Annotated in this window: 40 protein-coding genes; 11 read left to right on the forward strand and 29 right to left on the reverse strand. The window is 37.6% G+C overall.

Annotated elements, in window-relative coordinates; genetic code table 11:
• Positions 1–632: 632 nt before the first annotated feature.
• The gene (locus V7077_RS20675; protein WP_335505425.1) at positions 633–2,153 is read right to left on the reverse strand and encodes a glycoside hydrolase family 43 protein; all 1,521 of its coding nucleotides are present in this window, start codon (positions 2,151–2,153) and stop codon (positions 633–635) included.
• Positions 2,154–2,447: 294 nt separating this feature from the next.
• On the reverse strand, positions 2,448–3,713 hold the full coding sequence (locus V7077_RS20680) for a glycoside hydrolase family 1 protein (protein WP_335505427.1): 1,266 nt from the start codon (positions 3,711–3,713) through the stop codon (positions 2,448–2,450).
• 260 nt (positions 3,714–3,973) lie between these two features.
• Here V7077_RS20680 and V7077_RS20685 point away from each other — a divergent pair, with 260 nt between their 5' ends.
• Complete coding sequence (locus tag V7077_RS20685; RefSeq protein WP_335505429.1) at positions 3,974–4,819, forward strand: helix-turn-helix domain-containing protein; 846 nt, start codon at positions 3,974–3,976, stop codon at positions 4,817–4,819.
• A 110-nt stretch (positions 4,820–4,929) separates the two neighbouring features.
• Here the strand turns inward: V7077_RS20685 and V7077_RS20690 are convergent, their stop codons facing one another.
• Together V7077_RS20690 and V7077_RS20695 are read right to left on the reverse strand one after the other, a co-directional pair.
• On the reverse strand, positions 4,930–6,030 hold the full coding sequence (locus V7077_RS20690; RefSeq protein ID WP_335505430.1) for a Gfo/Idh/MocA family protein: 1,101 nt from the start codon (positions 6,028–6,030) through the stop codon (positions 4,930–4,932).
• A gap of 47 nt (positions 6,031–6,077) precedes the next feature.
• On the reverse strand, positions 6,078–6,947 hold the full coding sequence (locus tag V7077_RS20695) for a sugar phosphate isomerase/epimerase family protein (RefSeq protein ID WP_335505432.1): 870 nt from the start codon (positions 6,945–6,947) through the stop codon (positions 6,078–6,080).
• Positions 6,948–7,224: 277 nt separating this feature from the next.
• Here V7077_RS20695 and V7077_RS20700 point away from each other — a divergent pair, with 277 nt between their 5' ends.
• Positions 7,225–8,226 (forward strand): AraC family transcriptional regulator, encoded by a 1,002-nt coding sequence (locus V7077_RS20700; protein ID WP_335505433.1) that lies wholly within the window; start codon positions 7,225–7,227, stop codon positions 8,224–8,226.
• A 19-nt stretch (positions 8,227–8,245) separates the two neighbouring features.
• Here V7077_RS20700 and V7077_RS20705 read toward each other — a convergent pair whose 3' ends face one another.
• From V7077_RS20705 to V7077_RS20765, 13 genes are all read right to left on the reverse strand, one after another.
• Entirely contained in the window at positions 8,246–9,553 is a 1,308-nt protein-coding gene (locus V7077_RS20705; protein ID WP_335505434.1) for an MATE family efflux transporter, read from the reverse strand.
• An 86-nt stretch (positions 9,554–9,639) separates the two neighbouring features.
• Entirely contained in the window at positions 9,640–10,449 is an 810-nt protein-coding gene (gene nikE / locus V7077_RS20710; RefSeq protein WP_335505435.1) for a nickel import ATP-binding protein NikE, read from the reverse strand.
• 28 nt (positions 10,450–10,477) lie between these two features.
• On the reverse strand, positions 10,478–11,305 hold the full coding sequence (nikD, locus tag V7077_RS20715; protein ID WP_335505496.1) for a nickel import ATP-binding protein NikD: 828 nt from the start codon (positions 11,303–11,305) through the stop codon (positions 10,478–10,480).
• A gap of 5 nt (positions 11,306–11,310) precedes the next feature.
• Positions 11,311–12,153 (reverse strand): nickel ABC transporter permease subunit NikC, encoded by an 843-nt coding sequence (gene nikC, locus V7077_RS20720; protein ID WP_335505437.1) that lies wholly within the window; start codon positions 12,151–12,153, stop codon positions 11,311–11,313.
• The gene (nikB, locus tag V7077_RS20725) at positions 12,153–13,094 is read right to left on the reverse strand and encodes a nickel ABC transporter permease subunit NikB (RefSeq protein ID WP_335505439.1); all 942 of its coding nucleotides are present in this window, start codon (positions 13,092–13,094) and stop codon (positions 12,153–12,155) included. The genes nikC and nikB overlap by 1 nt, the downstream gene beginning before the upstream one ends.
• A gap of 17 nt (positions 13,095–13,111) precedes the next feature.
• Positions 13,112–14,737: a nickel ABC transporter substrate-binding protein gene (gene nikA, locus V7077_RS20730; RefSeq protein WP_335505441.1), complete on the reverse strand. Its 1,626-nt coding sequence runs from the start codon at positions 14,735–14,737 to the stop codon at positions 13,112–13,114.
• Positions 14,738–14,938: 201 nt separating this feature from the next.
• Positions 14,939–15,844, reverse strand: coding sequence for an alpha/beta hydrolase (locus V7077_RS20735; RefSeq protein WP_335505444.1), 906 nt, complete (start codon positions 15,842–15,844; stop codon positions 14,939–14,941).
• A gap of 112 nt (positions 15,845–15,956) precedes the next feature.
• A complete protein-coding gene (locus tag V7077_RS20740) occupies positions 15,957–17,243 on the reverse strand; it encodes an MFS transporter (protein WP_335505446.1) in 1,287 nt (428 codons plus the stop codon).
• Positions 17,244–17,480: 237 nt separating this feature from the next.
• Positions 17,481–19,985, reverse strand: a complete 2,505-nt coding sequence (locus V7077_RS20745) for a GH39 family glycosyl hydrolase (RefSeq protein ID WP_335505448.1) — start codon at positions 19,983–19,985, stop codon at positions 17,481–17,483.
• A gap of 90 nt (positions 19,986–20,075) precedes the next feature.
• Positions 20,076–20,837 (reverse strand): DeoR/GlpR family DNA-binding transcription regulator, encoded by a 762-nt coding sequence (locus tag V7077_RS20750; RefSeq protein ID WP_335505450.1) that lies wholly within the window; start codon positions 20,835–20,837, stop codon positions 20,076–20,078.
• A 603-nt stretch (positions 20,838–21,440) separates the two neighbouring features.
• Positions 21,441–22,883, reverse strand: a complete 1,443-nt coding sequence (locus V7077_RS20755; protein ID WP_335505452.1) for a family 43 glycosylhydrolase — start codon at positions 22,881–22,883, stop codon at positions 21,441–21,443.
• Positions 22,884–22,904: 21 nt separating this feature from the next.
• Entirely contained in the window at positions 22,905–24,485 is a 1,581-nt protein-coding gene (locus tag V7077_RS20760; RefSeq protein WP_335505454.1) for a glycoside hydrolase family 43 protein, read from the reverse strand.
• A 1-nt stretch (position 24,486) separates the two neighbouring features.
• Positions 24,487–26,949, reverse strand: coding sequence for a glycoside hydrolase family 2 TIM barrel-domain containing protein (locus V7077_RS20765; RefSeq protein ID WP_335505456.1), 2,463 nt, complete (start codon positions 26,947–26,949; stop codon positions 24,487–24,489).
• Positions 26,950–27,153: 204 nt separating this feature from the next.
• Between V7077_RS20765 and V7077_RS20770 the strand changes: the two genes are divergently transcribed.
• Positions 27,154–27,978, forward strand: coding sequence for a helix-turn-helix domain-containing protein (locus tag V7077_RS20770; protein WP_335505457.1), 825 nt, complete (start codon positions 27,154–27,156; stop codon positions 27,976–27,978).
• A gap of 243 nt (positions 27,979–28,221) precedes the next feature.
• On the opposite strand, the gene V7077_RS20775 is transcribed toward V7077_RS20770, so the two are convergent.
• From V7077_RS20775 to V7077_RS20790, 4 genes are all read right to left on the reverse strand, one after another.
• Entirely contained in the window at positions 28,222–31,134 is a 2,913-nt protein-coding gene (locus tag V7077_RS20775; protein WP_335505459.1) for a family 78 glycoside hydrolase catalytic domain, read from the reverse strand.
• Positions 31,135–31,257: 123 nt separating this feature from the next.
• Positions 31,258–32,550, reverse strand: a complete 1,293-nt coding sequence (locus tag V7077_RS20780; protein ID WP_335505461.1) for an MFS transporter — start codon at positions 32,548–32,550, stop codon at positions 31,258–31,260.
• A gap of 201 nt (positions 32,551–32,751) precedes the next feature.
• Positions 32,752–34,020, reverse strand: coding sequence for a glycoside hydrolase family 1 protein (locus V7077_RS20785; protein ID WP_335505462.1), 1,269 nt, complete (start codon positions 34,018–34,020; stop codon positions 32,752–32,754).
• Positions 34,021–34,427: 407 nt separating this feature from the next.
• Positions 34,428–35,312 (reverse strand): LysR family transcriptional regulator, encoded by an 885-nt coding sequence (locus V7077_RS20790; protein WP_335505463.1) that lies wholly within the window; start codon positions 35,310–35,312, stop codon positions 34,428–34,430.
• 503 nt (positions 35,313–35,815) lie between these two features.
• Here V7077_RS20790 and V7077_RS20795 point away from each other — a divergent pair.
• Entirely contained in the window at positions 35,816–36,865 is a 1,050-nt protein-coding gene (locus V7077_RS20795; protein WP_335505464.1) for an ornithine cyclodeaminase family protein, read from the forward strand.
• A 42-nt stretch (positions 36,866–36,907) separates the two neighbouring features.
• Complete coding sequence (locus V7077_RS20800) at positions 36,908–38,050, forward strand: aminotransferase (protein WP_335505465.1); 1,143 nt, start codon at positions 36,908–36,910, stop codon at positions 38,048–38,050.
• A gap of 270 nt (positions 38,051–38,320) precedes the next feature.
• Here V7077_RS20800 and V7077_RS20805 read toward each other — a convergent pair whose 3' ends face one another.
• From V7077_RS20805 to V7077_RS20825, 5 genes are all read right to left on the reverse strand, one after another.
• Positions 38,321–39,346 carry an AraC family transcriptional regulator gene (locus V7077_RS20805; RefSeq protein ID WP_335505466.1) on the reverse strand — a complete coding sequence of 342 codons (1,026 nt, stop codon included), beginning with the start codon at positions 39,344–39,346 and terminating at the stop codon, positions 38,321–38,323.
• Positions 39,347–39,560: 214 nt separating this feature from the next.
• The gene (gene rhaA / locus V7077_RS20810) at positions 39,561–40,814 is read right to left on the reverse strand and encodes an L-rhamnose isomerase (protein ID WP_335505467.1); all 1,254 of its coding nucleotides are present in this window, start codon (positions 40,812–40,814) and stop codon (positions 39,561–39,563) included.
• A 21-nt stretch (positions 40,815–40,835) separates the two neighbouring features.
• Positions 40,836–42,254 (reverse strand): rhamnulokinase, encoded by a 1,419-nt coding sequence (gene rhaB / locus V7077_RS20815; protein ID WP_335505468.1) that lies wholly within the window; start codon positions 42,252–42,254, stop codon positions 40,836–40,838.
• Positions 42,255–42,695: 441 nt separating this feature from the next.
• Complete coding sequence (locus V7077_RS20820) at positions 42,696–43,853, reverse strand: MFS transporter (RefSeq protein WP_335505469.1); 1,158 nt, start codon at positions 43,851–43,853, stop codon at positions 42,696–42,698.
• A gap of 227 nt (positions 43,854–44,080) precedes the next feature.
• Positions 44,081–44,995: a DMT family transporter gene (locus tag V7077_RS20825; RefSeq protein ID WP_335505470.1), complete on the reverse strand. Its 915-nt coding sequence runs from the start codon at positions 44,993–44,995 to the stop codon at positions 44,081–44,083.
• Positions 44,996–45,227: 232 nt separating this feature from the next.
• On the opposite strand from V7077_RS20825, the gene V7077_RS20830 reads away from it, so the two are divergent.
• From V7077_RS20830 to V7077_RS20850, 5 genes are all read left to right on the forward strand, one after another.
• Positions 45,228–46,244, forward strand: a complete 1,017-nt coding sequence (locus V7077_RS20830) for an AraC family transcriptional regulator (protein ID WP_335505471.1) — start codon at positions 45,228–45,230, stop codon at positions 46,242–46,244.
• Positions 46,245–46,434: 190 nt separating this feature from the next.
• Positions 46,435–47,688, forward strand: a complete 1,254-nt coding sequence (gene dctA / locus V7077_RS20835) for a C4-dicarboxylate transporter DctA (RefSeq protein ID WP_335505472.1) — start codon at positions 46,435–46,437, stop codon at positions 47,686–47,688.
• 112 nt (positions 47,689–47,800) lie between these two features.
• Entirely contained in the window at positions 47,801–48,475 is a 675-nt protein-coding gene (locus V7077_RS20840; RefSeq protein ID WP_335505473.1) for a response regulator, read from the forward strand.
• A gap of 29 nt (positions 48,476–48,504) precedes the next feature.
• Positions 48,505–50,094, forward strand: coding sequence for a DcuS/MalK family sensor histidine kinase (gene dcuS, locus V7077_RS20845; protein ID WP_335505474.1), 1,590 nt, complete (start codon positions 48,505–48,507; stop codon positions 50,092–50,094).
• A gap of 90 nt (positions 50,095–50,184) precedes the next feature.
• Positions 50,185–51,582 (forward strand): NAD-dependent malic enzyme, encoded by a 1,398-nt coding sequence (locus V7077_RS20850; protein ID WP_420489690.1) that lies wholly within the window; start codon positions 50,185–50,187, stop codon positions 51,580–51,582.
• Between the two features lie 102 nt (positions 51,583–51,684).
• Here V7077_RS20850 and V7077_RS20855 read toward each other — a convergent pair whose 3' ends face one another.
• The 3 genes from V7077_RS20855 to V7077_RS20865 form a co-directional block, all read right to left on the reverse strand.
• Positions 51,685–54,507, reverse strand: coding sequence for an alpha-L-rhamnosidase (locus tag V7077_RS20855; protein ID WP_335505476.1), 2,823 nt, complete (start codon positions 54,505–54,507; stop codon positions 51,685–51,687).
• 172 nt (positions 54,508–54,679) lie between these two features.
• Entirely contained in the window at positions 54,680–55,951 is a 1,272-nt protein-coding gene (locus tag V7077_RS20860) for an MFS transporter (RefSeq protein ID WP_335505477.1), read from the reverse strand.
• 266 nt (positions 55,952–56,217) lie between these two features.
• Positions 56,218–56,406 (reverse strand): hypothetical protein, encoded by a 189-nt coding sequence (locus V7077_RS20865; protein ID WP_335505478.1) that lies wholly within the window; start codon positions 56,404–56,406, stop codon positions 56,218–56,220.
• A 443-nt stretch (positions 56,407–56,849) separates the two neighbouring features.
• Between V7077_RS20865 and V7077_RS20870 the strand changes: the two genes are divergently transcribed.
• Positions 56,850–57,611, forward strand: coding sequence for a SagB/ThcOx family dehydrogenase (locus tag V7077_RS20870; protein ID WP_335505479.1), 762 nt, complete (start codon positions 56,850–56,852; stop codon positions 57,609–57,611).
• Positions 57,612–57,671 lie beyond the last annotated feature (60 nt).

Raw genomic sequence — 57,671 nt, forward strand, 5'->3', positions numbered from 1 at the left:
CAAGATTAACACAGCCTAAATATTAAATCCGGTAGGGGCGTTTGCTAAGATAGAAAAATATTTGTTTGGGGATATTAAATCCTTCTTGATTTAAACAGAAATAATCTATGAATCAAGCAAAAACCTTTTTGGGATTAATATTAAAAGTTATAAAAATGCTTGCTATAATTATGGTAACAATCGATTGTCGCTAACGTCCTTATTTTTTACACTTAATACCTGTTGTTGTCATCTTTGATGCTAGGAGGTACATTGTGATAGCGTTTGCTAAAATGATAAAAACTATTACAGCCATTAGGAGCACTACTTTAGTTGATAAATACTTAATTTACGGTTCCGCTTTCCTTGTTTCATGATTTTACCCCTCTTTAAATAGATAAAAAGCTATTAATAAATAAATCACTTCTATATCTATACGATTGGGAATTAATTCTGTTTAGCTTTGTTTATAAGGGATTCTGTAAAATAAATTTGCTTTTCTTATGTTTTTAGCCCGTCTTTCTCTTTAATTAGATATTTTAATACCATTTTTAAATATGGAACCTCCAGAATTAATTATTACAGCTGGCTAAAAAATTACCAACAGCACAGTTAAACCCATTGAGGAACGGTGCTCTTTTTCTATTAATAAATTAAAATCTATACTCAAACCAATCAAAATAGGCAGGAGTTCTCTTTTTCTGTCCATTTCCTGCAGCATAAAGTCCGAAATATATTCCAGTAAATCCACCGGCGACTTCAGTTGATAAGAGCGAACATTCCCCTGAACCTAAAATAGTAGATTCTCCGTCTATCTGTTGATAGGAGAATGTATAATTTTTTGGATCGGCATGAATGGTGAGAATAATAGCCTTTTCTCCATACTCATGCTCAGCTTCAACCTTCCAAAGAGACCCTATTCTTCGTCTTACAAAGACCTTTTTTACACCATCTCTTATGCCTAATGCTATTTCATAATGAAATCGCTCATTCATAAAGACGGTTAGTCCTGCCTCTTCCCCTTCTACAGTTGGAGAGAATTCTAGAAACGTGGAAACCTTACATTCAAAATGCTGCTGCCTGCGGCCTACAAACGCTTGAGGTCCTAGTCCATTTAAACTTGATGAATTCCCATATAACGTAAGGAATCCAGATCTGTCCGATAAAGACCAGCTTTCCTCACTAGGATTACGCAGGAAATTCCAACAGAAATCTAAGGAAGTCTCATTAAAGTTATCTATGCACTTTAACTGTTCCTTATCCTCTAACTTGAGTGCTCTTCCGTCCATTTCTAAGTCGACTTGAGCGCCAATTATCGGCCAGCCTTTGTCATTCCAATCGACTGGTGCTAGAAAAGTTTCTCTGCCAAGATGATGATGCTTTCCGCTAAATGGAATCGGAGCAGGGCGAATTCCTAAGAATACAGTCCACCAACTGCCATCTATATATTGAACGAGATCAGCATGTCCAGTTGCTTGAATTGGACTTGCACCGCTGCGATGGGTAAGGATCGGGTTATTGGGGTGACTTTCAAATGGACCAAAAGGCTGATTGCTTCGAGCCATTGTCACCATATGCCCGTATTCTGTTCCACCTTCAGCAATCATTAAATAATACATACCGTCTATTTGATACAGGTGAGGTCCCTCTGGATGGGCCCCGCCTGTACCTTGCCATATTAAGCGGCGCTCAGACATAATCTCTCCAGTATCAACATTAATCTCAGCCTGATAAATCCCTGAAGGTTCTCCACTAAAGATATCCTGGGTGCCTGTTAAATAAACCACCCCATCTTCATCAAATAATAGAGAGGGATCTATTCCAGGCCAATCAAGCCAAACCGGTTCTGACCAAGGGCCTTCTGGATTTTCGGCCCAGACGATAAAATTTTTTCCGATTGTTAGATTGGTAGTAATCATATAAAAACGGCCATTGTTGTATCTAAGGGTTGGGGCAAAAATCCCCATGGAACTATTTGATTCATGTAAAGGTAATTGACTATCACGAGTTAAACAATGACCTATCTGTATCCAATTGACAAGATCCCTTGAATGAAAAATCGGTACACCTGGGAAATATTCAAAAGAACTTGTGACTAGATAAAAATCGTCTCCTACTTTACAAATGCTTGGATCGGGGTGGAAGCCGCTGATAACTGGATTTTGATATTTCATAACCGAAGTCCCTTCTTATTCATAGTTTTTTGTTTATTAGGGATAAAGAAAAACCCTTTTTTCGAAAGGTACTTAATTATTACAACATCACCATTTCCTTTTCCAAGTCTATAAGAAGCTTTACTAGAATTCGGACAGGAACACTGGATTTACTTAAAACCTGTTCGAAATGGTTTTGGGTTCGGACACATACACTAATTTTTCTTTTATACTGTCCGAAGTTGTCTCGGGTTCGGACATGAACGCCAGCTTTGTCATCCATCCTGTCCAAACAATTCATCGATCTGTTTAAATCTATTCACTTACACCATTATTCTTTGAAATATCCCCTAGAACACGACCGCTTTCTTTTACCACTCTCTCTTGTGTTTCACGGTTAACCCCAATAACCCCAAAATGCGGTTCATAGCCAAACGTCCATTCATAGTTATCAAACGTTGACCAATAAAGATATCCTAAAACTTGAATTCCATCCTCTATACACGAATGCAGTCCTTTAAGTCCTCGCTGGATAAACTCAATCCGTCGGCTATCATCATCTGTTGCAATGCCGTGTTCTGTTACCAACACAGGGATATCTAGATCTTTGGCTGTATTTCGGATAGTTCCGGCAAGTGCTTCCGGATAAAATTCATATCCCATTGCTGTAACTTCTGTTCCCTCAGGCAGCGGAACTTGTCCCTCTGGACCATACACTTCACGGGTGTAGTTCTGTATACCAATAAAGTCGTCATCTTCAATAACAGATTTGAATTGCCCAAAATAATCATGCCAAACTTTTGCAGCCTGCCCCTCCCCACCCTCAATTGCTTGGATTTCAGGCAATGCTAAGGAAAGACCAACCTTAGTGGAAGGATTCACTTTTTTAATCGCTTCTCTTGCTTTCCGGTGCGCCTCTTTTACAATTTCTAAAGAATCCTCATCTGACGCCATATGGAAAGTAAAATATTGATCGATGGTTGTACCACATTTTGCAGCAGCCGATTCACGCCAGCCTGGAGCTGTCCATGACTTGGCATCCATTCCCACAGGAGGCATAAAGTTCATATTAATAAACAACTCTTTTAACATGACCGGCAAATTGACTTCATTCATCGTTAATACGTAAGGAATATCCTGTCCAAATTCCTTGAAAACCACTTCACAGTATTTTGCAAAAAGGTCTGCAGTTTGTGGATTTTTCCAACCGCCCAGTTTCATCAGCCACTGTGGTGAAGTAAAATGCATCATGGTGACGACTGGGGTGATGTTGTTGTCATAACATGCCTTAATGACGTCTCGATAATGATCCAATTCCTCTTGGGAATATATTCCTTGCTCTGGTTCGATTCTTGCCCACTCAATCGAAAAACGGTAGCTTTTTAAACCTAAGCTTGCCATCAACTCAATATCCTGTTTGTACCGAATATAGTGATCGACGGCATCACCCGAATAATCTCTGTAAGGAGACCCTTTTGAATATTCTTCAGCCCACATATCTGATTTATCATTATTTCCCTCTACCTGGTAGGCAGATGTAGCTGTCCCCCAAAGGAAGGATTTAGGAAAAACATATTTCATTGATAGTTACCTCCTGATCTCAATTAAATATCATCTCTTATAAATTAATAGTAACTATCGATACCTCAAGATATAATGTTAAAAAACGAGATATTGATTGCTCGAATCATAGTTAATAATAATTAAAATAAAAACTGTATTATTTGGTTTATGTTTGCTCAAGATTATTTTTCCAAGTACGTGTTAATATATGGATAAACCCATTAAGCACACAGGTACATATTAATAGACCTCGTAACATATATGGAAGGGGAACATTAATGGACACAGAAATTCTCGTTTGTGGTTATTCTTACCATAGGAAACCGTTCATCCTTAAAAATCGAATACTTGACACTTTTCTTTTCAGACTTCAAGTCCAAGGGAAGTCTATGGTCCGTATAAATGGCAATCGTTTAGATATGGAACCTGGAAATCTATTACTCTTGAAACCTGGCGATTTATATGAGTTAAAGGTGGATGGAGAATCGAGAAGCGGCGATTATTTCATCTTATGCAAAGGGTTGTGGATCGAGCATTGGTGGGAGAGCTTTGAACCACAACCTTTTACCCGTATTCCCTTGGATGAAAGAATCCTTTCTTTATGGGACCACCTCTATTTGGAAAATCATCAAACACTCATACCTGATGACCAACTTGTGGATTATTTGTTACGTTCCTTGTGCTTGTCACTAAAACGAACGATTCAAGGCACGAATGCGGTGCACAAACAACCGCCTAATACAAAGTTCGCAGCTGATTTAATTAAAAGATATATTGAAGATCACTTTATAGAGCAATTCAGCATTGAAGATTTAGCTAAAAACGTAGGATTGAGTGTTTCTCGAGCAAGTCATCTTTTTAAAGAAACATACGGAACAACAATCATACAGTCTGCCATCAATATGAGGCTCAAAAATGCCATTGATCGTATGAGATATACACCTATGACATTGGAGGTCATTGCCGAGAGTTGTGGATTTGGAAGCTATTCTTATTTTCACAAGGCCTTTAAGAAGAGATTTGGAATTTCCCCAAAGGAATATCGAGACATGTTTGACCAAGGTGATCACAATTATAATCAAATGCTAACTCGAATCACTACGGAGCAGTTTACTAACGATTAATTAGAAATATTGAATCAAACGGATCTCGGGACCATCTACATTAACAAAAGGAAAATCGGTCGTCTAACCAGCAAAAAAGAGGGGAGACATCCCCCCTTTTTCACTTAGGATTACAAATAAACAGGTTTCCCTGATCTGGAAGACTCGTAAATAGCCTCCAGGACTTGTGTTACAACTAAAGCCTGTTCAGCTTTGACAAACAATTCGCCCTCACCTTTTAGCGCTGCAACCCATATTTCATGTTCTTTGGACGGAGGAGTATCTCCACCTCCAAATCCGGGAATAAATGGATTGACCTTTTCTCCTACTTTAGTGATGGAAGGCTGACCGGCAACTACATGATTCAGCCTTACTCCATCATAAGTATCGAGACCGCCTTTCGTTCCACAAAGCAGTACCATCCCCGGATTCGTGACAATATTGAGTGCCCACGAAGCTCTCAGGTAGATCGTCGCTCCATTCTTCATTTTGATAAATCCCATAGCAGAGTCTTCTACATCATAAGTCTCGTTATTCCATGGGTCTGGGGACCCATCACGCCAGCTCACCTGACCTTGATGTTCAGGATCCAGCATTCTGCCTAACTTCTCATAGGAACTGCCGACAACGTAGTCAACCTCGTAATTATCCATCATCCAAAGAGTGAGGTCCAGAGCGTGAGTTCCGATATCAATCAACGGGCCGCCCCCTTGTTTTGACTTATCGGTAAAGACGCCCCATGTTGGAACTCCTCGGCGGCGGATGCAAGTTGCTTCAGCGTAGTAGATATCGCCAAGCCATCCATCATCAACTACCTTCTTGGCAATAGCGTTTTCATGGAAGTGACGATATTGATAGCCAATCGTAAGCAGTTTACCTGATCTATCCCTTGCATCCAACATCATCTGTGCTTCCTCCGGATTGATGGCCATTGGTTTTTCACATAAAACATGTTTTCCTGCATCTAGCGCTGCTACGGTTATTTCACTATGTCCGACATTTGGAGTCAGGACATGGACTGCATCAATAGACTCGTCCGCAAGAAGTTCACGGTAATCGGTGTAAACTTTAGCATCTGGGGTACCGTATTTTTTTGCAGCCTCCTCAGCTCTTTCAATCACAAGGTCGCAGAAAGCTACAAGGTCAACTCCCTTTTGTTGTGCCATTCCAGGGAAATGCTTCAGCTTGGCAATATCCCCACAGCCGATAAATCCGATTTTAACGTTTGCCATAGTTTAATCTCCTTCACATTTTTACTAGAAAATGAGTATTGTACTGTTCACACACTTTGTGTATTTAAATTAATTTTTTTCTGTAGAATTTTAAGGTCTTTGGCCACACTAGCAAATTTATTGGATTCAGCATATTCATTTTCAACAATGGTGTATTTAACGAATCCCAATTCATTAACCTTTTGATACAGCCTGTCCAAGTCTAATGGAGCAATATCTGGAAGTATCTCGGAATCTTGAAAATAAGGTTTATATATCTCTGGGAGTTCAAACTTTGGAGTTTCAAAGCCTTCTTCAGGTACAAATGGATACAATTCTTTCTGATGAATCACGTCACAACGAGCACCTAGCCGCTCCATCAAGCCAATCGGATCTACTCCAGCTCTATGGGCCCATAGGATATCCAATTCAAAGAATACATGATCAGGCTCTGTGTTTTCGATTAGTACATCATACAATGTCTCCTGCTCGTTGATTCTTCTAAATTCAAAATGGTGGTTATGTAAATACAGTTTTAACCCGTTTTCCTTCATCTGTTTCCCAATATGGTTAAGCTGTTCGGCCGTCTTTAATGCTTCATCCCGAGATAACATAAACGCAGATGGGATCGCAATCCATTGGCACCCAATCTCGTAATTATATTTAATAATACGATCCCAGTCGTTATCCAATAGACTTATGCCTGGGGGTCCTCCGCCATCATGTGCTCCAATAGGTGTCAGATTCAATTCTTCCAATTTGTTACGTAAGGACGTCGCTGAAACAGTGTCGCTAAATCGTGAGTAGTTTTTCATATTCATCGAAATCAGCTCAACGTTCCTGTAACCAATTGATGAAATTTCTTCGAGAGTTCGGAAATAATCTGCACTCAACTCGTCTTTTACCGAAAAAAGTTGAAGCCCAATATCAAGACTCATAATTTTCCCCCTATACTCAAATATAGTGTCAACGCTTACATTCCGTGTAATAGTCAGATAATTTTTATTATTAAGAATGCATGTTGGTATAATAACATAAGGATTTTATTTAAGTACATACTCATAACTTATAAAAACATCTCCTATCCTGCTAAAAGTCAAAAGAAGGCGTCAGTAATAGATACAAGTATTAGTGCCACTTTGTACTAATCGTAAGAATAGGATTATAATAAAATTAAGTAATAGATTACTCTAATATTAATCATGGGGAGTACTTATGGACCGACTAGAACTTGAAGGCTACTTAGACACCTGCCATTTAGGGCCAATTGATAAAGATAGAGTTTTAAAGGAGTATAGTCCTCATACCGTAATGGTAAATGAAGAACCTGTTTATCTTTTTAATAGAGCCTTTGATATAAACGATTTACCCATTGAGGAGAACATATCCATCTCTCAGCAGCCCTTTGGCTCAGATATTCCTCTTCACATGCATGATTACATAGAAATGATGTTTGTTTATCGGGGAACTTGCACCGTTTTTATTAGAGGGAAAAAAGTTAATTTGAATAAGGGAGAATTAATTTTAACTAACAAAGAAGCACCTCATAGCGTTGCTGCTACTACCAAAGATGATATTGTGATCAATATCATTCTGAAGCAGGACTATCTTTCACCGAGCTTTCTAAGAAGAATGTCACAGAAAAGTATTATCTCTCAATTCATGATTGAATCACTCGTAAGTCATCGAATGCAGAATCAATTCTTGATATTTAAACCAGAGGGTAGTAAGGTTACGGAAATTATGGAAAATATCATGTGTGAATTTTTCGACCGTGACTTTTGTTCTGCAGAAATTATCGATTCTTATTTAGTCGTTTTATTTTCAACATTAATTCGATCCAATAACACCCAGACAAGATATGAAGCCGTGGATAATAAAAACACAGTCTCTTTACTAGATTTTTTGAAGTATATTGAGGACAATTACCGCGATTGTTCGCTTGTTAAAATGGGACAGACCTTTGGCTTTAATCCGAGTTATCTGTCTACATTGCTAAAAAAAGGTACTGGGAAATCATTTAAGGAACTTCTTCAGATCCAACGGTTGAACCAGGCTGCCTTGTATTTGTCTAATACTGATTTACCAATACCTGAGGTCGCTCAAGAAGTAGGCTATTCCAGCCTTACTTTCTTTTATAAAAAATTTAAGGAACTGTTTAAAGAGACTCCGCATTGCTATAAGGAAAAGCATAAAAACCAAGGGTTTAGCATTTAGTCTCCCTTGGTTTTTGTTATCATGTTGTTTCAAACAATTTCTTATTTAATCTAGGAGTATACATGATTAGAAATCCAGATCTCCCAAACGTATAAACAATGAAAGCCAGCCATAGTCCATGATTATGCCAGATAGGTGTTACCGTCATTTGTAACAGGATATAGACAATCATTGCGTAAATCATAGAGTTTCGAACGGGAGCAATTACAGTTGCTCCTGTAAAAACACCATAAATGACAAGGCCAAAACATGCGGCAAACGGGTAAAGGATTAGCCACTTTCCATATGTAATTGAAAGTTCAATAACACTTGATAGATTGGTAAAAAGCGCAATAATTTGTTTTTGAAATAATCCATAACTACAAGCAATACCAAAGGCGATAATGACCGACCATTTTTTTGATAAAGTGAGTGCCTTTTTATATAGTTCCTTGTCATTTGATCCTACCGCTTTACCGACGAGAATACTCGTTGCGTTCGCAAACCCCTCAAAGAAATAAGCCATTATATAATGAATTTGAAATAGAACAGCATTGGCAGCTAACAAGTTGGTTCCAAACGAAGCACCTTTTGCTGTAAACATATTAATAACGACTAATAAACTAATGGTTCGAATAAACAAGTCCTTGTTAACGTTAAACATCTTTTTCAAAGACTTTGTATCTATTAGTTCTTGAAAGGATGGGAATTGCCACACAAATGGTGATGCCTTTATTATAATAAGTAACCCTACTATAGTGGCTGTCACTTCAGCAATCAAAGCGGCTGCAGCGACCCCTTTTACAGCAAAAGAAAAGACATGGACAAAAAGAATGGCCAAAATCATATTTAAAACATTCATTAAAACTTGTAAAAATAATGATTCTTTAATCTTAGCCATCCCCATTAGCCAGCCTAGGATCACATAGTTCATCAATGTAAAGGGTGCCCCCCATATTCTGATTCGAAAATATTCTCCGACAAACTGACTGACATCAGAATCAGCGGAAAACAATTTCAGAGCTAAATATTCAATTGGCCATTGAAGTAGAATAAAACAAATTCCAACCGCAATCGCTAATAAAAAAGGACGAGCTAAAGCAAGTATTCCTTGATCGGGGTCGCTTGCCCCGTTCGCTTGTGCTGCAAAAGCAGATGTACTGACCCGTAAAAATCCGAACACCCAATATAATGTATTAAAAATCAGCGTCCCTACTGCAACTCCTCCAATATAAGCTGGATCGGGAAGCTGCCCAACAACGGCTGTATCTACAGCACCTATCAAGGGCGTTGTCATTGTCGAAATTGTTAAGGGGATCGCCAAAGATAGGTACGCCCGATTATTCATTTGAAAGAGCCTCCTTTTATTACTTTAAATAAAAACAATAGCCCCGATGGAAATCGAGGCACTTGAAACTGCGGATACTTTTTAAATTAAGCACGTCTAACCGTTCGAAAACGCGGGTACTCGGCAAGCATGGAATCCCTCATCTCATTTACTACAGGATGTACTGAAGTAAAGAACTGATCCTTATCATCGTATAGCTCCACCAATTCTCCTTTTTCTAGTACACCTAATCTATCACTAATCGTATAGGCAGCTTTAATATCATGTGTAATAAAAAGAAACGATAGTCCGAAGTCCGCTTTTAACTGCTTTAGTAATTCCAAAATCAGGGTTTGATTCACCATATCTAGACTACTGACAGCTTCGTCCAAGACAATCAGCTTTGGCTTAAGTGAGATGGCTCTTGCAATATTGATTCTTTGCAGTTGCCCACCGCTAAATTGATTGGGATATTTTTTTAAGTCCTCTTCCCTTAGCCCTACCCTTTCCAATAATTCAATAACGGTCCGTTTTTGTTCAGAGAGAGTAAGCTTTTCAAAGTTCTCTAACGGCTCTGAAATAATTTGTTCCGCCGTCATTCGAGGGTTGACCGATGAATAGGAATCCTGAAAGACTGCCTGGAGATCACGACGAATTTTTCGATAACTGTGCTTATCTGTGTTATAAATATCATGCCCTTGAAAAAGAACCTGTCCGTATTGCGGCCGTTCCAGACCAAGTATCACTTTTCCTAAGGTACTTTTCCCAGCTCCACTCATACCAAGCAAACCTAAACAAGTTCCTTCCTCAAGAAAGAGAGAAATGTTGGAAAGTATTTTTTTAGAACTGTCTTTCCAGTTGATAAACTTCCGGGATCCATAAGCTTGAGTAACTTCATTTAATTGTAATAAACTCATTTTCTCCCCCCTTACAAAATGCCTATTTTTAAGCCAAATGGATGACAGACTGATCGAATGGTAATACTGTTCGTGCACGTAATAGTTTTTTCGTATATTCATGCTGTGGCTCATCAAATAGTTGGAACACGTCCGCTTTTTCGACGATTCGGCCATTCTGCATAACAGCAACTTCATCTGCCATTTCAGCAATGACCCCGAGGTCATGGGAAATTAATAATATAGCTGAGCCATACTCAGAGCGAATTTTATCTAAATGGTACAGTACTTTCTTTTGATTATTTACATCAAGTGCGGTTGTCGGTTCATCGGCAATAATGACCGCAGGATGTAAACTTGCTGCAATCGCAATCATCAGCCGTTGTAGCATACCACCACTCAATTGAAAAGGATAGTACTTTAATAGTTTAACAGGATCTGGTAAGTTGACATGATGCATTGCCTCAATAGCCAGCTCTGTTGCTTGTTTTTTATTCCATTGTGTATGTGAACGAATCGTTTCAATAAATTGATGGCCAATAGTAAAAACAGGCGTAAAAGCATTCATAGGATTTTGCATAATAAAAGCTATATCCTTACCACGAATCCCTCGCATTTCTTTCTCACTTAAACCGTTCAGTTCATGTCCTAGTAATTTTATGCTCCCTGTAACTTTAGTGGTTTTAAGGTCGAGCAGTTGAAGAATGGACTTACTCGTAACGGTTTTACCGCATCCACTTTGTCCAACTAGACCAAGAACCTCTCCACGCTTCAGGTCAAAATTTATATCTTGAACGAGAGTGGCAGCTCCATTCTTTGTTTTTACCTCTACATGTAAATCTCTAACTTGCAGCACATTCGACTGTTCATTACCCAACATTCTCATTCCTTTTTAAAATCGCGTTTGACTCCGTAACGTTCTGATAACGCTTCTCCTAATAAATTGAAGGTAACAATAACAAGCATGATCATTAACCCAGGATAAATCATCAAGGCAGGGTTTGTACGAATATAGGACTTTCCTTCGTGAATCATTGCTCCCCATTCGGGTGTTGGCGGTTGTACACCTAAGCCGAGAAACGACATAGCGGATATATCCATAATGGCCCAACCCATTTCTAATGTGCCCATTACGACTAATGGAGGGAGTACATTGGGAACAATATGATTTTTAATAATCTTCCATTGAGAGGAGCCACTTATTTTCGCGGCTGCAATAAAGTTTTGTTCCTTCAAACTTAATACCATACCTCGGAACATTCTTGCATAATAGACCCATTGGACAAGCATTAACGCCAAGATGACTTGTGAAAGCCCAGGCCCGAAAATACCAACCAAACCAAGAATAAGGATCAGACTAGGAAAAGCCATCACACCATCACAAAATCTCATCAAAACCTGATCGACCCAACCGCCTTTATACCCTGAGAAGGTACCAACGATTAAACCAATCACTAAGGATGAAATGAAAATGAGCATGGCAAAACCTAATGAAATTCGTGCCCCATATAAAAGGCGTGATAAGTTACATCTTCCTAAATGGTCGGTTCCTAATGGAAATTCCCAAGAAGGAGGCTGTAGTTTATAAACTAAATTGACCGCAGTCGGATCATTTGGTGCTAGCCAAGGGGCAAATATCGCCATAATAAAAAGTATACCAAGTATAATCGAGCATAAGGGTATCACTTTTTGACTTATGAATATCTTACGTATACTGGTTATCATCAGTTGTGCCCTTCTTTCCTGGATATGCGCGGGTCAATATACATTTGAATAAGATCCACAATCAAATTACTAACAATAAATAAGCTAGCTGCAATAAACACATAACATTGAATGACAGGTATATCACGATTAAAAATCGCTTCAATAAAATAACGACCAAACCCAGGCCAAGAAAATACGGTCTCCACGATAATCGTTCCCGTTAACAGTTTTCCAAGATTCATCCCTAGTCCCGTAATCATTGGTGAAATGGCGATCCTTAAGACATGCTTGGCCATTATCGTTTTTTCCTTAATTCCCCTTGTTCTTGCGAAAAGCACATAGGGCTCTTGTAAATTTTCAAGGATGCTCGTACGCAACAATCTTGTATACATCGCAATTAGAGGAAGAGCTAGTGTTACGGAAGGTAGAACAAGATGCTGCCATGTCCCAATCCCCTCAACTGGGAAAAGGTCCAGTTTTACTGAAAAGAAAAAAATCAAAAGATAGCCTAACCAAAAAGATGGAATGGAGGCCCCCATAAAGGAGAGTATACGACTAAAATGATCAATCGCACTGTTCTTCTTTACCCCTGCCAAAAAGCCAAGGGGGATACTGACGAGCACCGCTATGAATAAACTTCCTAAAGCTAGCTGGATGGTCGCAGGAATTCGGTAAATAACCTCGTCCCAAACGGGCTTATTCGTAAGATAAGATATGCCAAAATCAAGTTGGCATATCTTCATAATAGAGTTTACATACTGCATAAAAAATGGTTGATCTAAACCAAACTCATGTCTTTTTTGAGCCAAAATCTCATCGGTCGGTTCGATATGAGCTGCTGTTAAATAGGCCTCGGCCGGATCCACCGGAGAAAGGTGGATCATCCCGGTCGTTAGAAGTGCGGCCAAAAGAAAAACCGGGATAATGGACATTATTCGTTTAATTATAAAAGTGCCCATAATAGCCTCCTACCTTCTTACTGCTTGATACTAATTCCTGTGAATGGATTTTCGTCACGATTCGCAGAAAAATGGAAGTTCGTGACATCTTTTTGATAAATCGCTGTTTTCTTAATATAAGAAATTGGAACAATTGCTCCCTGGTCTTGCAGTGATGTTAAAACAGATGTGTAAAGCTGTTGACGTTCTGCTTCGTCAGTTGTCTGGGGAATACGTGCGATTTTCTTTAGTAATTCCGCTTTGTTCGGATAGGCTGAAATGGCTTCATTAAAACCAAATCCTTTTTTAGCCACAATGTTTATAAATGTATGCGGATCATATGGAGCACCATAGTTACTAAAGAAATTAATATCAAAGTCATTATCTTTAAATCTTTGAACCTGATCCGCCAGCTCTACCCCCGTAATATTTAATTTAACACCAATCGCCGCCCATTCTGATTGCAGTGTTTCTGCCATTGCTTTTTGAATGGATTCTGCTGAATCGTACATCATCCCAATTTCAAGCAGTTGTCCATCTTTTTCACGAACTGTTTTCCCTTTAGGAAGTTTCCAGCCTGCCTCATCCAATAACGCTTTTGCTTTTTTAACATCATAATCAGTTGATTTAACATCAATATTGGAAGTGTAAGGCAAGTTTGTTGGTAAAATAAAATCGGCTGCTTCTTCTAGTCCTGAAGTGATTCCTTCGACCATTGCTTCCTTATTAAACCCATAATGTAGTGCTTGACGAACACGCTCATCGGAAAGCTGTTTTCTATTTGTATTCATAACAAGCTGTCTTGTCGCTACTGGCTCAGAAATACTAGTTTCATATTTACCTGTTGATTTCAATTGTTTGAAAGCGTCTAAACTAATAACCCCTTCTCCGTAAATTAAATCTAGGTCACCTTTTTCAAAGGCTAGTACTCTCGTTTCTGCATCAGGAATCACTTTCACTTGAATTTTTTCTACTTTTGGAAGCTCACCCCAATAGTTTTCGTTGCGCTTGAAAATCGCATATTCATCCGTTTTATGCGCTTCTAAAATCCATGGCCCTGTTCCAACTGGTTCCTTAACCCCTTTTGAGGTATCACCATCTTCAGGGAATCCAGCTTTACCTAAGAAACGCACTGGTCGAACAACAGCTAGCTCCTGAATCGTTGGATAATAGGCTTCAGTTAATGTCATTTTAAACGTATTATCGTCGACAACTACCGTACTTTTAATTTTCGAAAGAAAACCCAACCAACCATGTAAATCCATATGATTTAATATGGTATCAAAATTCTTTTTAACTATTTCAGCATTAAAACTTGTTCCATCAGAAAATTTTACATTTTTACGCAGATGAAATGTATATACTTTTCCGTCTTGAGAGATGTCCCATGATTCTGCTAGATGAGGTTTTAACTTGCCACCTTCTCCGTAGCTTACTAACGGTTCATATACCATGGACTGAGCGAATAATTGTGAAGGATTATAAACATGCGGATTCATTTCGCCGACATCTCTCGCCCAAGCGATCGTAAGCATGTTATCATTTTTGTCTTGTGAGGTTGTATCCTTTTCACTAGCATTGGTACAACCTAGTAATACTGATGATAATAGTAAAATAAAGATAGATGTTAATAAAAAATTCCGACTATTTATTATGTATAACATTTAAGTCCCTCCCGATTGATACTGATAATCATTTTCAATTGTAAGGGGCTAATTAACTCTTGTCAATGTAAAATTAGAAGTTTCATTAAGATCTATAAAAATAAATAAAACCCGAATCTATAATTACTTGGAAATTATAGATTCAGGTTTTTTTGTTTTCACTAATTAAAGTAATATATTATATATTTAATATAAATACTCTTATCTAAAATGTTTTTTCAACCAATTATCAGCTAAATCAAACCAAACCTTGCATTCTGGATTTAGGTGACTAGGATCGCCTGCAGTCGTCTCATCACATAGAGATAACCCATGGACACCGCTTTCAAAAACATGCAGCTCATACGGAACTTTATGTTTTGCCAACTTGGTAGCAAATAGTAAAGAATTCTCTGCATAAACTAAGTCATCATCTGCTGTGTGCCAAATAAACGTCGGCGGTGTTTCCGCTGAAACATAGTTTACTGGACTAGCCTCTGAAAGTTGTTCATCACTTGGATTAGAAGTCCCAAATGCAGCTTTTCCAGAAATCTCCCAGAATCCTTTAATAAGCTCATTAGCCTCTGTTTCAACTTTCTCTTTCATTAACTGGTAATCTACTAAAGGATATCCAAGAATTACAGCATTAGGCTTAAACCCTTCGTTATCAACTTGAAACTTCTCATTTAATAAGTTGCTATTCCAGTGGACACCAAGACTGGCTGACAAATGAGCACCAGCTGAAAAACCACAAACAGCTATTTTATTTGTATCCACTAACCACTTGGATGCATTTTCGCGGATAAGGAGCATCGCCTTAGCAAGATCATATAATGGCTGAGGAAAAGCTGATTTCTCATTAGGAGCCGGCGGGTTATTGAAATCTTGAACCCACTCCTTAAAATAGGTGTTATAGCGAAGGACAAATGTATGATAGCCAAGTGAAGCGAAACGCATTGCAACCGGTTCAGCCTCTCGATCAGAGGTTCCTAAATATCCGCCGCCAGGGCAAATAACTACTGCAGGGCGAAGCTGATCTTTTTGAAATTCCAATGAGTTATGAAGAATGTAAGTATGTAAGGTTACGGTTTCACTTTCATCCCAAAGTTGGATTTTTTCCAATAACATGTAATGATCTCTCCCTTATATAGATAAATTACCTTTATTTTCTATTATACTCTAAAACAATGATAGGGATGAATTAATACTTTCGTATCATCATCCCTATATTAATTATGGATTAAACCGCTTCACCAATATCATTATTGACTTCCGACTTTGATGCCATTTCAGGTATTGGTAGAACTAAAACTGCTGATAGAATGGAGAAGACAGCTAGAACTAAGAAGAATAACGTATATCCATCTCCGCCAAACATTCTTACTCCTAGACCGATTAAGGCAGGTGCTGCAAAAGTTACTAGTGTTGATGCTAAATTTGTAGTTGTATTCATAATCGAGATATCTTTTGCTGCGTTCTCTTTAGATGGGAGAATACGATTTACTAGTGCATTGTCAACTGCATTGTACATTCCAAAACCAAAGTTGAAGATAAAGTTACCGACAATTACCCAAGTTACGCTTGGAGAGAAGGCAAATACGATTAAACATATTCCTGTTAAAATGGCTGCTCCGATAACAAAGGGCTTTTGTTTCTTTAACTTATCTGATAGGAACCCGCCAAGGATTCCAGCACCAACCATCAGCAAAATCGTCGGAGCCATTAGCCCCATAATTTTAAAGATTTCAGCTTCACCTAAGTGAAATCTTGTGATATAGAAAAGAGTTAACATCGTCGTACCGGCATTCGTAAAATAGATAAATAACTTTGTTAATAATGCCCAGGTATAGGAAGGGTGCTTCTTAAAACTTGGATAGAACCCCCTGATCCCAATCGACTTTTTCTCACTTTTTGTTGTTATAGCAACATAGTTATCCTTAATAAGAAGGGCAGCTAACGCTCCACCGATTAGTTGGACAATAATCATGGTAATCATTTTCTCTTGAAGAGTAGAACTTGCAAAGACTCCCATTATCATTTGACCGATCATTACGAATGCAGGTGCTGCTGCACCAAGTAGTCCCGAAACTCGACCAAACTTTTCCTGTTCTACTTGTTCAGGAACAATAGCGTAACATGAAAGTGAAACCATACCATAAAAGAAATTCACTAGACATAAAGTAATGACAAACACTGGGATGGATGAGGCATATGTTAGACCTAACATACATAAGGCTCCACCAATACTACCCGCAATAATCCAGAACCTTCTTCTGCCCATCTTTACTCGAGTTTTATCTGCAATTACTCCGCTAAAAAGTCCAAAAATAACGACTGCTATACCGGAAATCCCAGATGCTGTTGCAAAGGCAGCCGTTGCATGTTCTTGCCCAACGATCTTGATAACTATAAATGTAGAAAGTCCAAATCCAAGCAGTACTAATGGTGCGATCGATGTGCCTACACCAAGCATGGCCGCTACTAATAATCTTCCAAATGGCGTCTTTTTCATCATAGTATTTTCCATTTTTATTACCTCCCTATAATTTTAAACGTTTTACAAAAATTGATTTCAATGATTTCAATGATTTCCTACTAAACTTCATTACTGGAAACGCTTCCTTATATTCTTCATTATAGAGATATGAAAACCTTTTCACTATCCGATATTTGTTCAAAGCAGGTACCTAAATTGTCATTTCATTTTTTTATGGTTCCTTTTTACTAGTTTTCTGCAACAAAAAAAGGCAGGTAGGGTTCCTGCCTAACGAGTTCTTTGAGGAACAATCTCAAATAATTGTACTTCATGAGCCCCAAGAGTAGTGCTTAAAATATAATTTTCCTCTATACGTACTTCACTTATTTGAAGTTTAGGGACACTAGAATGAATTAAATAATCGATCTCCTCTTGATTCATATGTTCAGGGGCTCCCATTTCGACCCATTTATCAAAAGAACTTCCATGTTGTTTATTTAGTTGGTACTGTTTTATTTTATATGTTCCTTTTTTAACTTTATTTAAAATCATCTTGACCTCCATTGGTGATTGGTCAAGGAACACATTGTATCTATTTTCTAAATCAATATTTGTATGCTGATTCATACAATAGAGCCGGTCATAGTGGCAATAATGATAAAGAAGCAGCTGATACCCTTTTGAACTTTTCGTGAGGAAATAACCATCCCCTTTACTAACCAATTGGTTACCTAACCTGCCTAGCAGCTGATAAGCAAAAAAAGCAGGTTTCGGAATGTTATGATTTGTAAATAAACCTAAACCTCCATGAAAACTCTTCGTTGAAGCTCTTCTTTCCTCAATTAAATCAGTTATGGTCCAATAGCCAAAGCTTTGAATCGAATCCATGTTTTCCAAGAGATTTTTTACAATAAAAGCGGCTTTGAAGCTTGTATCATTGGTTAAATCCCGATGATAGGCCGTAGAGTTCCATTCAGTAAGGTGTATTTCAATGTTGTTTAATTGATTCTCCAACAACATCTTTTTAAGATCAGTGATGCGATTCTCCAAGAAGTGTTCATCCCTTGATATATAACCAAATCCCATGGCTTTATCATTGGTTTGATTTTTTTTCTTATTAATATCCATCTCGTCATGAGAGTAATTGTGGAATGAGATAAAATCAGGAATACATTCCTCTCGGCTGCAAAAATCTAAAAACTGCTGTAACCAGTCACTATTTTTAATAGAAACAATACTTGGCCCGCCTACCTTATAAAGAGGATTTATACTCTTGATGGTTTCGTAGCTATTTTTATATAGTATACAATAATCTTCAAACGTCCCTCGCCAAAAAACATAAAAATCCGGCTCATTCCACACTTCAAAATACCATTGTAGGACTTCTTCTTCTCCATATAGATTTTCATAATGTAAAATAAAAGCCTTTAAAAGATTATTCCATTTCTCGATATCCTTTGGCTGACTGACATTGCTTTCTTTAAAGAATACCGTTTCGCGGCCAGCTGCTAAATCTGATGGCATAAATCCTAACTCAATAAACGGCTTTACTTGAATACTCTCTAGAAACTGAATCAGCTTATCAGTATATAAGAAATTATATGTGGGAATCCCTTGTTCATCTTCCCCATAAACCATCATTTCGTCATCAAAGATTCCATGAAAACGGAGGTAATTGAAATTAGTCACTTTTTTCACTTGCTTTAGTTGGTTTTGAATATCGGTATAAAGACACTCTTTTGCCTTACCAACCGTCATAAGATTCTTCCACGTATGTGTAAGTGTTTCTGCCTTCTCTTCCACATTCACTTTAATTGTCTTTTTGAAAACGGCTTGCTGTTCAACTACTAATGATTGTTCAGTACTAGGTAAAAAAGCAAACAGCTGATCAAAAGCCTGTATTTTATCAATTTCCACGTAATTCGCAAGTGTCACCTTATTACTTTCCGTTTTCTTTGGTTCCATCTCCACGGCACGCCGGTATTCGCTCGGCGTTTGATGATAAAACTCCTTAAACGCCCGATTAAAAGCCTTTACACTTGCAAATCCATTATCGAGCGCGATCTGCGTCAGTGGAATATCGGTAAAAACAATATCCTTCACTGCATGATCGAGCCTGATACTATCAACGTATTTCGAAAAAGGCATCCCCAAGTGTTTTTGTATAAACTTTGATAAGTAATGAACAGACAAAAATTCAATTTGCGACAGTTCATTTAAGGTAATTTGCTGCTTAAAATTGTCTTTCACATAGGATGTAATTCTAAGTAACCGCTCAATGTGTTTTTGGCTGGAGAGTTTGTTTTCCTTTTCGGTCTCTTCTCTAAAATTTTTGATTAATAAATAGATTAACTGAAAATAAAGGGACTTAATTTGTAATTCATATCCTTCGCTCTCTTTGTTGATTACCCACATCATCTGCGCTAACAAAGAGCGAAGTTCATTAAACTCTGCTTGGTGATTTTCATCATATAGGAATGACTTACAAGAGAAGGCATAGGAATCGACATCTTTTACATTCTCCTTTAATTCAGGGATTGGCAGCTGAATGGTAAGTAATAAATTCTCATCTTGGTGCTGAATGGCGTGAATATCGTTAGCATTAATGAGAACGACATCTTTCTCATTTAACTCATAACGCTTATCGTTAACAGACACACTAACTTTTCCTTTTAGGACAAAAATAATCTCGATACTATCATGCCAATGGTTTGATACATAATCGACACTGTTTAAAAAGATATGCAAGGGGAGTTCTTTATTCATTTCGATAATTTCGTAGGTAAAATTCATTTTCGATCACCCATCTTAGTGGAATTACTATTTTATCTAGTATACATCTATGTGTTGAAAAGTGTAAAAAACAGACCGGATATTGGTCTGTTAGTCTACAATTAGTAATTTAATATTTTTGTCTTCCAACTGGTTTTTAGTTTCTTCATCAAGTTTTGAATCGGTAATAATGCAGTCAAGATTGGAAACAGGTGAGATTCTTGAAAAGGCACGTGTCCCAAATTTGCTTGAGTCCACCATTAATATCGTTTCATCAGCAATTTCCATCATCTGTTTTTTTAATAACGCTTGTGATTCATTAAAATCACTTAATCCTCTTTCTAAATGCACCCCTTTGCAGGAAAGAAACGCTTTATTAACGTGATACATGCTTAGGGATCGTTCTGCTAGCGGTCCAACATATGATAATGATTGTGAGAGTAATGTTCCACCAGTGGAAATCACTTTGATTTGTTCTTTTTTACTAAGTTCAATCGCAACCTTAATCGAGTTTGTCAAAACGGTTAGCGGCATATCCGACAATTCTTTTGCGACATACCATGCTGTTGTACTGGCATCCAGTACAATTTGATCACCTGGCTCAATTATACGAACTGCTGCCGCAGCAATCGCTTTCTTTTGTTCCGCGTTGGTGATTTCTCTTTCTAAATAAGAAACCTCCCCTTGGTCCTTTTCAATACTTACTGCACCGCCATGAGAGCGCATTAATAAATTTTCTTTTTCAAGTTTTTCAAGATCCCGTCGAATTGTTTCTTCTGTAACAGCGAAAATCTTGCTCAGTTCCGTAACCCGAATGCTTAATCGTTCATTCACTAATTCGACGATCTTTTTTTGTCTTTCTGCTACCAGCACTTGGCCTGCCCCTTTCTAATTCAGTATTTTTATTTATGTTGTTTTATATTTGTTTTTCACTTATTCCCACTATAACTATATCATATTTTTTTGGAAAACAAACACATATAATACAAAAGCAAATATATTTTTGTTTTCAAACGAAAAAGGACAGGCGCTTCACACACGCCTATCCCCAATTAAACCCACCTATTTAAAACCTGACTGAACAAACCTCTCGAAAGAAGGCTTTCCTTTACTGCTTTAACGCTTTATTAACAAAATCCTGGTAATATGAACAAATCCCCCAAACAACCGCAAAAAAAGCCAATCACTTAATAATGATTGACTAAAACTGAGTTCCATTATATTAATTTTACAATCAGATTAACAATTACTAGAAATAAAAGCAATGTCCATCTCTAAGATTAAACCCCACATTTGTAAATCTTCACTTTTTAACCGGCTTAAATGGATTCAAAAATTCACTTGTAACCATTTTAGCAAGTGATTTCAACAATATTAATACCAGAATCAAAGGAGAATAATATTTAATTCAAAGATAAAAGGTTTAATAAATGAGTAGGAACATATCCTATAACTTGTGGTGTTCCATTAGAAAATCTATTCTAGAATAAAGGAAAATAAATCAATTGCTCCTTCACCTTTATAGGTAAAGTACAAAGCGTTAACTCCTTCATTTATTTGTAGCGGAGCCTTGTAAATTCCCCACTCTTGTGTAGGAGAAATTGTAATCTGAGCAACCGGGTTACCATCAATCGATGTACTTACATGAAGTTCTCCCTTTCCTTTTCCTCTTACTTTCACAGAAATTTCACGGACATTTTCAATATTAAAATATTTATATCCTGCGGTAGCTCCATCTCGCAAATTGGCAATATATTGGTTTGGATTATCCTCCCTATCCTCCCCTTCTTGGGTAAAGTACGGGTGAGATTCATTTATCTCTTGACCAAACTCGTATCGAACTGCCCCTGTTATGCTCATGAGGTTACAAGCAATATAAGCAGGATATTCTCCTTTCCCGATCAATGAACTTTTATTTAGTCCGCAGCTTGTCATTTCTACTTGTTTGATACTCCCGTCACTTTCGATTCGGATTTCTTCAGCGCATGCCTGACGTGAAAATTGATGCCTGTTCGTCTGTCTATGATAGAATACATACCATTTCCCGTTTATTTCGACGATGCTGCCGTGATTGTTACCCGTGTAATTTAGTGCTTCCTCATCTGTTCTTCCATTTAAAAAGATATCCCCATTGGAGATGATGGTTCCCCCATATTCAAATCCACCAATAGGGCTCTTGGATGTTGCGTAGCATAGTTCATGCCCGTTAAATGAAGAATAAACAAAATAATAGGTATCACCAATCTTTCTCATGGAAGATGCTTCAAAAAATTCATGTCCTTCAAAAGATGTCTCCCTACCATTAGCCTTAAAAGGAAAGATATATTTTGGTTCCTCTTTGACCGTAATCATGTCAGATTCCAGTTCGATGACCATTCCGCCTTTTATAGGTTTTTCTTTTTTCCCTAAAAAATTCCAAGGGAAATTCACCGGACAGAAACCAGAATACAAATAAACTTTGCCATCATCATCCACTAGAACACCAGGATCAAACTGGAATCCATCCCCTTCGCGGTTTCCAAGTAAGGTTCCGTTCTTGTAATGAATATGTCCGTAAAATTCATATTTGCCAGCTGGCGAATCACAGACAGCTACTGACATGACTCCCAAAAAATCAAATGCATAATATAAATAATATCTTCCGTCAGGTCCCTGTTGTACATCCGGTGCAAATAATAATCTATTACCTGTTCGTCCCATAGGGTCTTGTATTTTCTTATAAATGACTCCTTCGTAGCTCCAATTACCCAGGTCATCAACCGGTGCCGACCAACATACATAATCATTTTGACAATATTCGGTTCCATTAAATTTATCATGACTTCCATACACGTATACCCTTTCTCCAAATACATAGGGCTCTCCGTCAGGAACATATTCATAACTTGGCAAATATGGGTTAAAAGCCTGCTTTTTCATAGGAACCTCCATTAAATGAATCTATTTGTCTTCATAACTAAAAAATTTAAAATCCGCATAATGTTCGTGCATAGACATGTCTTGACATGCCATCCCGACCATTGTCCCTGTAAATCCATAAGCGTAATCATCAGAACAAATCGTTGTATCAAACTCCCCACCAACAGGAATATACTCCTGGTCATTTAATGAATAATAGAACTGCCCTTTTTCTTTATTCACCACAATCTTCAAGTAAACCTTGTCCGAAAATAACGTAGGCTGTTCTTCCTGTGGTAAAATAGTTGGCTGACCCCTATCAATTTTTATCCCAGCCAATACATTTGCTGCCTTCGTTTCATCATAGGTCATATAAAAATAATATTGATTGGCTTCATTGTACTTATAGATGATCCCTGCCATATGACCAAAATTCTCAGGATTAAATTCCAACAGTGTTTTAGCCTCAAAGGACATTGCCGTCTGCCGCCTGCAAATAATAGCTTGTTCAATAATGGAATTAATAGATTCTTTTCCATATATTCTTAGATAACCTTCTCGATCATGAATAGAAAAACGTTCTTTTGAGTAAGGTTCTCTCAAAGTAAAAAAGTCTTTTCTAAAACGCTCATCTTCAAAGGTATAAGTCGTTTTTGAATTATCCATCTTTTCAACATTTCTATGCACAATAAAGGTGTCTGCTGGATAAATATTCTCAGACTTTAAATAGAGCCAATCATCCTCACGCCATTCTACTTCTTGAATAGCGGTTTCCCTGCCCAAAATACATCTGCCGTCTTTTACCGGGCGGGCACAAAGGTATGCCATATACCAGTTTCCATCCGCATCCTCACAAACAGAAGCATGACCTGCTTTCTGAAGTGTGTCTTCATCAGTCCCAGATGAAGTAAGAATGTACCGTTTTGGATGCAATTCATATGGTCCCCAAATGGACTTGCTTCGTATTAAGGTTACTGCGTGCTCATAGTGTGGACCACCTTCTGCTGTCATTAAATAATAATAACCATTCCTTTTAAAGATATTTGGTCCTTCAGTTTGTCCCAATTCTGTCCCTTCAAACAACGTCGAGACTTTACCCACAAGTCGTTTTTGCTGACGATCATATTCTTGGATGATAATACCTGCAGATCGTTTTTCCGGTTCTTGTCGATAATCCCAAATCATATTGGTTATATAACTTTTCCCATCATCGTCATGAAAAATAAAGGGGTCATAACCACTGCAATTTAACCTAACTGGATCGCTCCATGGACCATGGACGGTTGGTGCAGTAATTAAATAATTATCTAAATCACGGAATGGCGGTTGATAACTAGATTTAAAATTGGTATAAAGCAAATAGAATAATTTTTCTTCTTTATTATAGCTTAGGCATGGTGCCCAAACACCGCCAGAACTAGGGATACCTGTTAGGTTCAAATAACTTTTATCCCCCAACACACCTACAGCATCCCAATTTACCAAGTCTTTTGAAAAATGAATCTGTACTCCGGGATTCCACTCAAATGTAGAAGTAGCAATGTAATACGAATCCTCTACAAAAATAAAGGATGGATCCGGATTAAATCCCTTTAAAATAGGGTTCTGTACAATAGTTGCCATGTTATATTAACACTCCATTAAAATCTTCAATTTGATAGTTCATCTGTATCTTGATACTGTCTCCTCTTATACCTTCCGCTGTTGCAGAAATGATTGCTTTTCCTTCTGCTTTCCCTCTTACAACAATTAACAATTTCCCGTTATATGCTTTTCTAAAAAACTCCTTATAACTTTCTTCTGATACCGGATTTCCAGTGCCAATTGCGGCGAGCTCTCCTGCTCCACTAACTTCTACATTTACCAAATGTTCTGCATTTGGAACTAATAATCCATTTTCATCCCTAATACTGCAGGTAATATATTTCAAATCATCGGTGTTTAATGAATCCCAATTCTCTTCTTCCACTTCTAGTTTTACAGAATACGGATCCCCGCAAGTTTCAATTCTATCATTCTCAGCCTTCCTACCATTTCTATAATTTATTGCTTCAATGGAACCAGGGGTATAGTTCACTTCAAAACTTACCTTTAGTTCCTCATTCACTGTTTTTCTTCCGATACTGCTGCCATTAATAAGCAATTCAACCTCTTCAGCATTACTGTAAATATCAACTCGAACCTTTTGTCCTACATTCTTTGGGAAACTCCAGCTATGCACAACGTCACTCCAGCCCCAAGCAGACACTATTTCTTTTTTTCCAAAGTGTTCCGGTTTCAGTATCGCTAAATAAGGTTCTTTACGCTTATTCCAAAGTATTTTTCGATATTCCCCCTGTGGACGTATAAACCCACAAATATCTATATCGCCACAATTTGACAAGTGCCACGGATAATCTCCAAACAGGTTTCCTGTCTCATCATAAAAACTGCGTCCAATACCGGATTCCCCAATATAATCAATCGCTGTCCATGAAAAATCACCAATGACATGGGGATTTTCCTCCACCTTTTTCCACACAGATGCCATCATTTTGGGATAGGATTCTGTTCCGCAAATTACCCGGTCTGGAAATTTTAGGCCATCTTCTTCATACCGGCTATCAAGATAGTTATACCCGACAACATCTAAAGGCTTACAGAAGGGTTCTGTTAATTCTCCCCACTCAGCCGTCACGCGATCGCACTCTTTTAATAGTTCGTGGACTTCCGGTGGCAGTTCAGAAAGAACACCCGCGCTACCATTAAAGATGTTGGCCAATATCCCGCCAAATTCGCCTGCATCCAGAAAGATTGCATTTACACCATTTGTAACGGCTCTTGTTGGATCAAGTTTTCTAACAAAATCACATAGTTCCTCTGAAATCCGTACCCCTTCTGAATTTCCGTCTCGTTCACCGATTTCGTTTCCAATGGACCACATAATTACGGAAGGATGGTTTCTATCTCTATAGATGGTGGACTCTACATCACGCTTCCACCAATCTTCAAAATACAGGTGATAATCATAGGCATTTTTCTTCTGACGCCAGCAATCAAACATTTCATCGATCACCAGCATTCCATAATAATCGCATGCATCTAACAGTGCGCGTGATGGTGGATTATGCGCCGTGCGGATAGCGTTGTACCCCAGATCCTTTAACAGGCGAATCTTTCGATATTCCGCCACATCAAAGGCAGCTGCCCCAAGTGGACCATTATCATGGTGGATACACCCACCCTTTAATTTCAAAGAAGTACCGTTTAAACGAAATCCATTTTTTGAATCAAAAGAAATAGAACGAATTCCAAATGTTGTATCCGTTTCATCCATCAAGGAGCCATTTTTATAAATTCTTGTGAGTACTTTATATAAATATGGATTCTCGGTAGACCAAAGTGTAGGTGCTTCGATCAGCATGAAAGTTTCAAAGGTTGTTTTTCCTTCTCTATGAGCAATGCCGCTTTTTACTTCTGACATTATCTCCTTCCCATTCGTATCATAAATGGTAGTCTGACACTCTATGTTTTCTTCTGTAGATTGCACGTTTGTTATCGCTGCTTCAATTTTTACAAATGCTTTATCCTCTCTTACATCCTCTGTTGTGACACATAAGTCCCATGGATCGATATAAAGTTTTTCGGCTGTAAGAAGCTGTACATGTCGGTACAGCCCTGAACCGCTATACCACCTGGAATTCGGCAAGGCATTGTTATTGACAACGATCCGCAGCTTATTCTTCTGACCAAAGCGAATGTATTCGGCTAAATCTACTTTAAATTCGGTGTATCCATAAGGATGCAAAGCAGCCAGATGACCGTTTAGGTAGACCTCCGCATTCATGTATGCTCCTTCTACCAACAAGATATATACTTTTTCTTTCTCCTCTTCATGGATAAAGATCTCTTTTTCGTATGTGCCAATCCCTCCTGGAAAAAAGCCTCCTGCTTCATTCGATCCTTCTGATTCTGATCGATTTAATCCAATAGAAAAATCATGTGGCAGATTGACCGTATCTTTGAATGCTTTTCCTCGTTTATCCTTACTAGAGTTGCCTGTGGAATAACTAAATCTCCAGTTAAAATCCAAATTATTTTGCTTCATTTTTCATACTCCTTCATTGGTTTGAAAGGTTTCTACAATATAAATCTTATCATTCACTAAATTTATAACACATAACATTCCTCTTCAATTTCATGTTATTTTTGGTATGAATCTTTTAAAAAAAAGCTTTGATTTCTACTTTGTAAGGATGTAATCTTTAACTATCATGTTATTTTTGGAGAACTGATATGAGGAGTAATAAAATTGATTAATCCAACGAAGACAGATACATTTACTCGCTACTTAACGAATGATATAAAAAATGGAATTTTATCCTGTGGATTTGTTACAAGAAATACAAATGAGTTACCTATAACGATTGGTCATGAATATTACAACTGTTTTGTTATACTTCATGGTTCTGGACGTTTGTTAGATTTGGAAACGGGACAAGTCTTTCCACTTTCGGCACATTCACTTTGTCAGCAACTGCCAGGAAAAACATATTCTTTAATCATAGAGTCAGCCGAGCCTTGGTATGAATTTCATGTTAGTATCGGTGAATCCACCTTTCATTCTCTCGCTTCTCTAGAGCTGTTAAATCTAGTAACTCCCGTTTTTGAATTAAACCTAAAACCATATCTGGAGCAATGGTTTATCGATTTAATATTTCAGTTAAAAACAACCACAACAGCTGAGCTTCCCGAAGTTCTTTTTAATACACAAAAATTATTAATTAATTTGCACCGGGAAAACATTGTGAATCAAAGCAAAGACATCGAAACGATCATTTCAGGGACTAAACATATGCTATACGAGGATATATCATTGGAAGAGATTGCGGCATCTTTTCATATAAGCTATGAAAAACTCAGAAAATTATTTAAAGAGGCTGTTGGGATATCTCCGAAGCAATATCGACTACAAACCAAATTTCTTCTAGCTGAACGTCTTTTAACAGAGGGCTATTCTGTTAAAAGTGTAGCGAGCCATGTTGGATATCATGATCCTTTTATCTTTTCAAGGCAATTTAAAAAATACATGGGGAAATCCCCTAGTCAATTTAAAAAGAAACCTCTAGAAAGTTAGGTAATTTTTATTAGCCAAAAAGAGCACCTCAAGTTTGGTGCTCTTTTAACTTCACTTTATTGCTTTAACGCTTTATTAACAAATTTCGGGGCGATATTAACAATAATTTAGGGATATTAACAAATTCCAAGAGATATTAACAAAATTTGAGACCATATTAACAAAATCCAGAATTTATTAACAAATCCCCCAACCAACCGATATAAAAAGCCAATCACGACAGGTGATTGGCTTTAATCCTATTTATTCTACTAAAACAGCTTCCAATGCCAGCGTTTTTAACTCGCCAATAATAGCTTTAACCTTATCAACTGTGAGATTTACCTCTTGTAATTCCGCTAATTCTTTCAAGCTTCTAGCTTTTGTTGAAAAAATAGCAGGTGGTTTTGTGATACCAGGGGCAAATTTCTCTAATACAGCAACTGCCTCCATATAATCAAGGAAATCAATAATTGGTGTATCTTCAGTAAAACTTGGTCTCAATCCACTCTCGTTTCGATACCTAAAATGATAAAATCCAGAACCTACAGTGAGTCGTACACCCTCTTTGATTTCCAAATAAGAATGAATATCCCCTGAAACCAATGGTTTATTTCCTTCCAACACATCAGCAAGATTAGCTTTAGGTAAAAGGATCTCTGCAGTTGTATTCACAGGAATTTCAACCTCGATCTCTACCGTTTCATTTGTAAGGTTCCAGGATGATAAAATTCTTCCATACATGGACTCAAAGGCAGCTTTTGCTTGAGTAAACGAAATACCTGCAAAATTTGGTTGGATTTTTATTTTCTTATAAGCTGGTACAGCTGTATCCATATCGATCCCCGCTACGACTCTATACATCCAATTTCCTATTGAACCATATGCATAGTGATTGAAGGAATTCATTTGATCACTCCAGAACGAACCGTCTTGCTTAATGCTATCCCAATGCTCCCAAACGGTTGTGGCACCTTTTTTCACTTGGTACAACCAGGAGGGGAAATCATCCTTCATTAATAATTTGACAGCTGTTTCATGATAACCACCTTTTGTAAGAGCTAAACTGATATACGGTGTTCCGACAAATCCTGTGTTCAGATGATAATCATTTTGAATGAGTAATTGATTTAGCTCATAGGCCGTCCGTTCTTTGGCTTTTCCGTCTACCATATCGAACATCAGCGCAATGACATGAGCTGTTTGTGTTGGAGACACCAGTCTGCCTGATGGCGAAACAAATTCAAGATTAAATTGCTCGATAATCTTATCCAATAAGAAACTATATTCCTTAACTTCACCCGATTTCCCTAGGACCTCGGCCGCATCTCTTAGAATTCTAGTTGAATGGGCATAAAAGACGGTGGCAATAAAATCTCTTGCTGTGGCACCAACAAAGCTATTTTCTTTGGCATCCAGGGCTAACCAATCACCAAAATGAAAACCTGTATTCCATAGGTATTCGTTCTTGCCCTGCCTGCGGATATATTCTACCCACGCTTTCATACTGTCAAATTGCTCAGCTAGTACACGTTTATCTCCATAAGTCTGATAAATGGTCCATGGAATAATCGTTGCTGCATCTCCCCAAGCCGCAGAACCTTTTCCACCCTCCACATTCGGAATGACAAATGGTACATTCCCGTCTGGAAGCTGATCAGCCTTTAAATCTCTGAGCCACTTTGTAAAAAATGGACCACCATTGTAATTAAAAAGTGCAGTTGGAATGAAGACTTGTGCATCCGCCGTCCACCCCAATCTTTCACTTCGTTGCGGGCAATCTGTCGGTACATCCAGAAAGTTTCCTCTTTGCCCCCAAACAATATTTTGCTGAAGCCGATTCACTAGTGGGTCGGAACACTCAAATTCACCTGTTCGCTCCATGTCAGAGTGAATGACTTCACCGATAAAGTTTTCAAGCGGCAGACCGTTTTCCTGGCCAGGATATCCTTGCACTTTCACATAACGGAACCCCTGGAATGTGAAATGTGGAGCATAGATCTCAATTCCTTCACCCTTTGTTATATACTCTACCGTTTGCTTTGCAAATTTTAGATTGCCAAAGTAAATATTCCCGTCTTTATCTATAACCTCGGCATGCTTTAACACAATACGAGTTCCGACAGGGGCCTTCACTTTCAACCGAATTCTGCCGACCATGTTTTGGCCCATGTCTAAAATGGTATCACCTGCTGGAGTTACAAAAGTGTCAATGGGTTTAAGTACTTCGGTTACTCTGGTTGGGACATTCTCTTGTGATACCATTTGGGTAATAGGCATTACTTGAACAATGGTACCAATCCATCCCTGATCATTAAAGTTGGGAAGGGTCCATCCTTCTTTTTCAAGCCGCGCATCATACGTTTCCCCATGGTAAATTTCCGAAAATAAAATAGGTCCTGTGGAAGCTTTCCATGTATTATCTGTTACAATGACTTCTTCCGTACCGTCGCTATAAGTTACATGAAGTTGAAAGAATGCTGCCCGTCTATCTCCATAAATATTCCGATTATCTTCCCTAACGAGGTTTCCTTTATACCAGCCATCTGCCAGCATAACTCCGATCGCATTGGAACCATTTTGGAGCTGTTCCGTCACATCATATGTTTGATATTGAAGTCGTTTATGATAGCTCGTCCAACCCGGAGCAAGTAATTCATCACCGACGCGTTCTCCGTTTAGATATAATTCATACAACCCTACACCAGTGCCATAAATACGAGCCGAGGTCATACCGGTTTTTAGAGTAAATTCTTTTCTTAATAAAAATGCCGGCTCACTCAGCGGATCGATTCCATCTGGATCGGGTGTAATCCACTCTGCTTTCCACTCATCGGAAGTTAACAATCCAGTTTCCCACCAAGCGGTTTCACTCCACTCTGATACGCGATCAAAATTGTCCCAGATTTTCACCCGGTAAAAATACCTTGTTCGAGGCTTTAATTCGGGACCACCATATTCAATGTGAATAGATTCATCTGATTGAATAACACCTGTATCCCATGTCGTTGTAGTGAAATCCCGATCATTGGCCGTAACTTGAAGTTGATATGCCTTTTGCATTGTTCCTCGTCTATCTGATTCGATTTTCCAGCTAATTCGAGGTCTTTTTATATCAATTCCTAGCGGATTTTTTCTATATTCGCATGTTAATGCAACTACATTCAAAAGGGTCATTTTCTAATTCCTCTCAATCAATACTTCTTTTTTTATCTTGTAGATGAATTAAATACAATTGGGATGAATAATACCAAAGTACCATTCATCCCGATTTTTCTAAGTATTAAAAATTCAGTAGTTTCAAACAACTATTTCATTAGAAGAGTCTTTGTTGCTTTCTATGCTGGAGCCCATTTCCGGTATTGGAAGTACAAATATCGCTGATAGAATGGAGAATGCAGCTAGAACTAAGAAGAAAAGAGTATATCCATCTCCGCCAAACAGGCTTACTCCTAAACCGATTAAGGCAGGTGCCGCAAAAGTTACTAGTGTTGATGCTAAATTTGTAGTTGTATTCATAATCGAGATATCTTTTGCTGCATTCTCTTTGGATGGAAGAATACGGTTTACTAGTGCATTGTCAACTGCATTGTACATTCCAAAACCAAAGTTGAAGATAAAGTTACCGACAATTACCCAAGTTACGCTAGGAGAGAAGGCAAATACGATTAAACATATTCCTGTTAGAACGGCTGCTCCGATAACAAAAGGCTTTTGTTTCTTTAACTTATCTGATAGGAACCCGCCAAGGATTCCAGCCCCAACCATCATCAAAATCGTCGGAGCCATTAGACCCATAATTTTAAAGATTGCGGCTTCACCTAAGTGGAACCTTGCAATATAGAAAAGAGTTAACATCGTCGTGCCGGCATTCGTAAAATAGATAAATAACTTTGTTAATAACGCCCAGGTATAGGATGGGTGCTTTTTAAAACTTGGATAGAAACCTCTGATCCCAATTGACTTTTTATCACTTTTAGTTGTTACAGCAACATAGTTATCCTTAATAAGAAGGGCAGTTAACGCTCCACCAATTAGCTGGACAATTATCATAGTAATCATTTTCTCTTGTAGAGTAGAATTAGCAAAGACTCCCATAATCATTTGGCCAGTCATAACGAATGCAGGCGCTGCTGCACCAAGTAGTCCCGAAACTCGACCAAACTTTTCCTGTTCTACTTGTTCAGGAACAATGGCGTAACATGAAAGCGAAACCATACCATAAAAGAAATTCACTAGACATAAAGTAACGACAAACACCGGGATAGATGAAGCATATGTTAGACCTAACATACATAAGGCGCCGCCAATACTTCCGGCAATAATCCAGAACCTTCTTCTTCCCATCTTTACTCGGGTTTTATCTGCAATTACTCCGCTAAAAAGTCCAAAAATGACAACGGCTATGCCAGAGATTCCAGTGGCTGTAGCAAAAGCAGCGGTTGCATGTTCTTGTCCTACAATTTTAATAACAATAAATGTAGAAAGTCCAAATCCTAACAGTACTAATGGAGCGATCGAAGTACCTACACCCAGCATCGCTGCTATTAATAATCTTACAAAAGGCGTCTTTTTCATCATACTATTTTCCATTGGTTTAACCCCCTCTAATTTTAAAACAATAATTTAGTCAAACGCATGGGATCGTATAAATACTTGTTTTTAATCCCCTCCCTTTTTGATATTTCTATTTTAGCAAGCGTTTTCATTGTATTTAATGTTAAAACCAAAGCAGTATATTGCTCGATTCAAAGAAATTGTCAGACCCCGCGCCGGACCAGGGAGCCTAAGATTTTATTTCGATACTAAGGTGTTCATTTTGGCAATACTTCCTAAATAACGCGCACTTTCCTTTACTTTTCGTTCTTGTGTCGATCGATCCACTTCTATAAGGCCAAACCTCATTGAATAGCCAGACTGCCATTCAAAGTTATCAAAAGTGGTCCAGTGAAGATAGCCTCTGACGTCAATCCCATCGTCTAGACATGCCTGCACTCCTTCTAAAGCTTTACCGATAAATTCTACTCGGCGGGAATCGTCATCGGTTGCAATACCGTGCTCTGTAATCATTATTGGAATCGATAAATCTTTTGCGACTTTTCGAATGACATTACCTAGTGCCTCTGGATAAAATTCATACCCCATTTGTGTGAGTTCTGCCCCTTCAGCAGGCCTTACTTGTCCTTCAGGTCCATATACCTCTCTTGTATAATTTTGCAATCCGAAAAAGTCGTCTCCTTCGATCATCGACAAATATTGTCTAAAATAACTATGCCATTTCTGTGCGGCCAACTCCTCTCCCCCAGGAATAGACTGAATATCCGATAGAGCCATGGATAAACCTACTTTGGTATTTGGCTGAATCCTCTTAATTGCCTCACGGGCCTTTCTATGAGTTTCTTTTAATATATTGATAGAAGACTCATCCGAAATCATGTGGAATGTGAAGTAGTTTTCAATCGTTGTCCCGCATAATTTTGCTGCTGACTCTCTCCATTTAGGTACCACCCATGCTTCTCTTTCAATGCCAACTGGAGGGATAAAACCAATTTTCGAGAAAATTTCACGCAGCATAACTGGAAGGTTGATTTCATTCATCGTCAATGCGTACGGGATTAAATGACCTAATTCACGGAATACCACTTCACAATATTTAGCAAAACGATCAGGAACCTCAGGACTGGCCCACCCTCCCAGTCTCATAAGCCACTTAGGTGAAGAAAAGTGATGCATAGCAACCACAGGTGTGATTCCGTGTTCATAACATGTTTCAAGTACATCCCTGTAATGCTCAATCGCTGAACGTGAATATTGTCCCGGTTCCGGTTCAACTCTGGACCATTCGATTGAGAATCTGTAGGTATTTAAACCCAAACTAGCCATAAGGGCAATATCCTTCCGATAGAGCCGGTAATGATCAATGGTATCACCTGATTTATCTTTATAAGGTGAGCCCTCTGCATGCTCCTCTGCCCAGAAATCGCTGTTATAATTATTCCCTTCAACTTGGTAAGCTGCTGTTGTTGATCCCCAAAGAAAATTGGATGGAAACTGTAATTCCATTTTAAACACTCCCTGTATTCTTTTATCCTGCTGATTACCTATATTGTAGCAAGCGTTTTCAAACTATTTAATATCAAAAGTAAAGAGGTTTATTGCTCGAATCAAAGATTTATTAAACTGTTTTTATCAAAGTATCCATAATCTATTTTAAATCATCATAAGACGTGCCTTCATCCCGCTATGGTCTAGTTAATAATTCCAAAAAAAAATCCACCATCCATATAAGATTTGGTAGATTTAATAATGTTAATTGGTGTCTAATCCATAAAACATAAACAATTGCTTCATTTACCTTAACGCTAATTCGTGCAAATCCACCTCTTCTTCGTGGAAAAGGATTATCAATATCTATTACAGTATCAAATGCACTTAACACTGCAAATAAAAAGAAGCTAACACCATGCTACTTATTGTTCATTTATCACATGCCAAGCATCCTTTAATAAATCTGCAAAAGAGTTAACAGTAAGTCCATCGGATTTATTATTTAAATAAATAAAGTGTGTTTTAATAGATTGATTGGAATAATGTAAAGGAACGAGTTTCCCATTAGAAAGTTCTTCCTTAATTACATTTTCACCCAATAGAGCGATTCCTGTCTGATTGAGTACAGCACGTCTAATGGTTTCATCACTACCCCCACACTCGATTGTGGATACCGGTCGATAATTTAATTCTGTAAAGCATTGTTCAATAAGTCCGTCAAAACTACAGTTCTCATGATAAGCTAGAAATGGATAATTTGAAAAGATTTCTTCCCTTGTATGTTTTTTATAGATTTCTGATGCAACAACAAGTACCGCTCTCTCTTCATCAAGTAAACGCTTTTCTATAATTGATGATTCACAATCACAAGCAATTATACCTATATTCGCTTCGCTGTTAAGGACCTTTTGAATAACATCCAAGCTGTTACAGGGTAAAAGTTTCAGTGAAACTTGTGGATGCAGTTTCCTATAGGAACTAAGAAGTAAAGAAAGATGATTAATGCAGTAATATTCTGAAGCAGCGATTGTAAGTGATCCAGAAGGTCCATTAATTTCTTCCATATCCCGCTTTAAATCATCTACAATGTCTAATATTTTATCTGCATATCCCTTTAATTTTTTACCTGCAGGAGTTAGAAACGTTTTCTTGCCAACACGAGTAAAAAGCGTTTGATCCAATTCCCTTTCTAGAACTTGTATTTGAGTGGTAATTGTTGGTTGAGTATACCTCAATATTTTAGCTGCTTTTGTCATGTTAAGATGTTCTGCAACTACTTGAAAGGTTTTTAAGTTTCTGAGTTCCATAGCTTTCCCCTTCATACATTACTTATTACTAATAAAAATTGAGGAGACCACTAAATTTTTATTATGATTACCATTAAAAGAATCAATTTTAAGAATATGTTAGATTTAGAAAGAACATTAAGATTGATATTTCTAATATGTTATCAAATGAAAAGAGGTAATGCAAAGGAATATTCTGATGCAATCGCAACTCCAGTTCAGGGAATCTTGCGCGGTGAAAACGCTGCAGAAGTAATAATTCCGTTCTATGATTTGCATCTACTACAACCTTTAAGTTTTGTATTTGATATGTCTCGTTTCTTTCTATAACCTTCGACTTTAATATCTTCCTCATCATGAACGGAATATCCTAAGGTTTCTATTCTTGTTAACAATAATATTTTTCAATAGATACCATTTAATTAATTTATTTTTCCTACTTTCTAAACGTGTGTTAAGTTTGAAATACGAATAGTTTTAATAATATTTCTACGATAATGATCAAATTTCTGGAGGAGGAAATCATGTTTAGAGTTCTTAATCAGGAAAATATTAAAGACATTTTAGATTTGAGAAGCGTTATAAGTATTGTTGAAAAAGCGTATACACTAAAAGAAAAAAATGAGGCTTCTTTATTTCCAATGGTGTTTCATGAATTTGATCCAGGGAAAGCAGATATGGACATTAAATCAGGGGAATTATCAGGTGCAAATATCTTTGGGCTTAAATTGGTTTCCTGGTTTGGAGAAAATCCTGAAAAAGGATTACCAGCGGTTATTGGGACTGTATTAGTACTTGATAGTAGAACTGGAGAACCACTAGGTATTATGAGTGGAGAGTATATCACTATGATGCGAACAGGGGCTGCAGGAGGAATAGGAGCTAAATATTTAGCTAGAAAAGACTCCGAAGAGCTCCTTTTAGTTGGCTCAGGTCATTTAGGACCTTATCAAATCATGTCAACCTTAATGGTAATGGAAAACATTAAGAGGATTAATGTTTATAACGCCCGTTCCTATGATTCTGCAAAAAAATTCTGTGATTTGGTCAAAGATAAATTGTTACAACTTATTGCACCATATAAAAATCAAGATCAAGAGTTTTATAATCAATTGTTACAGCGAATTAATATACCAATATCAGCAACTAATGATATTGAACAAGCTACAAAAAGCGCTGATATTATTATTACCGCAACCCCTTCTCGTCAACCCATTATTAAAAAGGAATGGGTAAAGCCTGGAACACATTTCTCTTGTGTTGGAGCAGATATGCAGGGAAAACAAGAAATTGAAGAACAAATCTTCGCTATATCTCGTGTTTTTGTTGACGACGTAAATCAAGCCATTAGCGTAGGCGAAACCGAAATACCTTATATAAAAGAAATAATTAATACCGATGAAATCATATCCGAAATCGGGAGCGTTATACTTGGCCAAACTGTGGGCCGTCTCAATGACGAAGATATTACTATATTTGATAGTACTGGCATCTCTCTACAAGATTTATTAACAGCTAACTTTATATTAGAGGAAGCAAAAGAAAGACAAATTGGTATAGTGACTACTCTCTAAGATTACAAAAATATTGACGAGAAACAAATAGGAGGCATCATAATGGACATAAAAACATTCGCAGTAGAACACTGGATGAACTTGTATGAAATGGAGGCTGTTTATAACATCGCAGAAACTTGCGTAGAATCACTAACAGTAAACGAGTTAATTGCAATTGACGGAACAAACCCTGAAGAGTTTCTTCGTAATATAGGTAAGAAAAAATTAACCTATGGACATATTGAAGGTTCACCTGAATTTAGAACATTAGTATCAAAGCTTTATAAGAATGTTGAACCTGAAAATGTGCTAATGATGAACGGAGCTATTGGAGCAAATTTCTTAGTGCTATACTCTCTGATCGAGCCAGGAGATCATGTGATTGCTGTTCACCCTACCTATCAACAATTATACGATGTACCTGCATCATTCGGTGCAAGTGTCGATCTTCTTCCATTAAGACCAGAAAATAAGTTTTTACCAGATTTAGAGGAATTAAAATCCTTAGTTAATAAAAAAACAAAAATGATTATTATTAACAATCCTAACAATCCTTCAGGTGCAATTATTGAGAGAAAAATGCTTGAAGACATTGTTGAGATTGCCCGATCTTGTAATGCATATATACTATGTGACGAGGTTTATCGTAATTTATTACAGGAAGATGATCTTGATATCCCTTCTATTGTTGATTTATATGAAAAAGGCATAAGTACATCAAGCATGTCAAAAGTTCTTTCTTTAGCAGGATTACGACTGGGTTGGATTGCTGGACCTAAAAATGTAATTGGTGAGTGTTTCAAACACCGTGATTATACCACTATTAGCTGTGGCATGATAGATGATATTCTTGCAGTACATGCCTTAAAAAATTATAATAATATATTGAAAAGAAACCGTGAAATCATTAGAAATAACTTGGCTATATTGGATGTATGGGTTCAACAAGAGCCTTCATTTTCTTATGTGAAGCCCCGTGCAGGTACAACAGCTATGTTAAAGTATGATCTTCCTCTCTCTTCTGAAGAATTTTGTGTAGGTCTCTTTAAAGCAAATGGAGCATTTTTAACGCCAGGCTCTTGTTTTGATATGGAAGGTCATGTTCGAATCGGGTATGCATGCGATACGAATGTTTTGGTTGAAGGACTCAAGAAAGTATCTGAATATGTTCAGACATTGAAGCCAACAACTTTAGAGGTGTAAAGACATAGTATTCTTACCGGAATAACTCATATCAAACCTGAGATGGCTGACTTGCAAAAAGGTGGCGTAATATTTAGTTAGACACATCTATAAAAATGAATTAAAAAGATAAATACTAAACTGTTCCCCATGTCGAGTACACATAAAAAATAGTTAAAATGCTAAAAGAAGATTCCTATACTAACAGGAATCTTCTTTTTAAATTAAACTAGTTTTGTTACTTACAGATGAGGTAGTTTCTTTGACGGAGTAAAAAACGCATAAAGCTTTTCACAATTTGATTGGACTTGAAATAAGATTTTGAGATTGATTGTCTCGATATTCTTTGGGTGTCTGAAAATAAACCTCGTTAAATTTTTTATAGAAAAAGGATACGCTTGAATACCCAACTTCTTCTGCAATATCAGGTATAGGCAGATCTGAATTACTTAGATATAGAGCAGCCTTGTTCAATCTTTGAATTTGCAAGAGATCCTTGAATGACTTTCCGGTTGCCTTTTTAAGAACAGCAGAAATATAGTTTGGATGATATTTATAGTGTTCAGCCATTTCTGTTAAGCTGCAGTCCTTAAAATGGTCATCAATATACTTCAGAAAATCGAGAACGATAGCATCTTTTTGCTTAAGATTGTCTTGCGGTTTGCTATTGGAACTGTTACTGTGGCGGATAAGTTCTGTAAACAATATGAAAAGATACGCATCAATCATTTCCGAAGTAAAGACGTCCTTATCAAAATGCTCGCACATAATTTGTTCCATGATTCCAACAACTTTTGAATGCCCTTCAAAAGGGAAGTATAGATAGTTATTAGCTCTTCGACTATCAATCAGGGAGTCGATTAAAAATTGTGAGATAATACTCTTATTCGTGAATCGACTAAGAAATCCAGTTGATAAGTAGTCATGCTTAAGTTTCATTTCAATAGCGATATCAGATTTTGAAATCTCTTTGATTGTGTGAGGGGTGTTTTTATCAATCATGATGGTTCCGCCCTCAGTTATATTTATTTCATGATCTTCCATGATAACCGTACATTTCCCCTGATAGACGTATATAAGTTCAATATACTGATGAATATGCATAGGAACAAACGCGCCGACCGGAGCCTGAGATATGAAAATGTTATCTTCAATTGGATTTGTTGTGGGGTCAAAGATCATATTGAAATTATATACTGTCTCACCATTTACTCGATTTACCGGTTCTGGATTATAGGTGTTTTTTATAACATTCCAATCGGGTGCCTTCCTGGTGTTATTAGCTTGTAGGAAAGAATGCAAATCAACACTATTCATATGAACCCTCCTATCAAATAGAATGAACCTGGAAATCCATTTACAATTAACGTAGAATTTCTTTATTCGTTTGTAGAACCATCCTTAATTTGTAGAATAACTTAAAACTTCGTAGAATTCTTCTTTTTTTGTAGAATCCCTTCTTTTTCCTAAAAAAGAAGACCCAAAAAGGAGTCTATAACTCTCCTATTTGAGCCTTCCTCTAAAATATTACTTATCTTTTTAATAAAACCTCTTGCTCATATGCTTTTACTTCTTCTAACCATGATTCTTTTACTGGAACACCCATTTTTTCACAGTAGTAATCCCAAACAGCGCCAAATGGATACGTCTTGAATTCTTCCATTAACGCCAATCTTTCAGTGAAGTTGCCTTCTTCTTGAAGCTGTTTTAAATACTCATTTGGTACTAACATAGCTGAAAGTAATGCTTTAATCATGTTTCGAGTACCGATTGTCCAGGCAGCGACACGGTTGATGCTGGCATCAAAGAAGTCAAGACCAATGATCACGCGGTCTAACGCATCATTACGGACGATTTCTAAGGCGATTTCTTTTAGTTCATCATCTAAGATAACAACATGGTCACTGTCCCAACGTACTGGTCTAGAAACGTGAAGGGCAAGCTTTTCGCTAAATAAAAGCATGGATGAAATCTTGTTAGATACAGTTTCTGTTGGATGATAATGTCCAGTATCCAGCAAGCATAATTTATCATTTTTCATAGCATAATTTAGATAAAATTCATGAGAACCGACTACATAAGATTCTGATCCTAGTCCAAATACTTTACTTTCTACCGCATCAAGATTATATTGCTCATCTACTTCAACAGCAAAAATCTTATCTAATGATTCTTTTAATCTTTTTCTTGGAGTTAGGCGATCACTTGGAATATCCTTGTAGCCATCAGGTATCCAAATGTTTGTTAATGCTGGTGTGCCAAGTTCTTTACCGAAGTACTCACCAATTTTCCGGCTGCCAATGCAGTGATTAATCCAGAATTCACGAATTTCTTCGTTTGGATGTGAAAGTGTTAAACCATCATCAGCTTTTGGATGGGAGAACAGCGTTGGGTTGTAGTCTAATCCTAAACCATTTTCCTTTGCCCATTTCACCCAGTTTTCGAAATGCTTTGGTTCTAATTGGTCTCTTTCAACTACTTCTCCATTTGTTTCTGCATAAATGGCATGCAGGTTAACGCGATGTTTCCCTGGAATCAAGGAAAGTGCTTTTTCTAGGTCAGCTCTTAACTCTTCAGGTGTCGAAGCTTTACCTGGATAATTTCCAGTAACAGAAATTCCGCCTGATAATTCTTTCTGATTTACTTCAAACCCGCCAACATCATCGCCCTGCCAGCAATGAATCGAAACTGGTACATTTTTTAAAGTTTCAATGACTTCATCAACATTAATTCCCCATTTTTCATAAGCCTTCTTAGCTAGTTCGTAGTTTTCTTGAATAGACATGTCATTCTTCCTCTCTATCTTTTAGTTAGCAATTGGTGCAGTGGGCAAATATTTTTTTACTTCAAATGAGTTTTTAACAATCGTTCGAGCGTCTTTTATATTATCAATTTCATCGAGGGCCATTAATTGGGCCACGATATTGCCGATGGCAGTCGCTTCAACAGGTCCTGCATATACTTCTTTTTTCGTTACATCCGCGACAAGTTGGTTCAACATTTCATTCTGGCAGCCGCCGCCGATGACATTAATTTTTTCAAATCGCTTTTCAAAAATTTCTTCGATTTCGTTAACGGCATCCTGATAGCTGAACGCTAAACTATCATAAACACATTTTGCGGCCTCTCCCGGTGTGCTAGGGATCGGCTGGCCTGTTTCCACACAATAGTTCATAATTTCTTGAACCATGTTTTCAGGTTTTAGGAAACGGTCATCATTGACATTTACCACAGCCTTAAAGTCCTTCGCCTCTCTAGCCAAATCAACCAGTTCTGCAAAAGAATATTCATTATTGTAGTTTCGTCTTACCTCTTGAATCATCCAAAGACCCATAATATTTTTTAAGAAACGGTATTGATAATCAATTCCGCCCTCATTGGTGAAATTGTAATCAAGGGCTTTTGTTACACAGATTGGGAAGTAATTTTCTACTCCAATCAGTGACCAAGTACCAGAACTGATATAAATCGTTTCATTTTCTTCTGGTACGGCAATCACCGCTGAACCTGTATCATGTGTGGCCGGCAGAATCACTTGCAAGTCAAAGCCTAACTCTGAAACTAGTTCTTCTTTTAATGTTCCAAGAACGGTTTTTGGCGTCTTAATATCATGGAACATCTCTTTATTAATTTCTAACAAATCCAACAAGTCATGGTCCCATTTTTTTGTAAAAGCATTGACTAGCTGAGTAGATGTCGCATTGGTATATTCGTTTGCTTTTTTACCTGTAAGCAAATAATTAAAATAATCCGGGATCATTAAGAATGATTTCGCTTGATTTAAGATTTCCGGTGACTGTTGTTTAATAGAATATAATTGATAGATTGTATTAAACTTTTGGAACTGAATACCTGTTTCTAGATACAAGCGTTCCTTCATAATTTTTTCAAAAACCTGTTCCATCATTCCGTCTGTTCGAGGGTCACGATAAGAAACAGCCTCCGTTAATGGTTGATCGTTTTCATCTAGTAACACAAAGTCAACGGCCCATGTATCGATTCCGATACTATCTGGCTTAATGCCGAGTTCATTGGACTTTTTTAATCCATTTTTGATTTCTTGAAAAAGCTGGTCGGCTTCCCAGCAATAGGAGTCACCTTTTTTGACAATATTGTTTTCAAAACGATGTATTTCTTGGAGTTTTAGCAATCCATTTTCCAGATGGCCTAAAATCAGGCGGCCGCTGGATGCACCAATATCAACAGCAATACTGTATTTTGTCATTTACATCACCTCTCGGTTGGAAACGCTTACTGATATATTTATATAATACTAGAAAATGAAGGTTTTCCTATAACTTGATTCGACCAATTTATTGTCCTTATTTGCATCTACTTTTTTAAAAATAAAGGCTCTGTTATTATTCATTGTTGATTTTCGTATAGGTATAAGAATTAATAGGCGGAGAATTTCCGACTAATGTATATGGAGGAGCTTAAAAAGCAGATATTAGCGGAGATATTCCGATTAACTGCTCTAAATAAGACAAAATCCAAAGATTTGGATAACATAAACGGAAAAACTTCCTTTATTTTTAAGGAAATAGGGGTATTTCCCAATTTAAACGGAATTTTTCCGTTTATTTTTCAAACACACCGAAATCAATATTCATTTACAACAGAGCATAAAAAAAAACCACAGAACTCATCTGTGGTGTTGAAAAAATTAATCTTTGTATTTTAGGATGTGTGCTCCCCAAACAATAAACCCTAAAACAATCATCATTCCTCCTGTTAAGCATACGCCCTGCCAATGCCATATGTTCCAAGCATAGCTGCCAAGTGAAGAGCCAAGTGAACCGCCAAGGAAATAGGTCACCATAAATACAGTATTTAAGCGGCTTCTTGCCCCTGGAACTAAACTATAGATTCTGGTTTGGTTGGAGATCTGTGCCCCCTGTACTCCTAAATCTAACAGAATAACGCCAACAATGATTCCCCAGACAGCAGAACCTAAAAATCCAAAGAAGAGATAGGATAACAAGGTAATGATAATGAACATACCAACCAATGACTTTGCGCTAAACCGATCAGCTAATCGTCCTACAAGAGGCGCTGCCGAAGCCCCGACAACCCCAACTAAACCAAATAAACCAGTCACTTCACTTCCAAAGTTAAACGGTGCTCCCTCTAAATAAAAGGCTAGTGATGTCCAAAAGACGCTAAAACTTCCAAACAACAATCCACCCACCAAGGATGCTTCTCGTAAGGTTGGCTGAGTGACAATTAATTCACCAATGGACTTTAAAACTTGGCGATAGGTCAAATTTGTCTCGGGATAGCTTTTAGGTAAGAAATGTTTTAGAATGAGTGCTAATACTAACATTAATACAGTAGCAACCACATACATTAACCGCCAGCCAAAGCTGCCTCCAATAAAACCTGCTACGTTTCGTGCGAGAAGAACGCCAAAGAGTAATCCGCTCATCACACTTCCAATCACTTTTCCTCGTTCTTCCGGCTCAGCCATCTGTGCTGCCAACGGTATAATCACCTGAGGTACAACTGTTGTGATTCCAACAGCAAGACTTGCGACATAAATCCAAAGTAGATTTTGAGCTGCAGCAACGGCAATGAGGGAAATGGTTACAGAAATTAATAGGACAGTTATAAGTTGACGACGCTCTCTCATATCTCCCAACGGCACAAACAAAAACATGCCGATTGCATACCCAATTTGAGTAAACATTGAAATATTGCCCACTTGATGTGAATTAGCATGGAATGTCCGTCCCATATCTGCTAACAGCGGCTGATTATAATAAAGATTCGCCACAGCTAGACCACATGTAATGGACATTAACAAAACTAAACCTTTTGTCAATGTACTCCCCTTTGATTGATTCATTTCTTTCCTGTAGAATTATTTGTCATTTGTATCTCCTTATTCCCAATTCTGTTCTGTCATATCTAAGGATCTATCAGTTTTTGGGGCTTTTATTTGCGAATTTATAGATTTATTTATACCCTGAGTATTTATTTTAAATAATTCTATAAACAGGTTAAACATTACCGTTCTAAAAAAAAAGTCTTCCTTATATGGAGGACTCTTCACAATGCCGCTTTATTTGCCCCTGTAGAAACGGCCGTTTTAACCGATGGCATATTCGCAATAAATACTCCGAGCAATACCAAAATACCGCCAAGGATTTGATTAAGCGAAATATGATTTCCCAAAATAAAATGAGAAGCAAGAATGGCGACAAATGGCTGGATATTCATGAACATCGAAGCGGTACCTGCGCCAACTTTAGCGACTCCTTTATTCCACCAAAACCCGGCAACTCCTTGTGCCATAATCCCGGCAAAAATTAACAATATCCACATCAACAGAGAATGACTGATAACAGAGCCGCTTACCAAATTTTCGACTCCGGCTGCAGGAATCATCAATACACTCCCGAGCACGGTTGAAAAAACAGTAATAATAAAGGTATCCATCGTTTTCGCTAACCCTCGGATAAATAAAATACTAATCGAGAGACAAAACATTGCGATTAAAATATTAAAATCACCCCATGAAATTCCCAAAGCGCCATTTGCAACGCCGATAATTGAAAAAACACCGATTAAACTAATCATGGCTCCTGACGATTTTTTAATTGTAAACTTGACCTTAAAAATGATTCGTTCCAATAAAATGGTCGCTATCGGTGCCAAGGAAATAATCAATGAGGCGTTAGCTGGTGTTGTATGGTGGAGGCCCGTAAAGTAGAAGGTTTGATTTAACAGGGTACCAAAGATTCCAACACCAATGAGATATTTCCACTCTGAAATAGTGGGGCGCTTCATACCCTTATGTATCAAGGCACAAATAATCAAAAAAAGTGAGGTAAAACAAATTCGAACTGTTGATAATAAAACAGGTGAAAATCCTTGAAGTAAATAGGCACTGACTGGATAATTACAACCCCACAAGACAGAAACCAAAAAGAGACTAATAAAAGCTTTTACGGTACTAGACATTTAAATAAACAACCTTTCTAGGATGTTATTATTGATAACTTTTAATAGTATAGCATGGTATTTCGTATGGCGAAAGATAATAAAAACGATTTCCCCTTTTATTTCATAGTGTTAAATGGTTTAGACCCTCCATACTTACTACCATCCCTTTTTGTATGAATGATTGCTTTATTAAAGAATAAGAAATTGAAATACTATATTTATGATAGAATTAATCTAAAGGAGGGTGAACATGGATACTACACTAATCGAAAAACAATTGAGGGAATTTAGTGATTTTGAACAAAAGTATTCCGGCACACCTGAACACCCAAGTCATTATTCACACTTAGAAGATTCAGAACTTACTTTATCGAAAAATGTCCAAACACCCGACATCGTCCCAGTAGATTACTTTTTTAATCCTGATCAAAATGTGGTATTTTTGAAACATCCTCGTTTTATAAAATTCACCGAACATCGGCATTCCTTTATTGAAATGAACTATGTTTATTCAGGTACCTGTACACAATACATTAATGGCAAAAAGGTGACCCTCAACGAAGGAGATCTTTGTTTACTAGATACCAATGTGATGCATGGAATTGAAAGCGCCTCCGAAAATGATATTATTATTAACATTATGATTCGTACCAGTTATTTTGATTCAGCCCTGCTCCAAAGACTATCAGGAAATGATTTATTAACCGATTTTTTTGTTAATGCCATTTATCAACAAAAGAAAGATAGCCGATATATCATTTTTCCTAAAGGTTCCAACAATCGCCTTAAAGAAATCATTATCCAAGTGTTGGGAGAATTCTTTCATCCACAGCTTTGCTCTAATGAGGCGATCAATTCTTACATGTTGTTAATCTTCACAGAGCTATTAAGAATTTATAATAGCTATTCAAAGGACAAAGAAGAACCAACCTTTAAGAAAGCCATTATCTCGGAAATTCTAAGTTTTATGGAACAAAATTATCAGTCGATGACACTAGAACAAACCGCTGAGAAGTTCCACTTCCATCCGAATCATCTCACCCGATTACTTAAAACCAACTTAGGCAAGACATTTATTGAATTATCACATCAGTTAAAAATAAAAAATGCCTGTACGCTGCTTGAGAACACCGATTTAACGATTGACCAAATAGCTAATAAAGTCGGATATACCAATATGACGTTTTTTTATAAATCATTTAAAAAAATTCATAGTGTTACGCCCGCCGAATATCGCAAAAAGAACCACGAAGGCCCTACTCCATAGTAACCTTTCGTGGTTTTTTTTTACGAATTTATTTGTGAACAAATTGTGACCAAAATCACCAAAAAGAACGATATAACCAAAACATTGTCAGAGTATTCACTAAAATCTATACTTCAATTAATAAGTTTTCACTATTCTCAAGTTTAAATTTGTAAGTGTTTTCATTTTAAAAGAATCGGAGGATTGGGTAATGAAAATTAATTTTAAAGGTCTCACAACACAGGTTGTAATCGCAATCATTCTTGGTATTATTTTTGGTGCCATTTTTCCAAAAGCAGGTGCTGATTTAAAAGTTTTATCAGATATCTTTGTCAAAATGATCAAAATGGTCATTGCACCAATCATCTTCTTAACCATCGTCGTCGGAATTGCCGGCATGGGAGATATGAAAAAAGTCGGCAGAATCGGTGGAAAAGCATTACTATACTTTGAAATCGTTTCCACTATTTCCTTGGCGATTGGGATACTTTTTGCGACAATTTTCAAACCCGGAGCAGGTGTAAATGCACACAGTGCAAAAGGGGACATTACCCAATTCACGAAACAAGCAGCCGAAGGGAGTCATAGTTTCTTGGATTTTATCATGGGAATTATTCCTGATAATTTCCTGGGTGCAATGGTAAATGGGCAGCTCCTTCCGATTCTATTTTTAGCCGTATTATTCGGGATTGCCTTATCTGGCCTTGGTGAACATGGAAAAGTCGTCCTTAACCTGTTCGAGAAATTGTCGGATACTTTCTTCCGGATTGTAAATCTTATTATGTACTATTCACCAATTGCAGCGTTTGGTGCGATTTCCTATACAATTGGCGAATTCGGTATAGGTTCTCTCGTGTCTCTTGGAAAATTGTTCGGGTTAACGGTTTTAGCTATGGTAGTGTTTATTGTTGTGGTGTTAGGCAGCATTGCTAAGTTCTATCGATTTAATATCTTCCAATTTATTAATTATATTAAAGATGAAATCTTCTTGGTTCTTGGGACATCTTCATCAGAATCCGCTCTTCCTAAAATGGTGGAGAAGCTGGAGAAATACGGCTGCTCCAAGTCGGTTGTTGGCCTAGTTGTTCCTACTGGCTACTCTTTTAATTTAGACGGAACATCGATCTATCTTTCTATGGCTGCTCTATTTATTGCACAGGCATTTGGGGTTCATTTAAGCTTTGGTCAGGAAGTCACACTACTTGGTGTTTTAATGCTTACTTCAAAAGGTGCGGCTGGTGTAACAGGTTCCGGTTTTGTCACTTTAGCAGCAACCCTGGCTGCATTCCCAAGCGTGCCTGTTGAAGGTATTGCCCTTCTTCTAGGGGTTGACCGCTTTATGTCAACTGCTCGTGCTTTAACAAATCTAATTGGCAATGGGGTTGCCACAGTGGTTGTATCGAAAATGGAAAATGAATTCGATGAGAATGTTACGGCTAAGCAATCTATTAGTCAATCAGCCTAACCTCCTGCAAAACTAGATAAAAGTCCTCAGCCACGAAAATCGTGGCTGTTTCTTTGAGGATAGGAAAAAAAGTAGGTTATAATGGTAGAAAAGATATCAAAGGAGAAAAGTCATGGAGCCAATCAAAGTCTTGATTGTCGAGGACGATCCGATGGTCATGGAAATTAATGCTCAATTCGTTTCCAAGCTTCCTGGCTTTAAGTTAGCTGGAAAAGCTTTCACTGGTAAAGAGGCAATTTACTATATCAACAAAGAAAAGCCCAATCTCGTTTTACTAGATTTCTTTTTACCAGACACAAATGGACTTACTTTGTTACAAACCATTAGAAATAACCATTATCCTTTAGACGTCATACTTTTAACAGCCAATCGCGATCCACAGCATATTCAGGAGATTTTTCGGGCAGGTGTGATGGATTATATTGTCAAACCATTCCGATTTGACCGTTTTCAAACAGCACTTGAGCAATACCGGCAAACATTTAAAAAATACAAGGAAAATAAGCCCTTTGAGCAAGCAGATTTGGATGCGTTGATGGGAGTTAAACCCAAAGGAGACGAGTCCGAATATTTGCCAAAAGGATTGAATGACAGAACCCTTCAGCAAATAGTACAATTTTTAAAAAGACAAGCTGAACCTCTTTCATCTGAAGATGTTGCCGCTGGAATTGGCTTAGCACGTGTTACTGTTCGCCGATATTTGGATTATCTAGAGAAAAAAGGTCAGATTGTAATGGAAATTCAATATGGTTCCGTTGGCCGTCCAATGAATAAGTACAGGTTATAGCCTTTAAATAAAAAGAAAGAGGTGTTCCTGTGCGAAATAAAAGACCTAGGTTTCGTCTTCAAACAACTATAACCATTTTAGTATGCGGGGTTGTGGCTCTTGCTTTATTTGTCACCGATTTACTTATAAGTAATGAAATTGGGCAATCAACTGAAAAAAATCAATCAGAAAAAGCAATGAATATTGCAAGGATGATTGCTCATTCTCCCCTTGTAATGGAAGCGCTGCAACAAAAAAAGGATGAACCTGCTATTCAAAAATATTCAAACGAAATGGTAAAAATCACTAACGTAGAATTTATTGTTGTTATGGATATGAATGGGATTCGGAAATCTCATCCTAGCCCAGATAAAATCGGTCAACGATTTGTTGGTGGTGATGAAGGCCCTGTTCTCCATGGCCATGAGAATACCTCCGTTGCCAAAGGAACATTAGGATATTCTTTAAGAGCCTTTACTCCAGTATTCTCAGACAACGGAAAACAAATTGGCGCTGTTGCAGTGGGAATTTCGCTCAACAAGGTCAAACAGGACGTTAGAAATAGTAAAAAAATCATTTATCTTGCTGTTATCTTTGGCGTAATAATAGGAGTAATTGGCGCTATTATTCTAGCAAAAAAAATAAAGAGAAGTATGTTTGGTCTTGAACCGTTTGAAATAGGAAAATTACTTGAAGAGCGAAGTGCCATGCTTCAATCTACTAAAGAAGGAATTCTAGCTGTTGATCAAGAGGCCCGTATTACCCTGATTAATAATGAAGCGCTTCGTTTATTTGAAGAAGCGGGAATCAAAGAAAATCCTGTTGGCAGCTTAGTTGATCAATACCTGCCTCAACTTCAATTGAAAAATGTCATGGAAACAGGGAAACCAAGACTAAATCTTGAAATTGATTTATCAGGTATTACCCTTTTCGCAAACCAATTGCCAATTTTTGTCGGCAATCAGATGGTTGGTGCCATTACTACTTTTCGAAATAAAACCGAAATTAATAAGCTAGCAGAGGAACTCACTGGGATTAAACTCTATGCGGAAGCCTTAAGGGCCCAGTCCCATGAATTTGTGAACAAGCTTCACGTTGTTTTAGGATTAGTTCACCTCCAGCAATACGGAAAACTAGCCGATTATATTGACCAGATTTCCGATCATCTTCAAAATGAAGTCGGTTATATTGTCAATAAAATTAAGGATCCCGCTCTGGCAGGGTTCATTCTTGGAAAAATGAGCTATGCGAGAGAAATGGGCGCAGATCTTTCTTTTTCAGTTGAAGAAATTTTACCAGAATCTTCTTTGCCTGAAATTACTCATGAATTAATTACGATTATCGGAAATTTAACTGATAATGCTTTAGAGTCTCTTTCAGACCAAGAGAATAAAAAGGTTTTCATCCACTTTGACTATTACGACCATGAGCTTTTAATTGAAGTAGCCGATACTGGCCCTGGAATAGATAAGGCTATAGTTGAACAGGTATTCTTGAAAGGGTTTTCTACAAAAGGAATAGATCGAGGAATCGGCTTATCTCTAGTTAAATCAAGCATAGAAAAGCTAAACGGCCAAATCGAACTGTCAACAGAGACTGGTAAAGGAACGAGGTTTACTGTTACTCTCCCCTACTACTAAGGGGGAGAACTAACGATTATATATAAAATATATGGATTTAGGGAGTGGGTTAATTTGTCAATCGGAACAGGTACGAGTACACACATTATTATGCGCTTACAATTGGATGTTGAAGTTTTTTCGTTCGCTGACATTGCCAGCTGCATCAGTAATGCCGGCGGCGATATCATTGGGGTCGATGTGATTTCATCAAATAAAACACATACGATACGCGATATAACCGTCAATGTCCATGGACTAAAACATAGCCAGCTTCTTGGAGAATTGATTGCCAAGCTTAAAGGGGTCAAGGTAATTCAAATTTCCGATCGTACCTTCCTCATGCATTTAGGCGGGAAAATTGAGACAGCGCTTAAAACTAGGATTAAAAACCGTGAGGATTTGGCAAGGGTCTATACTCCGGGTGTCGCTAATGTCTGCACGGCAATTGCAGAGGAACCAGAAAAAGCCTACTCATTAACGATCAAACGGAATACCATTGCGGTCATTTCAGATGGTACGGCCGTCCTTGGTCTTGGTAATATTGGACCAGCTGCAGCCATGCCAGTAATGGAAGGAAAGGCCATGCTTTTTAAGCAATTAGCAAATGTTGACTCCTTTCCAATCTGCCTTGATACAGAAGATACCGAAGAAATAATCCGTACCATTAAAACAATTGCGCCTGCTTTTGGAGGAATCAATCTAGAGGATATTTCAGCACCAAGGTGTTTCGAAATAGAAGAAAGATTAAAGAAAGAGCTTGATATCCCCGTATTTCATGATGATCAGCATGGAACAGCTGTTGTTCTTCTTGCCGGGCTGTTAAATGCGCTAAGAATCACTAACAAAAATATTGAAGATATTAAAGTCGTGTTCACCGGTATTGGAGCAGCTGGGATTGCCTGCACAAAAATCCTCCTATCCGCAGGGGTTCGGAATATAATTGGTGTGGACAGAAATGGTGCTATTCACCGTGATGTTCATTATGACAATAAGTATTGGAATCACTATGCCGAGATAACCAATCCGGATAACCTTAAAGGTTCATTATCCGAAGTTATTAAAGGAGCTGACGTATTTATCGGTGTATCAGCACCTGGAATCTTAAAGGTGGAAGATATTAAAAATATGGCGAAGGATCCAATTGTGTTCGCCATGGCAAACCCAGAACCCGAAATCGATCCTGAAAAAGCAGAACCCTACGTAAGAGTCTTAGCTACTGGCCGATCTGATTATCCAAATCAAATCAATAATGTTCTTTGTTTTCCAGGAATTTTCCGCGGCGCCCTTGACTGTCGGGCAAGTGAAATTAATGAAGCCATGAAGGTCGCTGCAGCTAAAGCCATTGCCTCTGTTGTTACAGACGAGGAATTGAGTGAATCATATATTATTCCTAGCGTGTTTAACGATAGAGTAGTAGAAAAAGTTCGTACCGCTGTTGTCAAAGCAGCGCATGAGACAGGTGTCGCGCGGAAAGAGCTTCGGGCAGCAAATTTAGTCAACATATAAGCCATAAATAACCTATTAGTCTATAGTAGAGTTAGGGACCACCTATGATATAAGGCGGTCCCTTTTGTTTTGCAACTATACTTGGTTTCAAATTTTAACTCACTAAGCGTTTATTTTACAAAAATCATTTAATTTGTATTCAATATTAATTTTTCCAGAAGGTGCAGTGAATTCAGCTCTTCTTTCCTTTTCATCATATTGATAATTTGAATATTCCATCTCGGTCACATAATCATTTAGTTCTTGAATGCAGCCGGGATCGACATTTGTTAGTGAAATAACAGCAATTGTATTAGCTGGTACACAGACTTGTAAGATCATTTTCTTTTCTTCTTGTATCTCCCATTTCACCTTAATATCACCATAAATGGATTCAAATTGCGTTTCAGCATATTTTAATCTATCATAATAATGAGGTTCGACCTTAAACTTGCTGTATCCTGGTTCAAGTGGTGTTAATCCGCCAATATGGCGAACAAGCCAATCTCCGATGCAGCCGAATGCATAGTGATTAAATGAGAACGCACCAACTGTACCATCCGGTTTAATCGCTTCCCATGATTCCCAAATGGTCGTTGCACCATTTTTTACTTCGTATAGCCATGAAGGACAGGCCGTTTGGAAGAGCAGTTTATAAGCAATTTCCTCATAGCCATTATCACATAAGACATCCATGATATATGGAACAGATAAAAATCCTGTATCGATTTTATACTCATTTCTCTTGATTAACTCTACTAATCTTTCTACCGAATTTTTCTTTTGCTCTCCTGAAAGTAGGTTAAATGCAAGAGCAATCGTGTACACGCCCTGGTAATCAGTTGTTAGCGCCCCTAATTCATTAACATAAGCCATGCCAAAAGCATTTTTTACCTTATTATGAAGATCATGATAATAATTAGCCTGTTCATGTTTTCCAAGAATCTTGGCAATATCAGCTAATAAACCAGATGAATACGCATAAAATGCTGTAGCAATTGGATCCTTTGTAGCTAATGCAGAAGCAATCGGTCCTTGTGGCTCTTTACCAAGCATAAAACTGGGAATCATCCAGTCCCCAAAATGGAACTTTGTATCCCATAAATATCGCTCATAATCATTTTCAACATTTTCCTTATTTTGTGCCGCACTTTTTTGTACATAGCCAAGCCATTTTTCCATCTCCGGGAAGCATTGATCAAGGATTCTTTCATCTCCGTACCTCTGATAAAGTACCCATGGGACGATAAGAATCGCATCCCCCCAGCCTGCTGAAGAAATGGTTCCAGTAAATTTCTTATCATTCCAGATATCCTTTGGTGCTGGGCAGTAATTAAAAATTTCTCCTTCTTCGGTTTGCTCCAGCTGCAAATTCCAAAGCCATCTTGTCAAAAATGCTTGAACATCCATATTAAAGGCAGCTGTCGGAGCAAAAACCTGAATATCACCGGTCCAGCCTGCTTTTTCGCGCTGAGGGCAGTCTGTTGGAATCGACAGCATATTACCTTTTTGACTCCATTGGATATTTTTCCATAGTTGATTAATTTCTGGATCAGATGTCTTGAATTGACCCGTCGACTTCATATCTGAATATAAAACAATTGCTTCTATATCCTCAAGTTGAAGCTCAGATTGATAGCCTGATAGCCGAACATAACGGAAACCATGGTATGTAAAAGTTGGTTCAAAAACCTCTTCCGGCTCACCGCTTGTTACATAATAATCCGTTTGCTCTTTATTTCTTCCTACTATATTATTAAAACACTCTCCATTTTCATTTAATACTTCACAATGTTCAAATTTAAGTTCCTGTCCGCTTGGACCATGTACTTGGATTCGGATACGTCCGGCGATGACTTGACCAAAGTCAATCATATATGCTTGGGTCTGATCCTTCCAAATAGAAACTGGGGACAGTTCTTCAAGGGGTTTAACCGATTCCCCATATTGCGCTCTTAAATTAGCTAAATTATAATCTACAACTGTAACGGCTACCCATTCATGGTTTATCCCATCATATCCTGGCTGATCCCAGCCAGTCTTTTCAAGGGTTCTATCCTGTTTTTCGCCTATGAAAAGATCACTGTAAACATAATGACTGTTTGAGGACAAAAATGAATCATCTGTTATAATAATTTGTTTCGTTTGATCTGTATAAGTGATTTCTAGTTGCGAAAGCAATCCTAGTCTATTACCAAACTGGGCGCTTCCCCCTGGGACGCTGATTCTGCCTGCATACCAGCCGTCCGCAAGAATGATTCCTAAAACATTTTCACCTTCTAACAAATAAGGCAAGACATCATAGGTTTGGTACTGCAAGTAATTGGAATAGGATGTGTAATCAGGTGTGAATTCTGCATTTGTAATTCTTTGACCATTTATTTTTGCATGATAAAGTCCATGTGCCGTAATGTAAAGACGAGCCTTCTCTACTTTCTTTTGATCCATATGAAAGGATTTACGAACCAATTTAGGCGGATGCAATCTCTCTTCAGTTGAAGGCTGATTCGCTTTCTTCTTATTAATAAACATATCCTCTAAGGTCAGTTCTGGTTCTTCCGTTACATCTTCTTGCTTTGGTTCAATCCATTGCGCAATCCATTCACTTTCGTGTAAAAGACCCATTTCCCATTGTCCTTCATTGCTCCATTCCGATTCTTCGCCATTAGAACACCAAACACGGACTTGCCAGGTGTATATGGCTTTACTTTGTAAGTTTGATCCTTCATATGGAATGTTCACTGAGCGATGTGAATTCACTTTATTTGAATCCCATATTAACCGTTTAAAGCCAGGAGACTCTTTTTCAAACACATGAATTTGATAGGCAGATTGTGAAATCCCTGCACTTTCACTTTCTAGGATCCAGCTGAACCGTGGCTGTAAGATATCCGTTCCCAACAGACTTTCTTGATTCTCGATTGTTAATTTGATAACCTGTACCAAGTTACTTCCTCCTTAAATTCCGTCTATTTCTCATGTTGTTAACAATAAAAGGTGTTAAGAATAATTCAAACAGAATCGTTGCAGCTGCGATGATGATTAAGGTAATACTTATCTTTAACCTCCTATAGATATGGATAAAATCCACGCTAGTATTAGCGCGGATTTATCCCTCTTATTGAGCTAATTCAATATTAGTTGGTTCTTTTTTTTCCATTTCCGGAATTGGTTTAACGATGATTCCCGCAAGAATTCCAAAAACAGCCAAAACTCCAAAGAATAATGGATAGCCCCCTGCTGCAACAATTGGACTTGCAGCTGAGTTGGCTAGCGATCCGCCAATATCATTGGCAATGTTGACTATTCCCATATCTTTTGCTGCATCTTCAGGATGTGGCAGGACTCTTGACATAAGTGCGATATCAACTGCTAAAAACATTCCAAATCCAAGGGAAATGATAGAACCACAAATATAGGAAAAGCCAATACTTGGAGCAAAGCCATAGCCTAAAATTCCGACTGCAGTTACCACTGCCGCAAGAAAGACAAATGGTTTTTGACGGCCAAATTTATCAGAGAGACCACCGCCAATGATACTGGCGATTGCTAAGATAGGAATCGTAATATTCATGCTGGTAGAAACAATACCAGCTAAATCTTGCTGTGAGACATGAAATCGTTCTAGATAATAAACACTAGTAAAAGATGAAGCTGTATAGGCAATTCCCATGAAAAACCTTGTTAATACTCCAAATGTGAAATTTGGATATTTTCTAGGACTTGGATAGATCCGTGACATTTTTTCCCCAAATAATAATGTCTCATTGTTTCCACGTTCTTTTTTATACTCTACTTGTTCTTCTTTTATTAAAACGCTGGTAATAACCGCAAACACTATACAAATAAGTCCAAGTAATAAAAATTTATATTCAATCGCCCAGCTATTAAAAATAAACATTAAGTTAATCCCAACCATAATGGCAAGAGGACTGACAAGACCATATATTCCTGAAGCAGTACCTCGTTTATTTTCTGGAACTTGATCAGGAATCAATGCGGTTAGAGCCGTTCCCATAAAACTTAACAAGACTTTGACCAAAACCCAAAACAATAAGACGATTGTAAATGATTTAGCCGTCCCAATACCGTATAGTGCAGCCGCTCCACCGATTGAACCTATTAAAATCCAAGGACGTCTGCGTCCTAATTTCCATGTGGTCCTATCACTGATTAAACCAGCCAAATATTGACTAAAAATGCCAATAATACCAGTTGTTAATCCAAGAATACTAAAGTTCTTAGTAACGTTTGCGGGGTCGAGCATGGCAAGCTTTACTGTAAGCAAAAATGCTAAAGGTGTAATAAGTGCAAGATTATAACCAAAGCTGCCAAGAGAAATACCTGTAATTAAACGAGGAAAAGGTGTTTTGATTGCATTCAAATTCATTGTTCAACCTTCTTTCCTTATAATTTATAAATTGAAAGCGCTTCTATCTTAGTTTATAGAAGGATTTACTCGCTAACTATAGCCATATGCGACATATTTCCTATCCATTTCAAACATAAGTTATTAAAATAGTCTGAATTCCATTTATATTAAACACCTGCTTGATGCTTGTCCATGGTAATCGTTACGATTAAGCCTAATAACAAAAAAACCACGCATTAAAACACGTGGTTTCCCTCTATTTTTATTCATTTAAACTAGAGTTTCTAAATAACTCGAATTTTTCCAACTCTTCTATTTCGATTATGATCTTTATTGTTCAGTGTTTTATGGGAATTAGGAGTATCCGGAAATGATATGAGGCCAGCCTTAAACAGGGCATATCCAATAAAGGTAGCAAAAATCGTACTTCCGATCAGAAACCAGATGAATCTTCTGCCAACATTGTGCAACATATTTTCACCTCTTTAACATTTATTGGTGATAAATATGAAGAAACCATCTTTTTTATGTCGTCTTATTCAACAACTGCCATCCTTACCTGAAGTGTTGAGTGTGGAAAATGGCAACATTAAGTAGGCTGTAAAGGGAATCAAGACACCCACTTACAAGCATATAGCCGGTCGTTAACCATTCTAAAATACAGCAGGATAACAAGACAATCCTACTTCTATCAATTTTTTTTTAGAACTCGACATCAATTTCGAGTCCCCTCCTCCTTAATGGTTATTGATTAGGGCAACATTATTTCATAAAAGATTTTTGGCGTATATTCATCTAACTTGTGACGCTTTTGTGAAGTAAATCTCTCTTAACGATTAGTATGATTCATGTCACATCATTAATACCATTTGGGGTATAAAATCTTCATGGTAAAGACATCACAGGAGGCCCTATTATGGCACGATATGAACAACAGAGAAATTTCTTAAAATCTAATTTTCTTGAATTTAAACACATTAAAACCGATAAGGCAAAGGGGCTGCCAAAACCCCCGGCTATTAAGTCTTATGACCCTTTATCCATCATAATAGATTTACCAAGAATTAGGGAGGATATTGTAAAAAAACAAAGTATTTACGAGTGTATCAAAGGAAGGAGGAGTACCCGGCTATATTCTAAGGAAAGTTTAACCCTTTCGGAATTATCCTATCTATTGTGGGCAACACAAGGTATAACTGGTACCAATAAAGGCGGACTTATGCTCCGAACTGTCCCATGCAGCGGGGCTACACATACATTTGAAACCTATCTTCTCATAACGCGGGTAGAAGGCATCCAACAAGGGGTATATAGATATCTTCCAGTAGAACATCAACTCTTATTTATGCATGAATTAAATGAAATGAATAACAAAATCGATGCCATCACTCTAGATCAGCCATTTGTACCAAATTTCGCAAAAAGGGCTGCCGTAGTATTCGCATGGAGCACTACACCCTACCGTTCGGAATGGAAATATGATATTTCAGCACACAAGAAAATTCTTATCGATGTTGGTCATGTATGCCAAAACCTTTATTTGGCAAGTGAATCCGTTGACGCAGGAGCATGTGCGATCGGAATTTACGACCAAAAATTAATTGATGAGGTACTAGGTTTGGACGGAGTTGAAGAATATGTCCTATACTTAGGTGCCGTTGGAAAAAAACAAAAATAAAACAGATGGCCTTACCAATATGTCCCTTGGGTTTTGATATTCTGCCTTCTTTTCTTCTTA

Source organism: Neobacillus vireti (assembly GCF_036962465.1).
In the GTDB taxonomy this organism is placed as follows: Bacteria; Bacillota; Bacilli; order Bacillales; family Cytobacillaceae; genus Neobacillus; species Neobacillus vireti_B.

What these genes read in the sequence shown, in the direction of transcription:
- V7077_RS20675 (WP_335505425.1), bottom strand. Translation starts at nt 2,153, where the DNA reads ATGAAATATCAAAATCCAGTTATCAGCGGCTTCCACCCCGATCCAAGC.
- V7077_RS20680 (WP_335505427.1), bottom strand. Translation starts at nt 3,713, where the DNA reads ATGAAATATGTTTTTCCTAAATCCTTCCTTTGGGGGACAGCTACATCT.
- V7077_RS20685 (WP_335505429.1), top strand. Translation starts at nt 3,974, where the DNA reads ATGGACACAGAAATTCTCGTTTGTGGTTATTCTTACCATAGGAAACCG.
- V7077_RS20690 (WP_335505430.1), bottom strand. Translation starts at nt 6,030, where the DNA reads ATGGCAAACGTTAAAATCGGATTTATCGGCTGTGGGGATATTGCCAAG.
- V7077_RS20695 (WP_335505432.1), bottom strand. Translation starts at nt 6,947, where the DNA reads ATGAGTCTTGATATTGGGCTTCAACTTTTTTCGGTAAAAGACGAGTTG.
- V7077_RS20700 (WP_335505433.1), top strand. Translation starts at nt 7,225, where the DNA reads ATGGACCGACTAGAACTTGAAGGCTACTTAGACACCTGCCATTTAGGG.
- V7077_RS20705 (WP_335505434.1), bottom strand. Translation starts at nt 9,553, where the DNA reads ATGAATAATCGGGCGTACCTATCTTTGGCGATCCCCTTAACAATTTCG.
- nikE (WP_335505435.1), bottom strand. Translation starts at nt 10,449, where the DNA reads ATGAGTTTATTACAATTAAATGAAGTTACTCAAGCTTATGGATCCCGG.
- nikC (WP_335505437.1), bottom strand. Translation starts at nt 12,153, where the DNA reads ATGATAACCAGTATACGTAAGATATTCATAAGTCAAAAAGTGATACCC.
- nikB (WP_335505439.1), bottom strand. Translation starts at nt 13,094, where the DNA reads ATGGGCACTTTTATAATTAAACGAATAATGTCCATTATCCCGGTTTTT.
- nikA (WP_335505441.1), bottom strand. Translation starts at nt 14,737, where the DNA reads ATGTTATACATAATAAATAGTCGGAATTTTTTATTAACATCTATCTTT.
- V7077_RS20735 (WP_335505444.1), bottom strand. Translation starts at nt 15,844, where the DNA reads ATGTTATTGGAAAAAATCCAACTTTGGGATGAAAGTGAAACCGTAACC.
- V7077_RS20740 (WP_335505446.1), bottom strand. Translation starts at nt 17,243, where the DNA reads ATGGAAAATACTATGATGAAAAAGACGCCATTTGGAAGATTATTAGTA.
- V7077_RS20745 (WP_335505448.1), bottom strand. Translation starts at nt 19,985, where the DNA reads ATGAATTTTACCTACGAAATTATCGAAATGAATAAAGAACTCCCCTTG.
- V7077_RS20755 (WP_335505452.1), bottom strand. Translation starts at nt 22,883, where the DNA reads ATGAAAAAGCAGGCTTTTAACCCATATTTGCCAAGTTATGAATATGTT.
- V7077_RS20760 (WP_335505454.1), bottom strand. Translation starts at nt 24,485, where the DNA reads ATGGCAACTATTGTACAGAACCCTATTTTAAAGGGATTTAATCCGGAT.
- V7077_RS20765 (WP_335505456.1), bottom strand. Translation starts at nt 26,949, where the DNA reads ATGAAGCAAAATAATTTGGATTTTAACTGGAGATTTAGTTATTCCACA.
- V7077_RS20775 (WP_335505459.1), bottom strand. Translation starts at nt 31,134, where the DNA reads ATGACCCTTTTGAATGTAGTTGCATTAACATGCGAATATAGAAAAAAT.
- V7077_RS20780 (WP_335505461.1), bottom strand. Translation starts at nt 32,550, where the DNA reads ATGGAAAATAGTATGATGAAAAAGACGCCTTTTGTAAGATTATTAATA.
- V7077_RS20785 (WP_335505462.1), bottom strand. Translation starts at nt 34,020, where the DNA reads ATGGAATTACAGTTTCCATCCAATTTTCTTTGGGGATCAACAACAGCA.
- V7077_RS20790 (WP_335505463.1), bottom strand. Translation starts at nt 35,312, where the DNA reads ATGGAACTCAGAAACTTAAAAACCTTTCAAGTAGTTGCAGAACATCTT.
- V7077_RS20795 (WP_335505464.1), top strand. Translation starts at nt 35,816, where the DNA reads ATGTTTAGAGTTCTTAATCAGGAAAATATTAAAGACATTTTAGATTTG.
- V7077_RS20800 (WP_335505465.1), top strand. Translation starts at nt 36,908, where the DNA reads ATGGACATAAAAACATTCGCAGTAGAACACTGGATGAACTTGTATGAA.
- V7077_RS20805 (WP_335505466.1), bottom strand. Translation starts at nt 39,346, where the DNA reads ATGAATAGTGTTGATTTGCATTCTTTCCTACAAGCTAATAACACCAGG.
- rhaA (WP_335505467.1), bottom strand. Translation starts at nt 40,814, where the DNA reads ATGTCTATTCAAGAAAACTACGAACTAGCTAAGAAGGCTTATGAAAAA.
- rhaB (WP_335505468.1), bottom strand. Translation starts at nt 42,254, where the DNA reads ATGACAAAATACAGTATTGCTGTTGATATTGGTGCATCCAGCGGCCGC.
- V7077_RS20825 (WP_335505470.1), bottom strand. Translation starts at nt 44,995, where the DNA reads ATGTCTAGTACCGTAAAAGCTTTTATTAGTCTCTTTTTGGTTTCTGTC.
- V7077_RS20830 (WP_335505471.1), top strand. Translation starts at nt 45,228, where the DNA reads ATGGATACTACACTAATCGAAAAACAATTGAGGGAATTTAGTGATTTT.
- dctA (WP_335505472.1), top strand. Translation starts at nt 46,435, where the DNA reads ATGAAAATTAATTTTAAAGGTCTCACAACACAGGTTGTAATCGCAATC.
- V7077_RS20840 (WP_335505473.1), top strand. Translation starts at nt 47,801, where the DNA reads ATGGAGCCAATCAAAGTCTTGATTGTCGAGGACGATCCGATGGTCATG.
- V7077_RS20850 (WP_420489690.1), top strand. Translation starts at nt 50,185, where the DNA reads ATGCGCTTACAATTGGATGTTGAAGTTTTTTCGTTCGCTGACATTGCC.
- V7077_RS20860 (WP_335505477.1), bottom strand. Translation starts at nt 55,951, where the DNA reads ATGAATTTGAATGCAATCAAAACACCTTTTCCTCGTTTAATTACAGGT.
- V7077_RS20865 (WP_335505478.1), bottom strand. Translation starts at nt 56,406, where the DNA reads ATGTTGCACAATGTTGGCAGAAGATTCATCTGGTTTCTGATCGGAAGT.
- V7077_RS20870 (WP_335505479.1), top strand. Translation starts at nt 56,850, where the DNA reads ATGGCACGATATGAACAACAGAGAAATTTCTTAAAATCTAATTTTCTT.